Source organism: Streptomyces sp. NPDC002851, assembly GCF_053591935.1.
Map to the genome: position 1 here is coordinate 112,071 of NZ_JBSFUT010000002.1, position 56,556 is coordinate 168,626.

Here is a 56,556-nt window from a genome sequence, read left to right on the forward strand (position 1 = left end):
GGAACGACGGATTCCACGAACCCCGAGGAGCCGGGCGGCGGCGGATTGCCAGGGGACGGCGGATCGTCGAGGGACGGCGGACTGCTCGCGGCGCTGCTCGACGGCATGGACGCCGCGCTCTGCGCGTTCGACGCCGACGGGGTGGTCACGCACTGGAACCGGGAGGCCGAGCGGGTCCTGGGCTGGCGGGCGTCGGACGCCGTGGGGCGGCGCGGCCTCGCGGGCTGGGCGGTGCGCACCGCCGACGCCGCGCAGGTCGAGGAGCGGCTGCTCGGCGCGATGCACGCGCCCGGCCGCCAGGTGCACGAGTTCGCGCTGCTCACCAAGGACGGCGGCCGCGTTCTCGTCCGTACGCAATCCGCCGCCGTACGCGGCCCGGAGGGCAAACCGGCGGGCGTGTACTGCGCGTTCAGCGAGGTGCACGCGCAGATAGACCTGGAGCGGTCCATCGCCCTGAGCGAGGCGCTCTTCGAGGACGCTTCCTGGGGCGTGATCCTGGTCGACGCCGATCTGCGGCCCGCCGTGGTGAACGCGCACGCGGCCCGTGCGCTCGGCGCCGGACGCGCCGCCCTGCTCGGCCGCCCGCTCGGCGAACTGCTCACCCAGGGCGCCGAGGAGCTGGAGGGCGCGTTCACCCACGTCCTCGCGGAGGGCGCACCGCCCGCCCCGGCCGAGCTGTGGGTGGCGGTGCGTACGGCGGACGGCACCGAGCAGCGGCGGTGCTGGCGCAGCGGCTTTCTGCGGCTCGCCTCGCCGCTCGCCGAGGAGCCGGTGCCGCTCGGCGTGGCCCTGCTGTTCCAGGACGTGACGGAGGCCAAGACCGCCGAGCAGGAGGCGGCGCAGCTCCGCTTCCGCGGCAACCAGCTGCACCGGGCGGCCCGGGCCGCGGCCGAGTGCGAGGACCCGATGGAGGCGGCGACGGTCCAACTCGACTTCGCCCTCGCGGGGTTCGCGGACCACGCCCTGCTCGACCTGGTCGACCCGACCGCCGCGGGGGCGGACCCGCCCCGCCTGGTGCGGGCGGCGGCCACCCCGGCCGGTTCCCCGGGCCCGGTGATCCCGGCGACGGACGGCTCGGGTCTGCCCCTGCGCTATACGGCCGGGCACCCGGCCCTGACCTGCGTGGAGCGGGCCGCGTCGGTACGGGCCAGCGCGGGCTCGGTGGCACCGACCCGTACCGACGCGACCGGCGCCTGGGCGGCGGCCCGCCTCTGGCCGGAGGACGCGGTTCACGCCCTGTGCACGGTCCTCCGCAGCCGAGGCCGCACCCTGGGCGTGGCCACCTTCCTGCGCACCGCGAGCCGCCCGTCCTTCGATCGCCCGGACACGACCTACGCGGAGAGCGTGGCCACGCGGGTGGCGGGGGTGGTGGATCTGGCGGGGTTGTTGTGGGAGGGGTAGGAACAGCCTGTCCGGCGTTTGCGGACGAGCGCTCCCGCCCGTCTCCCACCACCGCCCTCAACCGAGGCGCTACGCGCCACCCCCTGGTTTAGCGCGATACGGGGTCTGGGGCGGAGCCCCCACGCGGCGTTAGCCGCACATCGGCACAGTCGGGAAGGGGCGGGGTAGGGGAGCATCCGGCCGCAGGCGCTAAGCCCCGCCGCACCGGCCCTACCGCCGGTAGAAGATCCGCTCCCCGTACTCCGCGAACACCCGCCCGTTCCACTCGTGCCCGCCGTCCACGTTCCCCGACCGCAGCACGGGCGGCTCGATACCCCGCGCGGCCAGCTCCCCCGCGGTCGCCGCCATCAACGCCTGAAGCAACGCGTTCGTGACGACACTCGACGCGGGCCCGAACGGCGCCGCGACCCCCTCCGCCGTCAGCTCCGCGTCACCCACCCCGATCTTGCTGTCGAGCACGAGGTCGCAGTGGTCCTTCAGGAACGTCCCCGAGGCATGCCGCGACTTCGTCTCCGACGCGTACGCCACCGACGTCACACCGATCACCTTCAGGCCGAGCGCCCGAGCGTTGATGGCCATCTCGACCGGCAGCGCGTTCCGCCCGGACAGGGAGATGATCACCAGGACGTCGCCGGGACGCGCCGGGCTGGTGTCGAGGACCGCCGCCGCGAGTCCGTCGACCCGCTCCAGGGCGGAGCCGAGCGTGGCGGGCATGACGTCGACGCCGACGGTGCCGGGCACGGCGAGCAGGTTCATCAGGGCGAGGCCACCCGCGCGGTACACGATGTCCTGGGCGGAGAGCCCGGAGTGCCCGGCGCCGAAGGCGAAGAGCCGCCCCTCGGCCTCGACGGTGTCGGCGAGCATCCGGGCCGCGCGCACCAGCGCGGCGCCCTCCTCGTCGCGCACCCGCTCGAGCAGCCCGATCGCGGCATCGAAGTACGCCCCGGCGAGCCGGTCGGTCTGGTCCGTCCGGTCCGCCTGGTCCGCGTGCCCCGCCCGACCCGAGCCGTTGTCCGCACCCGGGCCCGAGCCCTGCGTACCGTGGTCGGTACCGTTCTCGCTTCTCGCGCTCGTGGAGCTCATCGCCGAGGGACCTTTCCCGGGAGCCGGAGAGGGGGGATGCTGCGTGCCGCGGATCACGTTGCGGTCTGGACCAGCACCCTGTCAATACGGCTTTCCGCCGCTGGTCCAAGGCATCCGTCCACCCCCCGATCCGGGCCGGAGAGCCGGAGGCGGCACGGTTGTCGGTGGGATGCGTCAGAATTGAAAGCCAGGGCCAGCGCAGGACGATCCAGATCCATCTGTCACAGCATGAGGGGCACGTATGTCCGGACTGATCGATACGACGGAGATGTATCTCCGCACCATCCTCGAGCTCGAAGAGGAAGGTGTGGTCCCCATGCGTGCCCGGATCGCCGAGCGGCTCGATCAGAGCGGCCCGACGGTCAGCCAGACCGTGGCGCGCATGGAGCGGGACGGACTGGTGTCCGTCGCCAGCGACCGTCACCTGGAGCTCACCGAGGAGGGCCGCCGCCTCGCCACCCGCGTGATGCGTAAGCACCGGCTCGCCGAGTGCCTGCTCGTCGACGTGATCGGCCTGGAGTGGGAGCAGGTGCACGCCGAGGCGTGCCGCTGGGAGCATGTGATGAGCGAGGCGGTCGAGCGCCGCGTCCTCGAACTGCTCCGGCACCCCACCGAGTCGCCGTACGGCAACCCGATCCCGGGCCTCGAGGAGCTCGGCGAGAAGGCCGAGGCCGACCCGTTCCTGGACGAGGGCCTGGTCAGCCTGGCCGAGCTGGACGCCGGGGACGAGGGCAAGACCGTGGTCGTACGCCGCATCGGCGAGCCCATCCAGACCGACGCGCAGCTGATGTACACGCTGCGCCGGGCCGGGGTGCAGCCGGGCGCGGTGGTGAGCGTGACGCAGTCCGCGGGCGGGGTGCTCGTGGGCAGCAGCGGCGAGGCCGCGGAGCTCGAGGGGGACATCGCCTCGCACGTCTTCGTCGCCAAGCGCTGACCGCACCGATCGCCCACCGGCTCGGCTTCCTCAATTACCCCATGTACGTCCGAACTTGGGCGTACGATGCCACGATCCCCCTGTATGGGGGAGAGGGGTGGGAGATGTGCCGGAGGATCCGGAGAACCCGGACGACGTGCCGCGGAACAAGAGAGGGCCCCGGCGCCCTGCGGCGCCGGGACCTGTCCTCCCCTGTGCTGACCCGGAGCCCCGAGCTCCCAGGGTCATCCCCTTCGGACCGTTTTCCCCGAGCGGCCCGCCTCCCGCTGAAGATCTCCCCTCGGCGGCGCCCGCCAATCCTTGAGGGCGGTCACTCGAACGAGGGGTGTTATCGGCGAAAACCGCATTTTCGAATGGGGGTTCGAGAGTGTGGTCGTACGTTGGGACGTACGGCATGACGCAGGGACCGGTGTGACGCCGGGAACCGCGTGACGCGGGGAACGCAGGGACGCAGGGAACTCAGGGAACACAGCGCGGGGCCGAGCCCCGGCCACCATGGCCCGTAGCAAGGGGGGTGCCAACCAATGGTGCGGCGCATCGATATCACCGGCGCGGCGGGCGTACGCCTGGCCGCCTGGGAGTTCGCCGACCCGCCCAAGACCGGCGAGGTCGAGAAGATGCCGGGCGTGCTGTTACTGCACGGCTTAATGGGCCGCGCCTCCCACTGGGCCGGAACCGCACGCTGGCTGGCCGAGCGGCACCGCGCCGTCGCCCTCGACCAGCGGGGCCACGGCCAGAGCGACAAGCCGCCCGGCGGCCCCTTCACGCGTGAGGCGTATGTGGACGACGCGGAGGCCGCCCTCGTCCAGCTCGGCCTCGCCCCCGCCGTCCTCATCGGCCACTCCATGGGCGCGCTGACCGCCTGGCAGCTCGCCGCCCGCCGCCCCGACCTCGTCCGGGGCCTGATCATCTGCGATATGCGCGCCTCCGCGCTCGGCGCCGCGTCCCAGCGCGAGTGGGCCGACTGGTTCAAGTCCTGGCCCGTCCCCTTCGCCACCCTCGCCGACGTACGCAAGTGGTTCGGCGCGGACGACCCCTGGGTGGAGCGCCCCAACCCGGCCCGCGGCGCCTTCTACGCCGAGGTCATGACCGAGTGCGAGGACGGCTGGCGCCCCGTCTTCCACCACGACCAGATGCTCCGCGCCCGCGAGACCTGGGTGTACGACGCGCACTGGGAAGAGCTGGCCCACGTCCGCTGCCCCGCCCTCGTCGTCCGCGGCCTCGACGGCGAACTCGGCCGCGCCGAGGCCCAGGAGATGGTCCGGGTGCTGCCCCGCGGCGCCTACGCGGAGGTCCCGGACGCGGGCCACCTCGTCCACTACGACCAGCCAGAGGGCTGGCGCACCGCGATCGAACCATTCCTGGACGGAGTCCTGACCGGCCCCTGACCGGCCCCTGAGCGGCCTCCGTACCGGCCTCCCCACTGGCCCCTGACCAGGCGGGTCAGGGCCTCACCCCCGGCTCACCGCCGCCAGGATCTCCGGCAGCCGTCCCGCCACCCGAGGCGCCGCGAGCCGCAGCCCGCCCAGGGTGACCGCCCAGCCGTACGCGATCCCGACCGGAAGGAGCAGCCACAACGAGCCCGTAGCGCCCGCCACATGGAGCCAGATCGTCAGCGCGAGCAGCGGCGCACAGAGCAGCGCGGCCGCCACCATGCCGCCGAAGATGGAGATCCAGGCGAGCCCCGCCTGCCCCGGCGCCACGTTCTTGTGACCCTCCTGCGGAATCGAGTACGGGAATCGGGCCGAGGACCACGCACCGGTCGCCAGCATCGCCCCGAGCAGCGCGAAGGACAGCCCGAGCACCTCCGCGAGGGCACCCCAGTCGCCGATCACGGCCGTCGTGAGGACGGCCACGAAGGTGGCGTACGGAACCGTCACGACCATCAACGCATAAGCCCGCGCGCGCAGTTCGACATACGCGTCACGCGGCGACGCGATGGTCATCGCGACCATCCAGAACGCCGAGGTGTCCTGCCCGAACTGGTTGTACATCAGAATGCCGAGCATCCCGGAGGCGAAGCACGCGAAATACACCGAGCCCGTGCCTTGCAGGGCGTTGAACAGCGGCACGATCAGCCCGATCGCGAGCGAAGTAACCCATGCCGCCTTGGTCTTGGGATCCCGCCAGATGTAGCGCAGGCTGCGCTCCATCACCGTGCCGGTGCGCCCGCTGGGCAGCAGGCGCGCGAGCCCGTGCGCCCGCGCCCGGTCCCGGGTCGGCTCCGCGGCCTGGAGCGTCGAACCGTCCGGCGCCGTCATCAGCCGACTCAGGCCCCGCTGCCAGTACGCGAGCAGGGCCACCAGGGCGGCGGCGGCCAGGGCGAGTTGGGCGAGCCCGGTGACGTACGCACCCCGACCCACCGAGTCCACGGCGCCGAGCGCGGACGCCGGCGGGAACCACCGCACCACCTCGGCCACCGGATCGAGCGGGGCGAGCCCGCCCGCGCGGCCGAGCCGCTGCGCCCCGAAGTTGATCACCTGCGCGCCCACGGCGATCACCAGACCGCTCAGCACCGCGAGATCACGGCCCTTGCGGCTGGTAAGGAGTCGGATATTGGCCGTCGCCACGGCCCGGGACAGGGCCACGCAGAGCAGCAGCGTGAGCACGACCGCGACCACACCCGTGACCGCGGCCGCCGCCCCGCGGGCCACCGCGATCACCGAGCCGAGCGCCAGGCAGAGCGTGAACAGCGGCCCGAACCCGACGAGCGAAGCCGTAAGCAGCGCCCGCACCAGTGGCCGCGGCCGCAGCGGCAGCATCACGAGCCGGGAGGCGTCGAGGGTCTCGTCGCCGCTGGGGAAGAACAGCGGCATCACCGCCCAGCCGAGCGCGAGAAGCCCGACGAGCAGCACCACCACAGAGGCGGCATGCGCATGGCCGCGCAGCGCGATGAGGCCGAGCAGCTGCCCGACGGCGAAGAGCAGCGTCAGAACGACCGAGGCGATATACGCGAACCGGCGGCCCGCGGACTGGCGCAGGCCATTGCGGAGGAGCGACAGCTTCAGGCGTACGAAGGTCCCGGTGAGCGAGCCCAGGGACGCCGCCGCGGCGGCGGGAGCGCTCATCGCGCGGCCCCCGACGCGCCCGAAGCCCCGGCCCCCGACGCGCCCGAAGCCCCGGCCTCCGACGTGTCCGAAGCCCCGGGCCCGCCGGAGCGGCTGCCGCCGTTGCCCAGCCAGTCCAGACGCTCCCCGGTGTCCCGGCCGCCCGCGCCGACCAGTTCGAGGAACGCGCTCTGCAGCGACGGCGCGTCCCCGCGCACCTCGTCGAGCGTTCCATGCGCCCGGATCCGCCCGGCGGCAAGCACCGCGACCCAGTCGCAGAGCGACTCGACCAGCTCCATCACATGCGAGGAGAAGACGACCGTGGCGCCGGAGCCGGTGTAACGCTCCAGGACGCCGCGGATCGTCTGCGCCGACACCGGGTCGACGCCCTCGAACGGCTCGTCCAGGAACAGCACTTCGGGGTTGTGAAGGAGCGCCGCCGCGAGCCCGATCTTCTTGCGCATGCCGGTCGAGTAGTCCACGACCAGTTTGTGCTGCGCCCCGGCCAGATCGAGTATGTCGAGCAGCTGCCCGGCCCGCTTGTCGACCTCGCCGCCGGGCAGCCCGCGCAACCTGCCGGTGTACGCGAGCAGTTCGCGCCCGGAGAGCCGCTCGAACAGCCGGAGTCCCTCCGGGAGTACGCCGATCCGGGCCTTGACCTCCGCCGGGTCGCGCCAGACGTCGTGGCCGACGACCTCCACCCTGCCGTGGTCGGGGCGGAGCAGTCCGGTGACCATGGACAGGGTGGTCGTCTTGCCGGCGCCGTTCGGCCCGACCAGGCCGATGAACTTGCCCGCGGGCAGGGCGAGATCGACCCCCGCGACCGCGACCTGCTCCCCGAACCTCTTCCAGAGCCCCTCGACCCGTACCGCTTCCGCTGGCATCGGCGCCGCCCGCCTTTCGTTCACCCCGTAACCCCGTATGGTCCCGGCCACGATACGGCCTGAACATAGGGGGCGTACGGCGGCAAACCATCGGAGGCGTGCGGCGGCGAAAGACGAGAAGAACCGCTACCGCCGCCGGTCCCGGCCGCACGCATACGCCAGTGAGCTGACCAGCTCCTCCGCGTCCGGGAGCCACCGGTTCGCGGGCGTGGGGCGGCGGGCCCACTGCACCGAGCCCTGCGAGCCGAAGCGGGTCGGCGGGGCCGCCACCCAGTCGCCCTCGCCGAGCGCCCGCAGGTCGAGCGAGGCCGGGACCCACCCCAACTTCCGTACGAGATCGGGCACCTTGACCGCGGCGCCGGGAAGGACGAAGAACTGCATCCGGCGGTTCGGTGTGAGCGTGACCGGGCCGAGCGTCAGGTTCATCCGCTCCATCCGGGCGAGCGCGAGGAAGCCCGCGGTCTCGGGTACGTCGAGCGCGTCGAACGTGCGGCCGGTGGGCAGCAGGATCGACGCCCGCGGTTGTTTGCTCCACATCCGGCGGGCCACGGTGGCGCTGCCGGTCGACTGGGTCGCCCAGTCCTCGCGGGCCGGGTGCGCGCCGGGCAGGACGCACTCCCTGTCGTTGCAGGAGCAGCGCTCCACACCGCTCGCGTCGTCGTGGGCCTCCAGCCAGGTGCCGGGGAACACGTCCCAATGGCGTTCCTCGGCATACCGCACGGCGGTGTCGAGCAGCCTGTCTCCGCGCTGCTTGGGGATCTGCGCTCCGGTGACTCCGATGGTCTCTTCCACGCAGAGCTCAACTTCGGCCCTCACCCAGGGTTACGGGGACGGCAATGCGCCCTTCCCGCGCATTACACCTGCACGCGGGGCGCATGGGTGCATGGGCGGGGGCGCGCATGCGGATTGACGACCGGGGTGGGGTAGCCAGGTAGGTGGAGCCGGCGACCGCGCTGGCAGGCCGCTCGCCGACACGCCTCCACGACCGTCTCGCGTACAGCACTACGGCAGTACTGAAGTACGGGGTGCAATCGGCAACTCCCGGGCAGGGGAGGGGAGTTCCCGCATGCCCGATCATGTCTGCTATATCCCGCATTTTCGTATTCGCTGCTGGGCAGTGATCAGCAGGGATGCTCTTCACCGGCGCACACAGGGGGTACGCCATGGCCGCACGGCCACTCGTCGCACGGCAGCCGAACGAACGGTTGCAGGCGCTCATCCAGGAAGCCGGCTGTTCCAACGCGGGCCTGGCCCGCCGCGTGAACATGTGCGGCGCCGAGCACGGGCTCGATCTGCGCTACGACAAGACGTCCGTCGCCCGCTGGCTGCGCGGACAGCAGCCGCGCGGCCGGGCACCAGCCATCATCGCGGAGGCCCTCGGCCGCAAGCTGGGCCGTACGGTCACCATCGACGAGATCGGCATGGCCAACGGCAAGAATCTCGCCTCGGGCGTCGGCCTCCAGTTCTCGCCCACCGTGCTCGGCGCCATCGAGCAGGTCTGCGAGCTGTGGCGCAGCGACGTGGGGCGGCGGGACTTCCTCTCCGGCTCCACGGTCGCCGCGTCCGCGCTCGTCGAGCCGAGCCGCGACTGGCTGATCACGGCCATGGACAGCCAGGTGGCCCGGACGGCGGGGCAGCGGGTGGGCCTGGCCGATGTGGCGGCGGTACGCGGGATGACCGACGCGCTGGTGCAGCTCGACCACCAGTTCGGCAGCGGGCACGTCCGACCGGTCGTGGTGCACTACCTCAACTCCGTGGTCTCCGGGCTGCTCGGCGGCTCGTACCGGGAGTCCGTGGGGCGCGAACTGTTCGCCGCGGTCGCGCGGTTGACGGAGCTCGCGGGGTACATGGCGGTCGACACCGGCCAGCCCGGGCTCGCGCAGCGCTACTACATCCAGGCCCTGCGGCTCGCCCAGGCCGCCGGGGACCGCGGATACGGCGGCTACGTCCTGGCCGCGTCGATGAGCCACCTCGCCGCGCAGCTCGGCAACCCCCGGGAGATCGCGCAACTGGCGAAGGCCGCGCAGGAGGGTGCGCGCGGGCGGGTCACGCCACGGGCCGAGTCGATGTTCTACGCCGCCGAGGCCCGCGGTCACGCACTGCTCGGGGACGCCCGGGCCACCCAGGAGACCGCGTCGCGGGCGCGGGCCGCGATGGACCGCGCGGACGCCGCGGCCGACGACGACCCGGTGTGGATCCGCCACTTCGACGCGGCGTACCTGGCCGACGAACTGGCCCACTGCCACCGCGACCTGGGCCAGGCGGAGGCGGCGGCACGGGCCGCACAGGAGTCCCTCGACGGCCACCCGGAGAGCCGCGCCAGGCGCCGGGCGATCGGCCTCGTGCTGCTCGCCACGGCACAGGTGCAGCAGCGCGAGCTTGAGCAGGCGTGCCACACCGGCACGCGCGCGGTGGAACTCCTCGGCACGGTGCGCTCCAACCGCGGGGCGGAGTACCTGGAGGACTTCCAGGGCCGCCTTGAGCCGTTCCGGGACGAGCGGGCGGTACGGGAGTTCGGGGCGCGGTTGGAGGTGCGGGCGGCGTGAGCCGGTGTCCGTGAGTCGAGACACGGCGGCGGGCCGGACACGACAGCTATGCACCGCCACACACCGCCACGCACCCCCTATGTCCCCTTAACTGTCGTTCTGTACGGCCGTGATCGAGGCGCAGAGTGCCGGAAAGTAAAGGGGAGCATGAGGCGCTGAGATGCTGCGTAGCACCTCTCCTGGGGGACCCGGTAGCGTGAGCCGACGATTCCGTAGGTCCCCCATTCGTAGGAGTCCCGGTGACGCAGAGCGGACAGGGCGAGGAGCCACAGCTCCCCGCGGCGCGGCCCGCCCACGAGGGCGTCGTGCTGCCCGCCGACGGCGGCGACCCCTTGATGCCGGGCACCTACGGTACGGACGGCACGGTACCGGCGGGCGGCTCACCTTGGGGCACGCCCTGGGGACCCCAGACCGCTCCGGGCGCGGAACAGCCCCCGCAGCCCGCGCCCGGGGGCTACGCCCAGGGCGAGGCGTGGGGGCAGGGGGCCGAGGGTTCGGCGCCTGCGTATCCGCAGCAGCAGCCGGAGACGCCGCCGTACGCGCAGGGGCAGCAGCAGCCCGGGACCCCGCCGTACGCGCAGTCGCAGCAGCCTGAGATGCCTGCGTATCCGCAGGCGCAGCAGCCTGAGTCGGCCCCGTACCCGCCGCAGCAGCAGCCGGAGACTCCGCCGTACGCGCAGGCACCGCAGCAGCAACCGGAGGCGACGCCGTTCCCGGGCCCGTACGCGCAGCAGCCGGAGTCTGCCCCGTACCAGCAGCAGCCGGATTCGGCTCAGCTCCCGCCCGCCGGGGGTGCCCCCTCGTACCTGCCCGAGCCGCAGCAGCGGCAGGAGTCCGCGCCGCTGCCCCCGCAGCAGCACGAGTACCAGCAGAACCAGCAGCACCAGCCCGCCCCGCTGCCCCCGCAGCAGCCGGGCGGAGCCCCGCTGCCGCCCGTCGCCCCGCCCGTCGCAGCGGCGGCGGACCACGGCCCCAACGGCGCCGGTCCGCTACCTCCCGAGGGCGCGGACGCCGAGGCGACCCAGTACATGCCCCCCGTACCGCCCCAGCATCCGCAGCATCCGCAGCACGCGCAGAACCCGGAGAGCGCGCACAGCCGACACCCGGGCGCGCTTCCGCCGGAGGCGCCCGCCGAGGCCACCCAGTTCCTGGGTCGTCTGCCCGGGCAGGCGCCGCAGGCGTCCACGGGTGCCGGTTCGCCGGACTCCGAGGCCACGCAGCACATCCCGCCGGTCCCGGCCCCGCCGCCCGGTGCCCCGTACGGCATACGCCCGGGTGCGCCCGGGGACCGGCAGCCGCCCGCCGAGTTCGACAGCCTCTTCCGCAGCGAGCCCGGGGACAGCGGACCCTCCTCCACCCAGCAGATGCCGCGGTTCGAGGAGCCGCCCCGGCAGCAGTACGCGCCGCAGGACGCGGGGTACGACGACGACCGCCGTAGCAGCAAGAAGGTGCTGTTCGCCGCGGCCGGCGCGGCCATCGTCGTCATCGGCATCACGGCCGGAGCGCTGATCGGCCTCAGCGGCGGCGAGGACAAGAAGGGCGGCGACGAGACGCAGAGCGTGTCCGATTCGGCCCCGGCGTCCGAGTCGGCCTCGCCGACCGCGGATCCGGCCAAGGAGCAGGCGATCGCCCTGGACAAGGTGCTCGGGGACAGCAACAACAGCCGTCAGTCGGTGATCAACGCGGTCAAGAACATCGAGGCGTGCAAGAACCTCGGCCAGGCCGCCGCGGATCTGCGGGACGCCGCCAAGCAGCGCAACGGCCTGGTGGACCGGCTCTCCCGGCTCTCCGTGGACCAGCTGCCGAACAGCGACCGCCTCACGGCCTCCCTGACCAAGGCCTGGAAGTCGTCCGCCTCGGCCGACAACCACTTCGCGGCCTGGGCCGACCAGGTCGGAGGCAAGAAGGGCTGCCCGAAGGGCAAGGCCCGCAACACCCCCCAGCGCGCCGCCGCGATCGCGGCGAGTGGCTCGGCCACGACGGCGAAGCAGGAGGCGGCCCGCCTCTGGAACGCGATCGCCGAGAAGTACTCCCTGACCAAGCACACGCCGATCCAGCTGTAGGGGACTGCGCCCCCTTCGCCCCTGGACCAGGGGGTGGCGCGTAGCGCCTCGGTTGAGGGTGGTGGTGGGAGACGGGTGGGCGGGCTCGTCCTCGAACGCCGGACGGGCTATTGACCACGCCCCGCCAACTACGCCCCGCGTTCCAGCGTCCGTGACACGTCCACCGCGCTCTTGCGGGCAGCGACAAGGCGGCCGTCGCGTACGACCTGGAACGTCACGTTCGCGTTCACGAGGCGGGGGAAGTCGCGGACGGCGAGGGTGTCCTCGAAGCGCCAGCTCAGCTTGGGCGTGAGCCCACCGGTGTCGACCCGGAGCCCGTCGTCGAGCGCGTGCGTCACCGTACGGGCGCTGACCTCGCCGTCGCCGAGGTGCTCGACGATCTGCTTGAAGACCGTGTACGCGATCCACGTGGTCTGCACCCCGGCGTCCGCCGGGTCGATCCGGCTGTCGCCGAAGGCGTGCTCGCGGATCACCTTCCGCATCGGGTCCCAGCGGGCGTCGTCCGCGACCGGGTACCAGCCGGTGACATACGCGCCTTCGTACGGGCCCGACTTGCCGCCGGAGCGGTCCACGGAGGTCTGGTCGACGCTGCCGAGCACCGACGCGGTCCGTACCTGCTGGAAGTCCTCGCGGACCCGCCGGAACGAGTCGAAGAACGTGTCCGTGCGGTCCCCCATCGACACCGTCACACAGCCCTTACGGGCCTTTTCCGCCGCCCCCGCGCGGCCGAGCGCGGTCACCGTCGAGAGGTCGGCACCGACTGCGGACAGTGCGCTCTCGGCCTGGGTCGTGAAGTCACCGGCGTCCTCGGCCGCCCGGATGTCCTCGGCAGGCCGCCGGTGTCCCGACGTGAGGCCCGCGTTGAGCAGGTCGGGCAGATGGTCCCCGGCGAGCGTGTCCGGGCGTACGAGCGCGACCCGGTCGCACACGCGGGACAGCTGCTCGCCGTTGCCCGCAAGGAGCGCGGGCAGGCCGCCGTTCACGGGGAACGACAGCGGACTGAGGAACTCCGTCTCAGTGAGGCCGTAGCCGCCGATGTAGGGGATGCCGGCCGCTTCGAGCGGCGACATGAAGGCCTGGCCGTGCTGGCTGTAGGAGCCGAGGACGGCGACGACGTTCTCCTTGACCGCGCGCCGGGCGCACCGCGCGGCGGCCACCGAGTCGTTCTGCTCGTTGCAGGTGAGTACGCGCAGCTGCCGGCCGCGGATGCCGCCGTTGGCGTTCACCCAGCGCGCGTACGCCTGGGCCATGGCGGGCATGCCCGGCTTGTTCGTCGCGCGGGTGTCCTGCGGGGACCAGGTCATGACGGTCACGGGATCCTTGGAATCCCCGAACGTCCCCGGGATCACCCCACAGCCGACCGCCACGGCCGCGCACATCGCCAAGGCGGTCGCGGCGAGCGCGACGGTCTTGAGCGGACGGGGGCGTGGAGCCTTGGTACGTCGTCGCCGGGCGGTCATGTGCCGCTACGATCCAGGGCCGCGTCTAACCCTTGAGTTCACTTCGGGGAACAGCTGGTGACATACAGGTGAATTGCGGGGGGCGACAGTGCGGGCGAAGTGGGGAACGTACGATCGACAACCGTGCAAAGCTCGGAGAAGTCTTCCCGCCGTGGCCGCCGCTCCCCCACCATGGGCGGCATGCCTCTGAACGACATGCCGTGGTGGCGCTGGCGCAGCAACGTGCGCTCGGCCCTGCACATGCTCTCCGACCCGGACTTCCAGCGGGGCGTCTGGCTGGCGGGCGTCGGCGGGTACGGAGACGTCACGGACGCCGTGTACCGCCTGGTCGAGGACACCTGGCTGGACAACTGGTCCGCCGAGAAGTACGTCGGCACGATCTTCCGCGACTCCCAGGAGGCCTCCCTCGTCGACGTGGCCGTGCTCCGGGTGCTCCGGATCATGCACGAGGTCGGCCCGGACGCGCCGGTCTCCGCGTATCTGGACCACCCGGGCTGGCCCGAGGCGGTGCGCGCGGCCCGCGACGCCCACGTCCGGCTCGCCACGAGTGACGGTGAGGACCCGGACGCGGGGCCCCACACGCTCGAGGTGCTGCGGATCATGACCCGGTCCTGAGAGACCCGGGGGTATGGGATCCTGCAAGGCATGACTCATCAGCCCGCGCCCGTCCCCGACCAGTACGTCCTCACCCTGTCCTGCCCGGACAAGCAGGGCATCGTGCACGCGGTGTCCAGCTACCTCTTCATGACCGGATGCAACATCGAGGACAGCCAGCAGTTCGGGGACCACGACACCGGGCTCTTCTTCATGCGGGTGCATTTCTCCGCCGAGTCGCCGGTCACGGTCGAGAAGCTGCGCGCGAGCTTCGCCGCCATCGGTGACGCCTTCGGGATGGAGTGGGCGATCCACCGTGCCGACGAGCGGATGCGCGTGATCCTGATGGTCAGCAAGTTCGGGCACTGCCTGAACGACCTGCTGTTCCGGGCCCGGATCGGCGCGCTGCCGGTGGAGATCGCGGCGGTGGTCTCCAACCACACGGACTTCGAGGAGCTCGTCGCCTCGTACGGCATTCCGTTCCACCACATCCCGGTCACCAAGGACAACAAGCCGCAGGCCGAGGCGCAGCTCCTGGAGCTCGAGGCGGCCGAGAACGTGGAGCTGGTGGTCCTGGCCCGCTATATGCAGGTGCTCTCGGACGACCTCTGCAAGGCGCTGAGCGGCCGGATCATCAACATCCACCACTCCTTCCTGCCGAGCTTCAAGGGCGCCAAGCCGTACCACCAGGCGCACGCGCGCGGCGTGAAGCTGATCGGCGCGACCGCGCACTATGTGACGGCGGACCTCGACGAGGGCCCGATCATCGAGCAGGAGGTCGAGCGGGTCGGCCATGACGTCACCCCGCAGGGCCTTGTCGCGGTCGGCCGCGATGTGGAGTGCCAGGTCCTGGCGCGCGCGGTGAAGTGGCACAGCGAGCGCCGGGTGCTCCTGAACGGGCGCCGGACCGTGGTGTTCGCCTAACGGGTCCGTGCCGTCGGCTCGGGCACCGACTGTGTCGATATGCGGCTGACGCCGCGTGAGGGGGCTGCGCCCCCAGACCCCGGCCATCGGCCATCGGCCTGCGGCCTCGTCGCAAACGCCTGACCGGCGCCGGACGGGCGCCGGATGGCCTTGATCAACCCCTACATCCGGCTGAGCGCTGCCGTAGCAGCCAGAACGTCCCTGATCGCCTCCCGGTCTCCGTTCTGACCCGCGGCCGCGTCATCCGGCGGTATATGCCCGGAGGCGATACGGCAGAACTCCACGCCGTCGAGGGCGATATGGGCCACCTCGTGGTCCGCGGAGCCGACCGCGCCCGGCGAGTCGAGGGAGATGAACCACTCCCCGCCGCCGTGCCCCTCGACCTCCAGGCGCAGGCTCCGCCCGGGCGACCCGGCCGCGACGAGCCGGCGTGGCGGGTGTGCGAGCCCCGAACGGCGGCGCTCGGCCAGGGCACCGGGCAGGAGCCGGGCCGCGAGGTCGATCATGCCGTGCAGGTGTCTCGGCGCGGGCGGTCCGTACGGATAGTCCACCGCCTCCGCGATGTCGCCCGCGTGCACCCAGCAGCCGAAGGCCCGGTCGAGCAGCGAGTCACGCAGGGGCAGCGAGAAGTCGCCGTACGGTACGGAGAGTTCGGCCGAGCTGCGCCCCGCGAACGACACCGTCCGCACGATGGTGTGCCCCTGCTGGCGCCAGGGAAGCCGGATCGCGCGTGTCGGTGGCCGGTCCGAGGCCGACCAGTACGCCTCGGTGCGGGCCGCGGGGCAGCCGCCCGCCGCGCGGACCGCTGCCGGGTCGGCCGTGGCGGCGAGCGGGTCGTCCAGGCCCAGGGTGAGCGCGACCAGGCCGTCCACGCTGAGTAGGTGGGCGATCACCCCGGCGACGGTGGTTCTGCGGGACATGGCCTCGTCGCGGTCGTACCACTTGAGGCGCACCGGGGCGTGCCACTCGCCGTCGCCGATGTCCTGGAGCAGCGCGTCGAGCCGCGCGGTCTCGGCGTCGTACGGCGCGGCCCAGTCCGGTACCGGTATCCGCGCCGGGCGCCGCCCGAGGCAACCGGCGAGCACCCGGGAGCGGAGCCCGGGGTCGAGGTCGAGGCTCTCCTCGGGGTGCAGTAGTCCGACGGCGTCGCGCAGCCGCAGCGCCTCCTCGGCACAGGCGCCGCAGGTGCCGAGGTGCAGCTCCACGGCGGCGGCCTCTTCGGCGGAGCAGGCGGCCAACGCCCAGGCGCCGAGCAGGGACTTGAGGACGTTGTGCTCGAGGGCCAGTGGCTGTGGGGCCGGCTCCGCGGCGGCGGCGAGCTCGGCCGCGGAGAGGTGCGGCAGCGGGCGCCCGGTGTCCTCCACCGAGGACCGCGGCGGCGGTATCAGCGGATCCCGACGCGGCCCGTCACCGGAACCGCCACCCTGGGACCCGGATCCCGAACCGGAACCCGAACCGGAACCTGATCCGGAACCTGGCCCGGAGCCGGATCCGCCCGCGGGCCCGCCCGGGGAGCCGGGCCCGGACCCGTCCGCGGACCCAGGACCTCCCCCGGGCCGCTCGTGGGCGTCGTCGAACTCGAATCGGTCGGCGTTCACAGAGCTCTCCCGTAGCCCGGCGGTGGGCCTGGCGCGGGCCGCTGTTCGTTGGCCGTGGAGAGCAACTGGAGGCCGAGCCGGAGGCGGCGGCGCGCCTCGTCCTCGGTGATGCTCAGGTCGGCGGCGGCCTGCCGGTAGTCACGGCGCTGGAAGTAGGCGAGTTCGAGCGCGGCGCGCAGCGGGGCGGGCATGGACGTCACGATGTAGTCGGCGCGGGCGGCGGCGGAGGCGCGGCGCACCTTGCGCTCCAGCTCCTCCGAGGTCCCGGCGCCGCCGCGGTCGGCGAGCGCCGCGGTCTCGGTCTGCCGGAGCCGCTGCACGGCCTGCCGGTGGGTGAGTCCGGCCACCCAGGAGCGCAGCGAGCCCTGTTTCGGGTCGTACGCCTCGGGGTTCTCCCAGACGTGGGCGAACACGTCGCGCGTGACGCGGTCGGCGGCCTCGTCGTCCCCGAGTACGCGGTGGGCGAGGCTGTGCACGAGCGAGGCGAAGCGGTCGTACAACTCCCCGAGCGCGGCGGCCTCTCCGTGCGCGAGGCGCTGCTGCATTCTGCGGTCCCAGCGAGGTGGTGCGTCCTTCGCCATGAGGCCCCCTCCTGCCTGCTCTGACCCTGCTCTGACCTTGCTCTGCCCTTGCTCCGACGGCGTGCCGTGCGCGCCCTGGCTGCCTGCCCTGAACTTGACCCTCCATCGAATGTAAGGGGAGTCACCCGCAACGCACTTCTGTTTGCGTCTCTTTACAGCTACAAGGGGTCTGTGGAGGCTGCGGATGGTAGCGAATCCGTCACGTTCCGCGGAGAATTCGGGTCTGGAACCGGATCCAGCGGTGTGCGAATCTGAGCGACCTGGATCGAATCGGCGCATACGTGATAAGGGTTCGGGATGCGCTGAGTTGGCTTCCGCGCGTTCTCCGGGGTTTCACGAGGGCGTTTCACCAGAGTGCAGTGGGGCAGCCGCGAATGAAGGAAGCGAAGGAACGCCTTCCGGATCTGGCCGAATATGGCTAAATGCGGCCAAAGCTGTCCCGTGTCCGTACCGGCGGATGTTTGTACGGATGTCCGTACCGGCGTACCGGCCGAAGACCGAAGAGAGGTGGCGTGGCGAGTGGCGCTCCAAGTGACCGAGGGCGAACAGGGCGGCTGGGCCGTCATCCGGATCTCCGGCGAGATGGACCTGGTGACATCGCCGATACTGCGCCAGCGCGTGCACGACGCGGTCGCGGACGGCCGCCGCAGCCTGGTCCTGGACCTCTCCGAGGTGCTGTTCTGTGATTCCTCCGGCGTCGGCGTGCTCATCGCGACCCGCCGCCTGATCCGCTCCTGCCGTGGCCGGCTGCGCCTGATCCTGCCCGCGCAGGGCGCCGAGGACGGCTCGCACGTCAACCGGGTCCTCGCGGCCCTCGGTGTCCGCCGCCTCTTCGAGGTGTACCCGGACACGGCTGCGGCGGTGGATGACGGGGCGTCCCCGCTTTCCGCCTGAGCAGGCGCCGCCTGGCCCTGGCCGCAGCTGAGAACGCCCCGGTGAGGCGCTTACGCCTCCGGGTCCGGCGTAGTGAAGTACGCCGCGAACGCCGTAAGGATCTCTTCCTCCGAGATCCGCCCGTCCCCGTTGCCGTCGAGCGCACCGGCCGTGGCGCGGGCCAGCTCCGGCTCGACCCCGAACACCCGAAGGACCCGCTCCGCCGCCTCCGGCGTGGCCGAACCCTGGCCGTCACCGTCCGCGACGCCGAGTACCGCCCGCAGGAACGGGCGCGCGATCTCGGCGAACCGCTTCGGGTTGTCCCGCAGCCGCTTCACCGCACCGGTGACGAACTCCTCGCGCGTCACCCGCTGATCCCCGTCCACATCGGCGATCCCGGCCATGCCCTGCCAGAACGCCTCGGCCCCCGCGAACAGCGTCTGTCCCTTGTCGCACCGCGCCGTTACGCCGAACTCGGCAAGGACGGCCTTGGCTGCCGCGCTGAAGTCCTCGCGGTCGATGTAGCCATTGCGGTCCTGGTCGAAGCTCTGGAAGCGAGCGGCGATCTTGCGCTCGTACTGTGCGCTGTCCATCTGTCGGCCTCACTGATCAAGTGGGGATGCGTACGGTCACGAGGGAGCGTACGTCCCTGCGTGCCCCGGAACCACGTCAGCGCCCCGCTCCCGTCACCTTGTATCAAGACCGAAGAAATCTCGCGACAATCTCGACATCGGGGACGCGGCAGTGGTCTCCGGCGTTCCTCGCCTATCCGAACCGCTCCCGCAGCTTGTACTTGAGGATCTTTCGGAGGGTTTCGTTCCGAGGCATCTCGGCGACGATCTCCAACTGCTCCGGGAGCTTGTGTGTCGACAGACCCTCGGTACGCAGATACGACGTCAGGGCGGTCAGGGTCAACGGCTCGGCGCCGGGGCGGAGTTCCAGGACCGCGCAGACGCGTTCGCCGCGCGCCGGGTCCGGGAGGCCGATGACGGCGGCCGTGTCGACCGCGGGGTGCTGATGGAGGAGATCTTCTATCTCCTTGGCCGAGATGTTCTCGCCCTTACGGATGATGACGTCCTTCACCCGGCCCGTCAGGACAAGATGCCCCGAAGCTGTCAAGTGACCCAAATCACCCGTAATCAGAAAGCCATCCGTGTCGAACGCTTCCGCCGCCCCCGCGGACGGGGACGCGGACGGATCCGCGTTCAGATAGCCCTGGCAGACCGCCTCGCCGCGCAACCGGACCTCACCGTCCGTGTTCGGCGGCAGCGGCTTGCCGTCGGCGTCCGTGATGCGGATCTCCATGCCCTCGGGCGGACGGCCTTCCGTCGCCGCCAGGTTCTCCACCGTGTCGTCGGGGGCACCCATCGTGATCATGGGGACCTCGGTCATGCCGTAACCGTGGGTGAGTTGGCAACCCATCTCCGCCGTCACCGCATGGTAGAGCTCGGGCGGCTTCGGCGCGCCGCCCCCGGCCAGGAGGCGGAGCGTCGGAATCAGCTTCTCGCCCGGCGTCTTGCGCTGTTCCGCGAGGAACATGGAGTAGAACGCCGTCGAGCCGCCCGCCGTCGTCACCCCGTGACGCCGGTACCCGTCCAGCGCGTCCGGCAGCGCGAACTTCTCGAAGAGGACCGCGGGAAACCCGTACAACAGCAGCATGACCAGGTAGTCGGGCCCGCCGATATGCGCGAACGGAAAGGCGATCGAGCCGACGTCCGACTCCGTCAGACGCAGCGCGTGCGCCAGGCAGGAGCCGCCCGCGATCAGCGAACGGTCCGTGTGCAGCACACCCTTGGGGTCCGAGGTCGTGCCCGAGGTCCAGTAGATCCAGCGCACCGCGGTCCCGTCCTCGGGCGCGGACGGCAGGACCGACGGATCGCCGTCCGGCAGGCCCTCGTACGCCTCGAAGACCCCGCGCGCACCGAGCCGCCGCGCCATCTCCGTATGGTCGAAACCGCGCCACGCACCCGGCGACGCGAAGAACTCCGCCCGCGACGCGCGCAGCGCGAAGCCCACCTCCTTGTCCCGGTAGAACGGGATGACGGGCGACTGCACCGCGCCCAGGCGGGCAAGCGCCATGGACAGCAGAACGGTCTCGATACGCGTCGGCAACTGCCAGGCGACCACCGTCCCAGGGCGTACGCCCCTCTCGTGCAGGCCCGCCGCCACGCGCTCGGCGCGGTCGCGCAGGGCGGCGAAGGTCAGCGTCCGATCGTCGCGCGCGTCCGGCTCCGCCTGGATCAACACCGTGCGATCCGGCGTCAGTTCGGCCCTGCGCCGCAGGAGCTCCCAGAGCGTGGGGGAGCCGCCGAGTGTGTGTGCGGTATCGCTCATACCCTGCCTCCGCTTCTGATGTCTCCGACGTTCTCCGACGTTCTCCGACGTTCTCCAAGAGTCTCCGGCGGTCTCCGGCAGTCTCCTGACGATGCGTCAGATGTGCCGCAGAGCGTAAGCCCGGGCGCCTTGTCGGTCCAGGGTGTGGGGGTTAGCCTCGTGCCGCTCAGCGGATCTGACGCTCTATCAGAAGGGGGGCTCGGCCGATGGACCTCAGCTACACGGACGAGGAAGAGGAGTTCCGGGCCCGTCTGCGGGAGTGGCTGGCGCGGGTGCTGCCCACGCTGCCGCCCCGCCCCGACCCCGCCGACTGGCCCGGGCGCCGGGCGTACGACCTGGGCTGGCAGCGCAGGCTGTACGAGGCCGGGTACGCGGGCCTGCACTGGCCCGCCGACGCGGGCGGACAGGGCGCGACCCCGACGCAGCACCTGATCTTCCTGGAGGAGACCGAGCGGGCCGGAGCCCCGTACGTCGGCGCGAACTTCGTCGGACTGCTGCACGCCGGGCCCACCATCGCGGCCGAGGGCACCGAGGAGCAGCGGCGCCGCTGGCTGCCGCCGATCCTGCGCGGCGAGGAGGTGTGGTGCCAGGGCTTCAGCGAACCCGACGCCGGTTCCGACCTGGCCGCGCTGCGCACCCGGGCGGTACGCGACTCGGACGCGTACGTCGTCAGCGGCGCCAAGGTGTGGACCTCGCACGCCGAGGTGGCCGACTGGTGCGAACTCCTCGTCCGCACCGATCCGGAGGCCGCCAAGGACCGCAAACACCGGGGCATCACCTGGCTCGCCCTGCCCATGGACGCGCCCGGCGTCACCGTACGGCCGCTGCGCACCCTCGCAGGCTCGACCGAGTTCGCCGAGCTCCACCTCGACGAGGTGCGGGTGCCGGTCGGCAACCGGGTCGGGGACGAGAACGACGGCTGGCGCGTCACCATGGTCACCCTCTCCTTCGAACGCGGCACCGCCTTCGTCGGCGAGGTCGTCGCCTGCCGCCGCACCCTCGGCCGCCTCGCCGCCGAGGCCCGCAAGAACGGCCGCTGGGACGACCCGGCCCTACGCCGCCGACTCGGCCGCCTGAACGCCGAGTTCACGGCCCTGTGGCGGCTCACGCAGTGGAATGTGAGCGAGGCGCAGGCGGCGGCGGGTGGGGTTCCGGGCGTCGGCGGCTCGGTCTTCAAACTGCGCTATTCGCATGCGCGGCAGGAGTTGTACGACGCGGCGGCCGAGGTCCTGGGCGCGGGCTCCCTCGACCTCGACCAGGAGTGGGCACTGGACCGGCTCTCCTCGCTCTCGTACACCATCGCCGCGGGCACCTCGCAGATCCAGCAGAACATCGTGGCCGAGCGCATCCTCGGCCTGCCGAAGGGGAGGTGAGGCGGGCCGCCATGGACTTTCAACTGAACGATGACCAGCGAGCGTTGCGGGCGGGCGTACGGGAGCTCCTTGAGGGCCGGTTCGGGCGGGAGGCGCTGCGGGCGCTCGCGGACGCGCGGGAGCCGGTGCTCGACCGGGAGCTGTGGCGGGAACTCGGCGAGGCCGGGTTCTTCGCGCTGCGTCTTCCGGAGGCGCAGGGCGGGGTCGGACTCGGGCTTCCCGAGGCGGTGTTGGCCTTCGAGGAGGCCGGGCGGGTGCTCCTGCCCGGGCCGCTGGTCGCCACGCATCTCGCGGCCGGGGCGGTCGAGGGGGCGGCGACCGGGGAGACGGTGGTGACTGACGTCTACGGCACGCTCGTGCCGTGGTTGGACGCGGCGGATGTCGTACGGGCGGACGCGTCGGGGGCTGTGCCGGTCCGCTCGGTGGACCCGCTGACTCCGCTGCATCGGGTGCAATCTCAGCCCGTCCGGCGTTTGAGGACGAGCCCCTCCCCCAAGCTCTCAGCTTCGTTCGAGCAGGGAGGTACCCCCCTGGGGCGAAAGGGGGGTCTGGGGGCGCAGCCCCCAGGTGCGGCAACCGAGCCGACGGTACGGGTCGGGGGAGCGGGACCCGAACCCGTGGCGCGGCTCCTCTTCGCCGCCGAGCAGCTCGGCAGCGCCGCCCGCACCTGCGAGATGGCCGTCCGATACGCCCGCGAACGCGAGCAGTTCGGCCGACCGATCGGCGCCTTCCAGGCCGTCAAGCACCTCTGCGCGCAGCTGCTGGTACGCGCCGAGCTCGCCCGCAGCGCGGTGTACGCCGCCGCCGTGACCGGCGACCCCGTGGAGATCGCGGGCGCCGGGCTGCTCGCGGACGAGGCCGCGGTCCGCAACGCCCGGGACTGTCTGCAGGTGCACGGCGGCATCGGCTTCACGTGGGAGGCGGACGTCCATCTGCACCTCAAACGGGCCTGGGTACGCGCCGAGCTGGCGGGCTCGGCGGCCGCGGCGGAGGAGGAGCTGGCGGCGGCGTTGTGAGGGGGACAGCCGCGTCGGCCGCTGTTGACCGTTGCCTTCGGCTACTGCAGAGAGTGACCAAGAACGGTCGATATCGGGTTGTGTCCTAGGCGTGAGACGTCACGGCACGGAGTCGGGCCCGCACTCCGGTACCCTCCGTGGGATGCGAGTGGTTCTTGAACCGAGCCATACCGGGGTTGCCTTCCAGGCGGCTCCGGGACGGCCGATGCCCGCCACTCGCCGGGCACGGCGGGGCTCCGCGCCCTCGTGTTCGACTCCCCTCGGTGCGCGTCGCACAGTATGCCGCACGCGTACTCCTTCGCGCTGGAATATGCCCGAAGCGCTTGTTGGGGTGACTGTACGTCAACCATGCTGTCTCGTAAGGAGATCACGTTCCGTGACTCCGAACAGACACGAGGCGATGTGTCCGCCGGTTCGGATGGTGTGAGCGGTGCAGGTGCTTCAAGTTCAGACGGAAGTGCGGCCGGATCCCGCTGAGGTGGGGCGAGCCCGGAGGTGGGCCAGGTCGCGGCTTGCCGGGTCCGGAATAGAGGTTGACGAGCCGCTGGCCGAGACGCTCGTCCTGCTGATCTCGGAACTCGTCACGAACGCTGTGGTGCACACCGGTTGTCCCGCCGTGTTGCGCATCCACCTTCCCCCGGTGCCCAAGTCCTGCCCGGGCACGGTACGGGTCGAGGTCGCGGACAGCAGCGCGCGGGCGCCCCGGCCCCGGCGCGCGGAGGGCGACGCGACGGACGGCCGTGGGCTCGCCCTGGTCGACGGTCTCGCCGACCGGTGGGGCTGGCAGGCGGAGGGCGCGGGCAAGCGCATCTGGTGCGAGGTCGACCGCTGCGAGCCCGGTCCCGCGGACCGCGGCGCGACGGTCGACGCGGTGTGCGCGGTATGAGTGTTGAGCGGTGGCGCACGCGTGTCACCCCGAGCGCGGCACTGTGCGCCACCACCGCTCCGGCGTCCAACTGCTGCTCCAGGCCCTGACGGAGCAGGTCGCCGAAACCGATGCGCACTCGCCGAGGCCAGCCCCGTCACCGTTGCCCTCGACGTCCCCTCACGGCGCATCGCACCCCACCAGCGTGATCAGGCGACCACTTCACGTCAACACCCGCTCCGGTGGTTTAGAAATCCGGTCGGGGGTTCACAGGATCCGGTCGCGGACTCACAGGATGGCGACAGGAGCGACCGGAGTGCCGGTTGCGCCCACGAACGGCTCGGGCATCGCGGAGAGCAGGAAGGCGTACCGCGACTCCTGTGCACAGGCTGTGGACAACTCTTCGAGCTGCCAGTTCTGGCCCTGCAGCATCCCCATCTCGACCAGGTCGAGCGCGTGCACCGGGAGCCACAGATTCTCGATCTCCGGCGGGAAGATCTCGAAGGTCAGGGTGTCATTGGCGACCGCGGCGACATCGCGCGCGTGGAACCACTCCGGCGTCCGCAGCGAAAGCCCCGGAGACGGATAGCCGTAACCGTGCTTGTCCCCGGCGAGATAGACCTGGATCTGGCCGGTGCGGATGAGCACGATGTCGCCCGCGCGGACCTTCGTACCCGCCAACTCCTCGGCCTCGTCGAGGTCTTCGGGCGTGACGGCGTGGTCGCCGGGCAGCCGCTCGACGCCCTTGGCCCGGGCCACGTCGAGCAGCACGCCGCGCGAGACGATGTGCCGCGCCTTGTCGATGCCGCTGAACTCGGCGCCGCCGTGCGCGGTGACGGAGTTCGCCGGGCGGCCGTTGTAGAGCAGCCCGGAGTGCGAGACATGGGTCAGGGCGTCCCAGTGGGTGGCCGCCTGGAGGCCCATCGTCACCGCGTCGTCGCTGCACGCGACGGTGCCGGGGCCGAAGAGCTCCTGGTTGATCTGGACCATGGAGTGGAACGGGTTGATCCGCCCCGGGATCATCCCGGTCTGCACCCCGTCCTCCTTGAGCGGCAGGGCGAGGGGTACGCGCTGCCCGGTTCCGACCTCGGCGACGGCCTGGCGTACGACCTCGTCATTGATCAGATTCAGGGTGCCGACCTCGTCGTCCGCGCCCCAACGGCCCCAGTTGTTCACGCGCTTGGCGATGTCGTGGAACTCGGGTGGCATGGCTGGGGGCGCGGACTGGGGTGCGGACGGGGGCGATGACATCCGGGCCTCCTGGGGTCTTGTCTTCCGGTATCTGACTACCCGTAAAATCTAACGGTCCGTCAGAAAATGCGGGAAGGGGCCGGGCGTGGGGAACTTCTTGGCAGGCAAGGTCGTCGCCGTCACCGGCGCCGGCCGGGGCATCGGCCGGGCGGTCGCGGTCGCGGCGGCCGCCGAGGGCGCGAAGGTCGTGGTCAACGACTACGGCGTCTCCATCGAGGGCGGCGAACCCACCAGTGAGGTCGCCGAGTCGGTGGTCAAGGAGATCGTGGCCGCGGGCGGCGAGGCGGTCGCCGTCGCGGACGACATCGCGACCATGGCCGGTGGGCAGCGGGTCGTGGACACCGCGCTCGCGGAGTACGGCCGGATCGACGGGGTCGTCTGCGTGGCCGGGATCCTGCGCGAGCGGATGCTCTTCAACATGTCCGAGGAGGAGTGGGACCCCGTCGTCGCCACCCACCTGAAGGGCACCTTCACCGTCTTCCGGGCCGCCTCGGCGGTGATGCGCAAGCAGGGTACGGGGACGCTGATCGGCTTCACGTCCGGCAACCACCAGGGGTCCGTGGCCCAGGCCAACTACGCCTCGGCCAAGGGCGGGATCATCTCCCTCGTACGCAGCGCGGCGCTCGGCCTCAACAAGTACGGCGTGACGGCGAACGCCGTGGCTCCCGTCGCGCGGACCCGGATGTCCGCGAACGTTCCCATGGAGCTGAAGGAGATCGGGGAGCCGGAGGACGTCGCGGCGCTCGTGGTCTACCTGCTCAGCGACCGGGCCAAGGCCGAGGAGATCACCGGGCAGGTGTACACGATCGCCGGACCCAAGATCGCGGTGTGGGCGCAGCCGCGGGAGCTGCGGGCCGGGTACGCGGAGGGCTCGTGGACGCCGGAGAAGATCGCGGACTTCCTGCCGGGGACGGTGGGGGTGGATCCGATGCCGATGCTCGGCCGGTTGAGGGCCATGGCGGAGGCGGCGGCGAAGAAGGATCGGCCGAACGCGTAGGGGGAGCCACCCACACCAACCGGAGGGAATGCGCGTGGACTTCAGGTTCGGTCCGCAGGACGAGGCGTTCCGGCGCGAGGCCCGGGCGTGGCTCACCGAGCACCTCACCGGTGACTTCGCCGCCGCCCGGGGCACCGGCGGACCCGGCAGCGAGCACCAGGGCACCGAGGCCCGCCGCGCCTGGGAGCGGGAGCTCGGGCGCGGGGGGTGGATCGGGCTCGGGTGGGACGAGGCGGCGTACGGGAATCGGCGCGGCAGCCTGACCCAACAGGTCGTCTGGGCCGAGGAGTACGCCCGGGCCAAGGCACCCGCACGCTACGGCCACATCGGCGAGAACCTGCTCGCGCCCACCCTCATCGCGTACGGCAGCCAGGAACAGAAGGACCGCTTCCTGCCCACCATCGCCCGCGGCGAGGAACTCTGGTGCCAGGGGTACAGCGAGCCCGAGGCCGGATCGGACCTCGCCGGGATCCGCACGACGGCCCTCCGGCAGTCGGACACGTACCGCATCACCGGACAGAAGATCTGGACCTCCCTCGCGCACGACGCCGACTGGTGCTTCGTACTCGCCCGCACCGATCCCAACTCCAGCCGCCACCAAGGACTTTCCTTCCTCCTCGTGCCGATGGACCAGCCGGGCCGTATCGACGTACGGCCGATCCGGCAGCTCACCGGGACCAGCGAGTTCAACGAGGTCTTCTTCGACGGGGCGGTGGCGCGCGCCGAGCACGTCGTCGGGGGCGAGGGGAACGGCTGGTCCGTCGCCATGGGGCTGCTCGGTCTGGAGCGCGGGGTTTCCACGCTGGTGCAGCAGATCGGGTTCGCGGAGGAGCTGGCGGGCGTGGTGCGCGAGGCCGTCGCGAACGGGGCCGTGACCGATCCCGTGCTGCGTGCGCAGCTCGTGCGGCAGTGGGCCGAGCTGCGGACCATGCGGTGGAACGCCCTGCGTACGCTGGGGAGTTCGGGTTCTGATTCTGATTCTGATTCTGATTCTGGCCTGGGTGCGCCCAGTGTGGCCAAGCTGCTGTGGGGCGGCTGGCATCGGCGGCTCGGGGAGCTGGCGGTGCGGGTGCGCGGGGCGCTCGCCACGGTCGGCCCCGAGGAGTGGAGCGAGCGGCGGCCGTACGAACTCGACCCGCACCAGCGGCTGTTCCTGTTCACGCGGGCCGACACGATCTACGGCGGCTCGGACGAAATCCAGCGGGGCATCATCGCCGAGCGCGTGCTCGGCCTGCCCAAGGAGCCCGGAGGAGAGCGCCGATGAAGGGCGTCGTGTTCGACGGCAAGCAGGTCCAGGTGGTCGACGACCTGGAGATACGGGCCCCGGGGCCGGGCGAGGTCCTCGTGGCCGTCGCCGCGGCCGGGCTCTGCCACAGCGACCTGTCCGTGGTGGACGGAACCATTCCGTTCCCGGTGCCCGTGGTGCTCGGGCACGAGGGCGCGGGCGTGGTGGAGGCGGTCGGGCCGGGCGTCACACATGTCGTGCCCGGCGACCACGTGGCCCTGTCCACGCTCGCCAACTGCGGCGCCTGCGCCGAGTGCGACCGGGGCCGGCCCACCATGTGCCGCAAGGCGATCGGGATGCCGGGGCGGCCGTTCTCGCGGGGCGGCGAGCCGGTGTTCCAGTTCGCCTCGAACTCCGCCTTCGCCGAACGTACCGTCGTCAAGGCCGTCCAGGCCGTGAAGATCCCCGCCGATATCCCGCTGACCTCCGCCGCGCTGATCGGCTGTGGCGTCCTGACCGGGGTCGGCGCCGTCCTCAACCGCGCCAGGGTCGACCGCGGTGACAGCGTCGTCGTCATCGGCGCGGGCGGCATCGGGCTGAACGTCCTCCAGGGCGCGCGCATCGCCGGAGCCACCCGCATCGTGGCCGTCGACGCCAACCCGGCCAAGGAGGCGGCGGCACGGCAGTTCGGGGCCACTCACTTCGTGGACGCGTCGGGCCCGGCGGCCGATGCCTCTGCCGCGGTGCGCGAGGTCCTGTCGGACGGGGCCGACCACGTCTTCGAGTGCGTCGGCAACGTACGCCTGATCCGGCAGGCCGTCGACCTCCTGGACCGGCACGGGCAGGCCATCCTGCTCGGCATGACGCCGCCCAAGGCCGAGGCGTCCTTCCTGCCCGCCGCGATGTTCCTGGACAAATCCATCCTGGGCTGCCGGTACGGCAGTTCACGCCCCCAGCGCGACATCCCTCTCTACGCCGAGCTGTACCGCGAGGGCCGCCTCCTGCTCGATGAGCTGGTGACCCGGACGTACCCGCTCACCGACTTCGACAAGGCCGCCGAGGACGCGGAGACGGGCCGGGTGGCGCGGGGTGTACTGACGCTCTGAGCGCAGCCTCAGCGACCGGCTGCGGAGCATCCTCAGTGCCACCTCGCCAATATCCGGTTGCGGAGGGTCATGCTCTGCCCGTTACCGTCCCCGCATGTCGCTGCGTGCCTACCGCGAAGTCCTCACCCGGCCCGTCCTGACCTGGGCCACCGTCGCCGTGGGCGCGCGCATGCCGGTCGCGATGGCGCCGCTCGCGCTGGTTTTCCTCGTACGCGAGCAGCCCGGCGGTTACACGTTCGGCGCGCTCCTCGCCGCCGCGTACGTCATCGGCGAGATCGTCGGCGCGCCGGTCCTCGGCATGCGGCTACGGGCCGAACGGGCCCGGCCCCAGCTGGCGGTCGGGCTCGGGGTGGGCGCGGCCGCGTTCGCCGGGCTCGGGGCGTGGCCCGGCGCCCACCCCGCCGTACTCGGCGTGCTCGCCTTCCTCGCCGGTGCGGCACCCGCGGCGGCGCCCGGCGGGCTGCGGGCCCTGCTCACCTCGCTCGTACCGGCACGGTCCGCGCCCCAGGCGTTCAGCGCCGAGTCGATGCTGATCTTCGCCATCTGGGCGGTCAGCCCCGCCCTGGCCACCTGGCTCGCCCTCGGCGCTGCCGCCCCTCTGCCGCTGCTCCTCGCCGCCCTCTTGATGGCCGCCTCTGTCGCTGGGCTGTGGGCGTTGCCGTCCGGCTGGACGGCCGACGAGGTCGAGAAGGAGGGGGGCCAGGCTGGTTCAACTGGTACGAGCGGTTCAACCGGTACGAGCGGCTCGATGCTGTCGGTCCTGGCCCGCGCCTGGCCCGTGTACGTCACCGGGGCGGCGTCCATGACCCTGCTTGCCCTCGCCGAACTGATCCTGCCCGCGCTTCTGGAACAGCGGGGGATCACCTTGGGGCTCGCCGGGCCGCTGCTCGCGGCGCTCTCGGTCGGATCCGGTATCGGGTCCTTCCTCTACGGGCTCCGCGGCTCCTGGCCGGGGCGGCTCTCGACGCAGAGCTTCGTGCTGCTCGTGGTGGTGTCCGTCTGTGTGGTCGGTATTGCCCTGGCCCCCTCGGTCTGGTGGATCTGCGTCGGCCTGGTGATCGCCGGAGTACTGGAATCCGGCGTGATGCTGGCCCGCAGCCTGCTGCTCCGCGAGACCCTGCCCTCCGGTGCGCTGGCCGCCGGCTATTCGGTGATGTACGCCGCCGTGGGCGCCGGTTACGCCGCGGCGGGCAGCCTCTCCGGCGCGCTGCTCAGCGTCGTCGAACCCTCCACCGCCATGCTCGCCGGAGTGGTCCTCACCCTGGCCCTGGCCGTCGTAGGCGCCGCGGGCGAGCGCCGCACCGCACACAACCGGAACCAGAACCGGAACCGGAAGGAACCACTCAGCGTCGCGACGCCCCAGACGCAGACGCAGACGCAGACGCAGACGCAGACGCAGACGCAGACGCAGACGCAGACGCCCGAAACGTGCGGCGATAAGCGGTAGGGGTGACGCCGAGCGCGGCCTGCAAGTGCTGCCGCATCGACTGGGCCGTGCCGAAGCCCGCGTCGTGGGCCACCTGGTCCATGGACAGTTCGCTCGACTCCAGCAGATGCCGGGCCCGCTCGACCCGCTGCTGCGTGAGCCATTGGCCCGGACTGACGCCCACCTCCTCCCGGAAGCGTCGGGTAAAGGTGCGTACCGACATGGCCTCCTGCTCGGCCATGTCCCGCAGCTGGATGGGCTCGTGCAGATGTGCCAGGGCCCAGGTGCGGGCCGCGGTGGTGGTCGCCAACTGCGGCTCGGGGACCGGGCGTTGGGTGTACTGGGCCTGGCCGCCGTCGCGGTGCGGGGGTACGACGGTGCGGCGGGCGACCTCGTTGGCGACCGCGCTGCCGTGGTCGCGGCGTACGAGATGCAGGCACAGGTCGATGCCCGCGGCCACCCCGGCGGAGGTGAGCACATCGCCGTCGTCGATGAACAGCACGTCCGCATCGACCTTGATCCGCGGAAACATCCGCTGGAAGTGCTCGGCCTGCGCCCAATGCGTGGTCGCCGGGCGGCCGTCGAGCCAGCCCGCGGCGGCCAGGACGTACCCGCCGGTGCAGATGGCGACGAGCCGGGTGCCGGGCCGGACGTACGCGAGGGCGTCCGCGAGTTCAGGGGTGAGGCGCCCCTCGTCGAACACCGGCCCCAGCTCGTACGAGGCCGGTACGACGACGGTGTCCGCGGTGGCCAGAACCTCCGGCCCGTGCTCGACCAGAACCGCGAAGTCGGAGTCCGTCTCCACGGGCCCCGGTGGCCGCGCCGAGCAGGTCACCACCTCGTAGAGCCGCTCCTTCTCGGCGTTCCGCGCGCGGGCGAAGATGCGGTGCGGAATGCCCAGTTCGAAGGGCAGGCAGCCGTCGAGGGCGAGCACGACGACCCGGTGCCGTTCTGCCTTGTGAGACTCGCTCTGGCCCATGGCCCGATCCTAGCGAATGCTGTCCTTCGGGCCACTCGTTTGTCATGATCCCCGCAAGCAGGCTGTACGGCGTGACTGACGTGACTGAGACAACCCCAACCGAAGCCCTCGACCGACCGGAAGCCGACCGCCCCGCCAGTCGCGGACCTGCCGGGCGCCGCCCGCCCCGTACGCATCGCATCCACCGCGCTTGGTACGTCGCCGCCGTCGCCTTCGTGACGATCATCGGCGCCGCGGCCTTCCGCTCTCTGCCGGGCCTGCTCATCGACCCGCTGCACCAGGAATTCGGCTGGTCGCGCGGCACGATCGGGTTCGCCGTCTCGGTCAATCTCGCGCTCTACGGGCTCACCGCACCGTTCGCCGCCGCGCTGATGGACCGGTTCGGGATCCGGCGCGTGGTGGCCGTGGCCCTCACCGTGATCGCCGTCGGCTCGGGCCTCACGGTCTGGATGACGGCGGCCTGGCAGCTCATCCTGTACTGGGGATTCCTGGTCGGCCTGGGCTCCGGTTCGATGGCCCTCGCCTTCGCCGCCACGGTCACCAACCGCTGGTTCGTGGAGCGGCGGGGCCTGGTCACGGGCATCCTCACGGCCGCGAGCGCCTCGGGTCAGCTGATCTTCCTCCCCCTCCTCTCCTGGATGGTCGAGAAGAACGACTGGCGCCCGGCCGCGATCACGGTCGCGCTCACGGCGCTCGCCGTCGTCCCGTTCGTCTGGCTGCTCCTGCGCGACCACCCGGCCGACGTGGGCCTCGCGCCGTACGGGGCAAAGGAGTTCAAGCCCAAGCCGCCGCCGGTGACCGGGGCCGCGCGCCGTGCGGTGACGGTCCTCTTCAAGGCGGCGCGTACGGGACCCTTCTGGCTGCTCGCCGGCACCTTCGCGATCTGCGGTGCGTCGACCAACGGCCTGATCCAGACCCACTTCGTGCCCGCGGCGCACGATCACGGCATGCCGGTGACGGCCGCGGCCTCGCTGCTCGCGGTGATCGGCGTCTTCGACGTTCTGGGCACGATCTTCTCGGGCTGGCTGACGGACCGCTTCGACGCCCGCAGACTGCTCGGCGCCTACTACGCGCTCCGCGGCATCTCGCTGCTCTTCCTGCCGATGCTGCTCGCCCCGGACGTCCGCCCGCCGATGCTCTTCTTCATCGTCTTCTACGGCCTCGACTGGGTCGCCACCGTTCCGCCCACCATTGCCCTGTGCCGTGAGCACTACGGCGACGACTCGGCCATCGTCTTCGGCTGGGTCCTGGCCTCCCACCAGGTGGGCGCGGCGTTGGTGGCGTTCCTCGGCGGCGTGGCGCGGGACGTGTTCGGCTCGTACGACGTGGTCTGGTACGCGTCGGGGGCGCTGTGTGCTGCGGCGGCGCTGATGGCTTTGGTTATTCGGAGGGTGCGGGAGCCGGGGGTGCCGTTTGCCGCGTAGCGGCGGGGGCGGTGGCGTAGTGGCGGGAGCCGGGGTGCTGGAGTCGTGGTGGGAGCGGGGGTGCTGGCCTTGTGGTGGGACCGGTTGTGGGCCACCGTGCCCGCCGTTTTCCCACCCACCCGCCCCCACCCAAACTCCATCAGTCCGAACGTCCGACGCCCGTCTTCGCGGCGCAGCTCGTCGGGCACGGGAGTGGTGAGGTGGTCCCACCAACCGGTAGCGGGGCTTAGTGGATAGCCGTAGGCGATCCCGACCGGCTCACCGTCGCTGGTGCAGGCCAGGGCGCCTCGGTCGCGAGCCGTCGCAGTGTCCACGCTGCAACAGTCTGTCCAAAGGCGCCGAGCGGCAGGCCGAACATTGCTTCCAGCACTGCTTGTTGGCTTGGGTCCGATAAGTAGGCCCCACCCCCGTACTCTGACAGTGACGAGCGCACAGAGAGGGGCAAGGCCGTGTCATCTGATGCAACCCCGGACCCGTTCAGCGAGCCGGTCGCCTTCGGCCAGCGCATGCAGATTCTGCGAACCCGTCGTGGCATGAGCCGTGGAGTACTTGCGGGACTCCTGGGGAAGTCGCCGAGTTGGGTCAAGCAGGTCGAGGGCGGGCGCCTCCACATGCCCAAGCTCCCCATGGTGTTGCGCATCGCCGAAGCTCTCAGAGTCCGGGATCTCTCGGACCTCACCGGTGACCAGTCCATGGCAGTCCACATGTTCACGGGCCCCGGTCACGCACGGCTTCCTCAGGTACGGGACGCCGTCAACGCGTTCCCGTTGACCGCGAGGCGCGAGGCGCCGACTCCAGCGCACCTTCGGGAACGACTCGTCCGTGCGTGGCGTGCACGGCACTCCGCCCCCAATCACCGGGACGTCATCGGGGCCCTGCTGCCGGACCTCATCCGGGATGCCCAACTTGCCGTTCTGCAGGCCGATTCGGCGAGTGAGCGACGCGTGGCACAAGGACTTCTGGCCGAGGCGTACAGCCTGAGTCAGTTCTTCATCGCCTACCAGCCGGATTCGTCGTTGCTGTGGCGCGTGGTCGAGCGCGGCATGATCTCCGCACAGGAGTCGGAAGACCCGCACGCCATCGGTGTCTCAGCATGGTTGGCCGGGCAAGCTCATCGCGACAGCGGGCCCGCGCACTTCGATGCTGCCGACGCGGTGAATCTGGAGACGCTCCGCTATCTCGAACCATTCCTGCCGGACGCGAGCGACGACGTTCTGGCCATCGCGGGCTCCCTCCAGTTCGAGGCCGGATACACCGCGGCGCCGCGCGGGGACACCGGGACGGCCTGGCGTTACTGGGACACGGCGCGGACCATGGCTGAGCGGCTTCCGGCCGACTACTACCACCCTGTGACGTCGTTCTCCCGGGCCGTGATGGGCGCGCACGCGGTGACCCTGGCGGTCGAGCTGCACGCGGGTGCGGAAAGCGTCCGGCAAGCGGCCTCGGCGGATACGGCGACGATTCCATCCCGGCCCCGGCGCGCACGGCACCGTATCGAGGAAGCGCGCGGCTACCAGCTCGACGGTCAGGCCGAGGCTGCCCTGGCCGCCCTCGACAAGGCGTACGAGGCGGCGCCGGAAACCATCCGCTACAACGGCTACGCCCGGCGCATCGTCTTGGAGGAGACCGAGGCGAAGAGCCCGGCTCAACGCCGCCGGGCCAGTGAACTCGCCGTAAAAATCGGCGTATTGGCTGCCTGAGAGTAGGGGCACAAAGTGTGCCCCTACTCCCTTCTCAGGGGTCCTACGGTCAGTCGGTCATCGCGTGACCGACTGAGACCCCCGCGACCGTGGCGACGGTCCGGGGGCGTGGCCAACCTGAGAAAGCAGGTCGACATGGCGCACTGTATCGCCCGCATCTTCGAGCCGCTGTTGCGGTTTTTCCTCCCCGGACCGGGGCGCCGCCGGAACGCCGGGAAGACCGGCCTCGCGCCGACCATCGGAACCCCGGCGCTTCCCGCACCGCTCACGCACCGTCGTCCCGTACTGCTGACGCACGGCGAGGAACCGCCCCTGCTCCGCCCGTACGTCCTCACCCCCGCGGAGCTACGCGAACGCCGCCGCACCCAGCGGCGCAGGCGGCGCGCGCTGTGGCTCGCCGTGCACGGCGTCGACCTGGGGCCACGGCGGATTCACGGCGTGGAGGTGACCGCGTGATGGGCTACGACCGGAACGCCGTATCGACGCCTCCTTCGGGCCTGCGGCTGCTGCCGTGGGAGAGCGAGACCGGACATCCGTGCTTCCTGTCCACGGACGATCCCGACAGCACCATGTCCCGGTTAGCGGACGAGGCCGAGGCGGACCAACTCTGCGACGGCGCAGACGTGCTCACGGGTGCCCGGGCCGTCCTTGACGACCGCAAGGCCGGGGAGTACGCACTCCGGCTCGCGCTGCGTTCGGCGACACAGGCTCTCGGCGACGTGCTGCGCATCGCCGACAGCCGGGGCGCGCGGCTGACCGCATCGGCTGAAGACTTAGTCGAGACGGCCGACCCGGCATGACACTGGGCGGGGCGCTGGGACAGAGAGCCCAGCGCCCCGCGGACGGGCCGGGCGGGCTATGGCAAAGGCTCAAGCCGCCCGAACGCCCCCAGGTGGAAGAGCAGCGGCTCCCCCTCCTCCGCGGCGCCCAGCGCGTCCACGCGGCCGACCACGATCAGGTGGTCACCGCCCGTGTGCACGGCGTGGATCGTGCAGTCGATCCAGGCGGGGACGCCCGCGAGCCGCGGGGAGCCGGACACCGGCGCGGCGTCGTACTCGACCCCGGCGAACTTGTCGGCCCCGGCCCCGCTCACCGCGAAGCCCCGGCACAGCTCGCCCTGTTCCGCGCCGAGCACGTTGACGCAGAAGACACCGGCGCGCGCGATCCGCGGCCAGCTCGTCGACGTACGCCCGACCATGAATGCGACCAGCGGCGGGTTGAGGGAGAGCGAGGAGAAGGACTGGCAGGCGAACCCGGCCGGACCCTCCTCGTCCCGCGCCGTGATCACGGTGACGCCGGTCGCGAAGTGGCCGAGCACGCGGCGGAATTCGCCCGGATCGAGCGGCGGCCGCTCGTCGTCGCCGACCGCACGCAGATCGGGGCGCGGCAGCGGCGTGACCGGCTCGGCGGCCGTGGGGGCGCCGACGGACCTGAGGTATCGGACGGCGGTGGCCGCCATCCCTGCGTGTCCCATCACGTCATTCATTGAATCTGATGCGTCGTCAGATAGGAAGTGTCGTACGGGAACTCGTACGGGAACTCGTACGGGTCGTACGGGTCGTACGGGAATCAGCGCCCCTCGTACTTCGGTGAACGGCGCTCCACGAAGCTCGCCACGCCCTCGTTCGCGTCCCGTGTCGTCATGTTGATCTCCTGCGCCGCGGCCTCGGCGGCGAAGGCGGTCGCGCGGTCGGACTCCAGGGAGGCGTTGACCAGCTGCTTGGTCAGGGCGAGGGCGCGGGTCGGGCCCTGGGCGAGGCGCTCGGCCCAGTCGCGCGCCGTCTTCTCCAACTCCCCGGCCGGGACGACCCGGTTGACCAGGCCGAGCCGCCGCGCCTCGGCGGCCGGTACGGAGTCCCCGAAGAACATCAGCTCCTTGGCGCGCTGCGGCCCGATCAGGCGGGTCAGCAGATAGGCGCCGCCGCCGTCCGGGACAAGACCGCGCCGTACGAACACCTCGATGAACTTGGCCTCTTCGGCGGCGATGACGAGGTCGCACGCGAGGGCGAGGTGGGCGCCGATGCCGGCCGCGGTGCCGTTCACGGCGGCGATCACCGGCTTCTCGCAGTCCAGGATCGCGGCGATGAACCGCTGGGCACCGCGGCGGAGGGTGCGGGTCACGTCGCCGGGCACGCGCTCGGCGGCCTGCGGGGCGCCGCGCAGATCGGCCCCGGCGCAGAAGCCCTTGCCGGTGGCGGTGATGACGACGGCGCGGACATCGGGGTCGGCGGAGGCGTCGGCGAGCAGCGCGATGATGCGTTCCCGCTGGTCCCACGTGACGGCGTTCATGGCTTCGGGGCGGTTGAGGGTGATCCACGAGACGCCGTTGTCAGTGGTGTGGAGTACCAATGACTCAAGGGGATTTGAGGAGTCGAGAGCTTTGGATGAGTCGAGAGCTTTGGACGAGTCGAGAGGTTTGGGGGTGGCAGGCATGATCGGTTGGCTCCGTTTCGCGTTCACAGTTAAGCCCGTTAAGCCCGTTAAGCCCGTCCGGCGTTTGAGGGGCGGGGGCGTGGCGTCACCGGCACACGGCCATCGCGTCCAGCGCCACCGCCCCCTGCCCCCGTGGCAGCACCATCAGCGGATTGATGTCGAGCTCGGCCAGGTCGCCACCCAGCTCGAGCGCCATCCGCTGCACCCGCAGAACGACCTCGACCAGCGCGTCCACATCCACCGGAGGCCCTCCGCGTACGCCGTCGAGCAGGGCGCGGCCGCGCAGTTCGTCGAGCATCGCCCGAGCCTGGTCCTCACCGAAGGGCGGTACGCGAACGACAGCGTCCCGAAGCACCTCGACGAGTACGCCGCCGAGCCCGACCGTCACCGTGGGTCCGAAGAGCCGGTCGTGGGTGACGCCGACGACCATCTCGACGCCGCGTTCGACCATCTGGCAGACCAGGACGCCGTCCAGCTTGATGCCCTCGTAGCGCGCGATGTCGGTGAGTTCCCGATAGGCCTCGCGCACCTGGCTCGCCGAGGTCAACCCGACCTTGACGAGGCCGAGTTCGGTCTTGTGGGCGATCTGCGCGCCGGACGCCTTCATCACGACGGGGTAGCCGACCAGGCTCGCCGCTCGGACGGCCGCCGCGGCGCTGGTCACCAGCTGCTCGCGCGGTACGCGAATGCCGTACGCGCGAAGGAGCTGCTTCGCCGCGTGTTCGCTCAGCTGCTGCCCGGGGCGCATCAGCATCTGGGCCTTGCGGAAGGAGGGGGACGGTGTGCGGGGCGCCTCTTCGAAGGGGGAGCGGTAGCCCGCGGTGAAGCGGTGGTGGTCGAGATAGGCCCGGACCGCGGTGATGCAGTTGGCGAAGGTGCGGAAGGTCGCGACCCGGGAGGAACCGAGGAGGGTCTTGCGGTACGCGTCCTCGGTGCCGACCGGCGAGCCCCACACCACGCACACCAGCTTGTCCGTCTGCTCCGCCGCGTCCACCAGGTCCTGCGCCAGCTTGTCGCTCATCGGCGGGAAAGGCCCGGTGATCGGGCAGATAAGGATTCCCACGGACGGGTCGTCGAGGATGGCGTCGATGATCTTCCGGCCGCGCCAGTCACCGACCGGGTGGCCACCGTTGTCGACGGGGTTGGCCACGTTCAGGTACGCGGGTATCCACTCGTGCAACTCGGACTGCTTGGTCTCGGAGAGCGTGGGCAGGTGCAGACCCGCCTCGGTGGCCAGGTCCGAGAAGTGCGCGCCCGTGCCGCCCGAGATCGAATACACGACGACGCCCTCGGCCTGCGGCTGCTTGGCGCGCGCCAACAGGGCGGCGGTGTCCTGGAGTTCGTCGAGTCCGTCCACGCGGATCACGCCGAACTGCCGCATCGCGGCGTCCACGACGCCGTCCGCGCCGGTCAGCTTGCCGGTGTGTGACGCGGCCATACGGGAGCCGGCCTCGGTACGGCCGACCTTGACCGCGACGACCGGGACGCCCTGCTTCGCGGCGTGGTCGGCGGCGAGCAGAAAGGACCGCCCGTCCTTCAGCCCTTCGACATAGCAGGCGATGGCGCCGACCTCGGGCTGCTCGGCGAAGTAGGAGAGGAAGTCGGCGGTCTCCAGATCGGCCTCGTTGCCCGTGGGCGCCCAGTGGGAGAGCCGGATGCCGAGCTCCTGAAGGGTGAAGACGGGGCGGCCCTGGTGGCCGGACTGGGTGATCAGCGCGATCGCCGGGCCGTCCAGGTCGTCGCGGAACTCCTCGAAGGCGTTCAGGTTGGTGTTCGGTCCGAGGAGGCGGAGGCCGGAGCGTTCCACGGCGGCGGTGAGCCGGTCCTGGGCGGCGGCGCCCTCCGTGCCGGTCTCGGCGAAACCGGAGGCGAAGGCGACGGCGAACTTCACCTTGGCCTCGGCCAGTTCCTCGATGACGGGAAGGGGGTCGCCGACGAGCAGTACGGCGAGGTCGACCTGCTCAGGCAGGTCCGCGACGGAAGGAGAACAGGCCAGTCCGAAGACCGACTCGCGGGTGGGGTGCACCGGGTGCAGCCGGGCCCCGACGCGCTCGGCCCAGGCGATCAGCTGCCGGGTGATCCCGGTATTGGGGCGCCCCTCGGCGTCCGATGCGCCGACGACGGCGACCGACTCGGGGCGGAAGAACCGCGCCAGGTCGGGTACGTCCGGGTGCAGGGGACGGCCGCTGACGTCCAGGTCGGCGGGGGTGACGGTATCGGGCCCGGCCGCGCTGCTGTGCACGGACGGCGCCGGACGCTCGCCGCAGGCCACTACGCGGGCCGGGCGGGAGTCGGTGGTGAGGGTGCCGTGGGTCGATCCAAGCATCGCTGACGCCCGCCTCCTGAGGTGCCGGTGGTCACGGTCGAGGTAACTGACGCACTGTCAGATTACTGACTGACGTACCGTCAGGAATAGGCCTGCGCATGGAAACGCTGTGCGGCGGGCGGGGGTTGGGGGTGTTGCCCGTTGCCTGGTGCCCGGTGCCTGCGGGGTGGGGCGTCTTGGGTTTCCCCGCCCGAGAGGCAGGGTGGGGTGTCTCGCGTTCTCTCACCCGAGGGATGGGGGGTCCTGGGTCTCCCTACCCGAGGGGTGGGGTGGGGGAACGCACGGGGTGCGGGTACGGCTGAATGTGGCTGGTTGTCGTCTCAGGTGGGGGCGGTTGGGGGAGTGGTTGTGGTGGGTGGTTCATGTCAGCTTCTTGGCGATGCGGGTGGCGTCGCGGGCGAGTTCGCGGAGCATGCCGCTGATGGGGTTGGTGAAACCCTGGAAGAAGAGGCCGGGGGCGTTCGCCGGGGTGCGGGCGCCGCGGGTCGTCGGGAGGCCGCGGTCGTCCAGGACGCCTAGGTGGCCGACCAGGTCTTCCAGGGAGCGTCGGTAACCGGTGGCCGCGATGACGGTGTCCGGGGTGAGCCGGGTGCCGTCCGTCAGGGTCACCTTGTCGCCGTCGAACGAGGCGACGGCGGCGACCGGCTCCACGCGGCGTCGCTGCACCGCGTCGATCAGGCCCACGTCCTGGACCGGGATGGCGCCTTGCCGGACCCGCGAGTAGAGGCCGGTCGTGGGCCGCGGCAGGCCGTACTCCGCGAGGTCCGGGATGCTCAGGCGGGCCATGCGGTGGGCAAGCCGGTCCACCACCGGCACCGGCAGGCGGCGGCAGAGGATGCCGGTGCGCTGTGCGGGCCAGCCCGCGGTGGAGCGGCGCACGATGTGCGGCGCGGTGCGGATGGCGAGGCGGACCCGCGACGCGCCACCGGAGGCCAGGTCCACGGCGATCTCGGCGCCGGTGTTGCCGCTGCCGACCACGAGGACGTCGCGGCCGGTGAAGGGGTCGGGGTTGCGGTAGTCGGCGGCGTGCAGGAGTTCGCCGGAGAAGGAGGAGCGGCCCGGCCAGTCGGGCAGGAAGGGGGTGTGGTTGTAGCCGGTGGCGACGACGACCGCGGAGGCGGTCAGGAGACGGCCACCGGTGGCGTGCAGGAGCCAGCGGGTGGCGTCCGTGGCACGCTCGACCCGGGTGACCTCCACGCCCGTGACGATCTCCAGATCGTGGTGCTCGGCGTACCGCTCCAGATACCGGATGACGTTGTCGCGCGACACCCAGCGGCCGAAGGAGCGGGGTATGGCGAGCCCGGGCAGGGCGGAGAGCCGCCGCGTGGTGTGCAGATGGAGGCGGTCGTAGTGCCGCCGCCAGGAGGACCCGACGGACTCGGACTTCTCGAGTACGACGGCCCGTACGCCCCGGGCGCGCAGCGCCGCCGCCGCTGCGAGCCCGCCGGGGCCGCCGCCGATGACGTAGACGGGGTGGTCGTCCTGGGGGTGCGGGGTGTCGGCCATGTGCGGGAGCGTAATGACCTGTGCCCTTGATCGTGCGGGGGTCGTGCGCATTGCAAGGGTCTTGCGTTCCTAGGAGGCTTCCGTTGAACTGACGTACCGTCAGGAAGCGGGGAGGGGATGGGGGCAATGCAGACGATCTCGGGTTCGGGCTCGGGTTCGGGCTCGGGCTCGGCCGTACGGTTCGACCTACCGGAGGTCGATGCGTTCACACGGCCCTACTGGGATGCCGCTGCCGAGGGGCGGTTGCTGGTGCGGCGTTGTGGCGCGTGCGTGCGTGCGCATCACTACCCGCGGGAGTTCTGCCCGTACTGCTGGAGCGAGGACGTGGCCTGGGAGGAAGCCAGCGGGCGGGCTGTGCTCTACACCTGGTCCGTGGTGCACCGGAACGACCTGCCGCCGTTCGGGAGCCGTACGCCCTATGTCGCCGCCGTCGTCGATCTGGCCGAGGGGCCGCGGATGATGACCGAGGCCGTGGGGTGTGCGGAGGGGGAGTTGCGGATCGGGATGGCGTTGCGGGTGACGTTCCGGGAGGAGGAGACCGCGGACGGAGGGAGGGTGGCCGTGCCGGTCTTCGAGCCGCGAGGTTGAATGCCGGGGTGACCGAATGCGTACCCCTCGCACCCACAGAACTGCGGGTCGACGAACTGCTCCTGCGGCCCTGGCGTGACGGCGTCGCCGAGGAGGCCGATGCCGTGCTGTGCGCCTACACCGACCCGGAGTTCCGGCGCTGGAACACCCCGAACGTGCCCGTGGACACCCCGGACGACGCGCGCCGGGTGCTGCGCGGGTACGCCGAGGGGTGGGGGCGCGGCGAGCGGGCCGCGTTCTGCGTCACCGACGCGGCCTCCGGCGCGGTCCTCGGGCATGTCGCGCTGAACTCCGTGGATGTGGTGCAGCGTTCCGCGATCGCTTCCTACTGGGTGCTGCCCGGGGCGCGCGGGCGCGGGGTGGCGGGCCGGGCGCTCGGGGTGCTCAGCAGGTGGGGGTTCGGTACGGCCGGGTTGCACCGGATCTCGCTGGACCACGCCGTGGGGCACGAGGCGTCCTGTCGGGTCGCCGAGCGGTGCGGATATGCGTACGAGGGGACCATGCGCGGGGCCGTGTTCCGGGCCGGGGACCGGACGGCTTTCCGGGACGCCCATCTGCACGCTCGGCTCGCCGGGGACAGGGGAGTACCGGGTAGGTAACCGGGGTGTGTGAGGACCAGGTCGGTGTGTAAGGACCAGGTCAGGGACGCGTTATTGGGGAGCGCTGGAGGGGCTGGGAGGGGGAGCATAGGGAGATGACCTCCTCGCATGATGCGCAGCTTCCCCGACCCGGTACCGGAACCGAACCCGGACCGGGGTGGCATCTCACCGGTGACCCCGAGGTGTTTCTCGCCCGGGCGGGGGACTTTCTGCGGGCCGAGCCCGTGCCGCACACCGCGGTGCTCACCGTCACGGACACGCTGCGGGAGCGCGGGCTCGAGGTGTACGGGGAGGGTGCGCCGCTCTTCGGGGACTGCACGGACGAGGCGGGTGGCGTCGTCGGCGCCTTCGTGATGACGCCGGGGCGCCCGCCGTTGCTCGGCCCGATGCCCGAGGCGGCCGCCGTCGCGCTCGCCGGGCATCTCGCGGACCAGAAGCTGCCCGGGGTGGCCGGGGAGCGTGCCGTCGCCGATGCCTTCGCCGCGGCGTGGGCCGAGCGGACCGGGGACACCGCCGAGGTCGACGTGTACCAGCGGCTCTACCGCCTGGAGGTGCTCACCCCGCCACGGCCCGCACCGCCCGGCCGGGCCCGGGTCGCCGGGCGCGCCGACCGGGGCCTGGTCATGCGCTGGCGCGACGACTTCTGCCGCGAACTGGGCGGCCACGGCGCCGCGATGGACCCCGGCGAGTGGGCCGACGGTCGGCTGGCGTACGGCGGGATCACCCTGTGGGAGACGGAGTCGGCGGACGGCGGCGGGCCGGGGGAGTACACGCCGGTCGCCATGGCGGGCTGCACCCGGCTCGTCGCGGGCCAGGTCCGGATCGCCCCGGTCTACACGCCGCGCGAGCTGCGCGGGCGCGGCTATGCGGCCGCCGTGACCGCCGAGGTCAGCCGGGCCGCGCGGGCCATGGGAGCGGACGAGGTGCTGCTCTTCACGGACCTGGCCAACCCGACGTCCAACGGGCTGTATCAGCGCATCGGCTACCGGCCCGTCCGGGACTTCGCGGAGTACGCCTTCTCGCCCGGCCACGGCGACCAAGGTGGCAGCGGTGACCACGGCGACCACGGTGGCAGTGGGCAGGTCGGTGGCAGCGGTGCCGTCGGCTTTACGGCCACAGAAGCTCCTTGAGCCACGCGCCGTCCTCCGTGTTCGCCTCTGCCCTGCGGTCCTCCGCCTCTGCCCTGCCGTCCTTCGCCTCCGCCCTGCGGTACCTGAGCCGCTTATGGCACCGCCGGGCGTCGCCCTGGAAGAACTCCACCTCGGTCGCGGCCAGTGAGTACAGGGTCCAACTGGGCACCGGAGTCTCCGGCTCCGCCTGGGCCTGTTCCCAGGCCGCGGCCGAGGCGTGGGTCAACTCGGCGTACGAGTCGAGGAGTTCGCTCTGGTGCCCGACGAGCGCCGCCGCCAGGGCGCCGGTCGAGCGGGCGTGCAGATCGGCCTGTGCGGCGGCGGCCGGTTCGGTGCTGACCGGGCCCCGGATGCGGATCTGGCGGCCGAGCGCGGACCAGTAGAAGTGCAGCGCCGCGTGCGGCCGAGCCGCGAGCTGGCGGCCCTTGCTGCTGGTGGCGTGCGAGGCGAACTGCCAGTGCTGCCGGTCGGCGCCGTGCAGCATCACCGTGCGTACGTCGGGGAGCCCCGCCTCGTCGACCGTGGCGAGCTGCATGGTGTGCGGCTCGGGCTGCCCGGCGGCGACGGCCTCCGCGAACCAGGCGTGGAACAGCGGCGTCGGGGTGTCCGGCGCCGCGTCCAGGTCGAAGGCGGGCAGCTCGATGTCCCACACGCGCTGGGCCTTGAGCAGCTCGAGGAAGCCGGGGGAGCCAAGGGAGCCAGGGGTGCCAGGGGAGCCGTCGGTCGAGGTGCCGTCTGTCATGCCCCCATTAGACCCGACGCGCCCGCCCCCGACCCCCTCATCCCCGACCCGCCTCACACCGCCCCGAGATCCGCCGAAACCCAGTGCTCCGGGCGGAGCCGGAAGACCGCCTGCTCGCCGAACTCCTGCCAGGCCCAGTCCACATATCCGTCGACCTTCTCGGCGGGCAGATAGCGGGCGGAGAGCTCCCGCAGCTGCTCGACCGTCGCCGCTGTCGTCTCGACGACGGGCCCCTCCACCGACACGTACCGAATGGTGGGCTCCACCTGGTCCACGAGGAGCGAGAAGCGCCCCGCGGCGGCTATCAGACGCCCCTTGCGGGAGTCACGCTCGGTCATGATCCAGATGTCGCCGCCGGGCTCGTACTGGTACCAGATCGGCACGGTGAGGGGACCTCGGCCCGGCTCGTCCACGGCAAGCGCGGCGACGTGCGGTTCACTGAGGAACTTCTCGCGCTCTTCTCGGGTCAGGGCCATCGGGGTCCTCCTCGTGGTGCGGACGGATGGATCAACGTACGGATCAACGTACGGAGCAACGTACGCAGTAACTCCCGGGCGTCCACGGGATATTCCGGTGGCCACAGGGGCACTCAGACCCACCGCCGCGGCTCAGTCCCTGCCGAGCACCAACGTTCCCGACGAGCAGAACCACCCACCCGTCCCCGAAGCCACCGCCAGCTCCGGCAGGCTGCCGTCCGCCCGGCGGACCTGCGTCGGACCGGCATCGCCGCGCAGCTGCCGTACCGCCTCGACCAGGAGGAACAGGCCGCGCATTCCGGGGTGTTGGGCGGAGAGGCCGCCGCCGTCCGTGTTGACCGGCAGGGCGCCGGTACGGGTGAGCCGCCCCTTCTCGACGAACGCGCCGCCCTCGCCCTTGGCGCAGAAGCCGAGGTCTTCGAGGGTGACGAGGGTCATGTAGGTGAAGGCGTCGTAGATCTCCGCGAGGTCGATGTCCTCCGGGCGCACCCCCGCCCGCCCGAAGGCCAGACGGCCGCTCACCGCCGCCGGGGAGACCGTGAAGTCGTCCCACTCGGACATCGTGGTGTGTGAGATGTGCTCGCCCGCGCCGAGGATCCATACGGGGTCCGAGGCGCAGTCGGGGACGAGATCCTCGGCCACGAGCAGGGCCGCGGCGCCGCCGTCGCTCCGTATGCAGCAGTGCAGCTTGGTGAACGGGTCCGCGATCATCGGGCCGCCGAGCACATCGTCGACCGTGATCGGGTCGCGGAACATCGCCTCCGGATTGGCCGCCGCGTTGGCCCGCGCCTGCACGGCCACCTCCGCCAGCTGCTCCAGCGTGGTGCCGTACTCGTGCATGTGCCGCCGCGCCGCCATCGCGTACTTGGCGATGAGCGAGTGGCCGTACGGGACCTCGAACTGGGCCGGGCCGCGGGCGCCGAAGGAGAGGTTCGAGGTGCGGCGCTTCGCCTTGATGTCGGCGCGCGCCGTGGAGCCGTAGACGAGGAGCACGGCCTGCGCGCGGCCCGCCGCGATCGCCTCGGTCGCGTGCGCGGCCATCACCTCCCAGGTCGAGCCGCCGACCGAGGTGGAATCGACCCAGGTCGGCTTCAGGCCCAGGTACTCGGCGACCTCGACCGGGGCGAGCACGCCGAGCCCGGCCGAGGCGAAGCCGTCGATCACACCCTTGTCCAGGCCCGAGTCGGCGAGGGCGCGGCGGGCGGCCTGGGCGTGCAGGGCGTAAGGGGTGGCGTCGTCGACCTTTCCGCAGTCGGCGAGCGCCACGCCCGCTACGGCGACCTTGCGGGGCGCGGAGCTCGGCTGTGCAGCTGCTGTCGGCATGAATCTGACGGTACATCAGATGCGGGGTGTACGGAGGAGGGTGTCGGACCCTGTGCATCTGCGGGTCACCGCTCTAACATGACGGCCCGTCAGATCGCTCAGTGAGGAGCCCGCCGATGGACGCCGCCTTCACCGCGGAGCAGGACGAGATCCGGCGCACCCTGCGCGAACTCATCGCCAAACGCGGCGGCCCGGACGAGGTCAGGGCAGCGGTACGCACCGCCGCCGGGCACGACACCGCACTCTGGCGCACCCTCGCGGGGCAGCTCGGCCTGCCGGGGCTCGCCCTCGCCGAGGAGTATGGCGGCGTCGGCTGCTCGGTCACCGAACTGGCCCTGGGGTGCGAGGAGTTGGGGCGTGGTCTGGTGCCTTCGCCGCTGCTCGCGACGTCCGTCCTGGCCGCGTCGTTGATCGGGCGGCTCGGTGGCGCGGAGCAGCGACGGCAGCTGCTGCCGCGGATCGCTTCCGGTGAGCTGACCGCCGCACTGGCCGTGCCCGGTGCCGGTCTCGCCGCCGCGCTCGGCCTGGCCGGTGAGCCTGCCGGGGACTGGGCGGGCGGCGGGCGTGCCGGTGGGGTGCAGGCCGCGTGCGACCAGGAGGGGTGGCGGCTCTACGGGCAGGCCGAGCAGGTGCTCGACGGGCACAGCGCCGACCTGCTCGTCGTCGCGGCCCACACCGGCGGCTTCGCGCGCTCGCGGACGCTGCTCTTTCTCGTCCGCACGGATGCGGCCTCGGTCAGCACGGCCCGGCTGACCGCCCTGGACGAGACACGGCCCCAGGCGAGGGTCGAACTCCGGGACGCCGAGGCCGAGTTGCTCGGCCCGGACGACGCCGCCGAGGTGGCCGCCGCGCTCGCCGCGACCGGCGACGGCGCGGCCGCCTGCCTCGCCGCGGAGGCGGTGGGCGCGGCGGACCGTGCGCTGGAGCTGACGGTCGAGTATGTGAAGCAGCGCGAGCAGTTCGGGCGGCCCGTCGGCTCCTTCCAGGCCGTGAAGCACCGTCTCGCCGATGTGTACGTGGCTGTGCAGGCGGCGCGTTCGGCGGCTTACTACGCGGCGTGGGCCGCCGGTACGGGAGACGAAGAAGGGGAGCGGGGCGAGCGGGGCGTCGGTGGGCTCGCGCTCGCGCAGGGGCTCGAGGCGCTGCGTACCGCCGCGGCGGAGGCCATCCAACTGCATGGCGGCATCGGCTTCACGTGGGAGCACGACGCCCAGCTCTACTTCAAGCGGGCGGCGGGCGACGAGTTGCTCTTCGGCCCGGTGCACCGGCTGCGGGCGCGGGCTGCGGAGCAGGCGGACCTGTTCGCGCCGTCGCCGTCGCCGTCGCAGGCGCCGTCGCAATCGCAGTCGCCGCCGCTGCCGGAGTCGCAGTCGTCGTCGCCCGAGCCTGCGGGTGCGCGAGAGGACGTGGTGGCGTGATGCCTCCCGGAATCCGTCTGGTCCAGAAGGTCTCGTCGACCCGGCTCTTCGCCCGCGTCGCGCCGCATTTCATCCCCGCGATGGACCGTGCGGTGCACCGGCTGACGCGCGGCAAGGTGATGCTGAGCGCCCAGATGCTGCCGGGCGTGATCCTGACGGCCAAGGGCGCGAAGTCCGGCCTGCCCCGGCGTACCCCGCTGGCCTGCATGCCGGAGGACGCCACCGGCACCTGGGTGCTCGTCGGCTCCAACTTCGGCCGCCCCGGTCACCCGGCGTGGACCGCCAACCTCCTTGCGCACCCTGAGGCTTCGATCAGCTGGAAGGGTGCGGACATCCCGGTCACGGCCCGGCTGCTCACGGGCGCGGAGCGGGCGGCGGCGTGGGAGGCGGTGCTGCGCTTCTGGCCGCCGTATGCCACGTATCAGAAGAGGGTGGAGCGAGAGATCCGCCTGTTCCGCCTGGAGAAAAGGACCGAGGGAGAGAAAAACGGGCGGCAGGCCCCCGGCCCGCCGCCCGCATGACAGAACGCTGTGTCCGAATCGCTACCTCGTCGGCTTCTTCCCCGTAATGCCCAGGTGCACCAAAAGCGCCAGATTCGGCTTGAGTTCGGCCTGCTTCACGCCCCAGGTCTGGAAGCCCTTCTGGTGCGAGGCCACCGCCGCGAGCATCGCCACGAGGGAGCCCGCCATCGCCGCGGCGCTGACGTCCTTGTCGACCTTGCCCTTGGACTGGAGCTCCTTGACCGTGTCCGTAAGGGAGTTGGTGACCGAGTTGAGGATTTTCATGCGGATCTTGTAGAAGCGTTTGTCGCCCTCGGCGGCGCCCAGGTCGACCACGCGCAGGATCGCCTCGTTCTTCCGCCAGAAGTCGAGGAACCCGTCGACCAGTTCCTGTGCCGCCTGCCAGCCCGCCTTGCCGACCCAGGAGCGTCCGGCCAGGACATCGGTCAACCCGGCGCCCTCCGTGGCCATTTGCTCCGCGATCTCGAGCACGGCGCCCTCGACGTCGGGGAAATACTGGTAGAAGGTCGCGGGCGAAGTGCCCGCCTTACGGGCCACGTCGATGACCTTGACGTCGCGGTACGGCGACGAACTCAGCATCTCGCTGAGGCAGTCGAGCAGCTTCTGACGGGTGGCCTGGCCGCGGCGTCCGGCCACGCGGCCATCGACGGTACGCACTTGTCCTGTCATGCCGTCAGCTTACCGAGGGGTGATCGGAGCGCGATTCGGCCGACTGCAAATGGGGCGGACGGGGCTTCGCGGGGGGCGGGGGTATGCGAGGGGGTGCGAGGGCTTCGGGGAGAGGGAGCGTGGCGCCGGTTTCCCACCCCGTTCACTCGTTCGAATTATTACGCTGCGCGGAGCCGACCGCGCCGTTACGTTGAGTTCATGGCCGATTCGCAGTCGAAGCCACCGCCGGGGCCGAAGCCGCAGTACCCGGACGGCGTGCCCTGCTGGGTGGACGCGCTGCTCCCGGACGTGGAGGCGGGCAAGCGCTTCTACGGCGCGCTGTTCGGCTGGACCTTCGACGAGGGCGCGCGCCTGAAGCGCGGGCACCCCGCGCAGGCGTACCACGGGAGGCGCGCGGTGGCCGCCCTCGCACCCAAACGTGACGGGCGCATGCCCACGACCTGGAACGTCTATCTCGCAACGGCCAATATCCACGCCACGGCCGGGCGGATCACGGCGGCGGGCGGACAGTTGATCATGGAGCCGTTCCCGATCGCCCCGTTCGGCACGATGGCGCTCGCCGCCGACCCCGAGGGCGCCGTCTTCGGCCTCTGGCAGGCCGGTACGCACCCCGGATTCGAGCGGCAGCGCGAGCCGGGCTGCTTCTGCTGGGCCGAGGTGTACGCGCGGGACAAGGTGGTGGTGGACCCGTTCTACGAGGGCGTTTTCGGGTACGTCGGGACCGATCTGCCCGCCGCGGAGGACGGGACATTCCCGGAGTTCCGCGTGTGGTCCCCGGCCGGGACCGCCGAGCCGGGACCCGCGACCGGGGTGGGCGGGCGGTCCCTGGTGTCGGGGCGGTTCCCGGCCGAAATGCCCGCGCATTTCCTCGTGTACTTCTGCGTCGCGGACTGTGATGCGGCGGCGGCCGCGGCGAGGCAGCTCGGCGGCCGGGTGCGCGCGGAGCCCTTCGACACCCCGTACGGACGGATGGCGGTCCTCGTCGACAACCAGGGCGCGGTCTTCGCCGTACTGCAGGAGCTGGAGCAGGAGCCGGAGCAGGGGCAGCGGTCGGAGCCGGAGTCGCACGGCTGAGGGGTCTTGATTTGACCCGTCGTGCCCTGTTCCGTGTGGAACATCCCTGTTTGCCCCTGGGTTCGCAACCATCGCCCGGTCCAGGAAGAATCAGGGTGCGTGCCGCCGATGCGGCCTGGTGGTGAGACCCTGACCCCTGGCGCGGTACGTCGCGGTCTCGTACGGGGAGGTGGCAGGCAAGTGGTGGAGCAGCTGACGCAGCACGATCCGAGGCGGATCGGCCCGTTCGAGGTGCTCGGCCGGCTCGGTGCCGGCGGCATGGGTCTTGTCTATCTCGCGCGCTCGGCCTCCGGCCGCCGCGTGGCGATCAAGACCGTCCGGAGCGAGCTCGCCGAGGACCAGCTCTTCCGCGTCCGCTTCACCCGCGAGGTCGAGGCGGCCCGTGCCGTCTCCGGCTTCTACACCGCGGCGGTCGTCGACGCCGACCCGCGCGCCGCGGTGCCGTGGCTCGCCACCGCGTACGTACCCGCGCCCTCGCTCGAAGAGATAGTGAATGAGTGCGGGCCGCTCCCGGCCCAGGCGGTGCGCTGGCTCGCGGCCGGTGTCGCCGAGGCGCTGCAGTCCATCCACGGCGCGGGGCTCGTGCACCGCGACCTGAAGCCGTCCAATGTGCTCGTGGTCGAGGACGGGCCGCGCGTGATCGACTTCGGGATCGCGTCCGGTGTCTCCAACACCCGTCTGACGATGACGAACGTCGCCGTCGGCACGCCCGCGTACATGTCCCCGGAGCAGGCCAAGGACTCGCGCAGCGTGACCGGGGCGAGCGATGTCTTCTCGCTCGGTTCCACGCTGGTCTTCGCCGCCACCGGACACGCGCCGTTCCACGGCGCCAACCCGGTCGAGACGGTCTTCATGCTCCTGCGCGAGGGCCCCGACCTGGAGGGCCTGCCGGACGAGCTGCGGCCGCTGATCGAGACCTGTATGCACATGGAGGCCGCGATGCGGCCCTCCCCGGCCGATCTCCAGGCCCAGCTCGCGCCGCATCTGTTCGCCGCGGGCTCCGACGACAGCGGTACGGCCTCGGCCTGGCTGCCGGACCGCGCGGTGACCCTGATCGAGTCGCGCCGCGGCGGCCGCCCGCGCGTCAAGTCGCCCAGCTCCGGCGGCGGTCGCAGCGGTGGCCGGGGCGGGCAGGCCGCGCCGCCCCCGCCCGCGCAGCCCGCCCCGCAGCCGCTGCCGAACGCGGTGCCGCCGTCCCAGCCGCTGCCGAACGAGGCACCGCCCGCGCAGGCCGTGGCCCCCTCGCAGGCCGTCTCCCCGTCCCAGGCCATGCCGCCCTCGCAGGCCATCCCTCCGCCGCCGTCGCAGGCCCCGGAGCCCGCACGCGCGCGGCACGAGGTGGGTGCGCAGGTCGCGGGCGGCCACCGCCCCGGAGCGGGCCCCGCCGTCGGCACGCCGCCCGACTCCGGTCCGGTACGGCTCCCCGGCTCCCCGGTGCCGATCGGCCCCGGCCCCCGGATCGCCGACGCCCGCGCCGCCGCCGAGCAGGCCGCCGGGGCGCCGGACGGCCAGCTCGCCGCGTCCTGGGCGCGGCCGGGCGCAGGCCAGGGCGCCGGAGCCGCAGCAGCCAGCACCGCCCCGGCTCAGGCCCCCGCCTCCCACAATGGCGCCGCCCCCGCGGAGCCCCAGGTTCCGCCGCAAGCGGCCCCCGAGGGCGCGCCCTGGCGGCCCTGGCGGTTCCGGATGTCCAACGACGTCTGGGGTACGCCGCACGTCGTGGGCGACCGGGTGTACGTCACCTCCTTCGAGGTGCACGCGCTCGATGTGGCCACCGGGCGGCGGCAGTTCAAGACCCGGGACGTCGCCTGGTCGATGGCGGTCGCGGACGGTCGTATCCACGCCTCCGACGGCCCGACCCTCTTCGCCCTCGACGCCACCGACGGCTCCGACCTGTGGCGTCTGCCCACCGACGCCTGGGTGTACGCGCTGCGCGCCGACCGCGGCACCGTCGTCACCGCGTCCCGCGGCGGCGGCGTCCAGGCGTGGGAGGCCGCGAACGGCGAGAAGCTGTGGGAGATCACCGGGGCCCAGACCGACTTCGAGACGCCGGAGGCCGGTCCGGTCATCCAGGACGGCACGGTCTACGTCTGGCAGAACGCCCGGCTCCGCGCCCTGGACGCCCGCACGGGCGTCGAGCGCTGGTCGTACCCCATCGGCGACGCGGCCTCCTGCGGCGGCGTACCGGTGCGCATCGCGCAGACCGACGCGAAGACCTCGGACGGCTATGTGTACGTCGCCGCGGGCACCCGGGTCCTCGCCCTCGATGTCGCCGCCGGTCACGTCCGCTGGCACTTCGAGGCCCCGGCGGTCTTCCTCTCCCCACCCGCGTTCGCGCCCGGCCCCGCGGTGACCGGTGGCGGGGTGTACCTCGCGGACTACCTCGGCACCGTGTACGCCCTGGACGCGACGGACGGCCGGGACCGCTGGCGGATCGCCACGGAGTCCCGCTCGTCCCTGGACCCGGTCCTGGTCACCGGCGGCCATGTGCACGTCGGCAGCGGCAACGGGCTCTACACCCTCGACGCGGTGACGGGCACGCCCAAGTGGCGGTTCCAGGCGGGCGGCGAGGTGATCGGCTCGCCGGTCGCCGCGGAGGGCCGTATCCACTTCGGCTCGGCCGACCACTGCCTCTACACCCTGGACGCGGTGGGCGGCCAGCTGCGCTGGAAGCTGGCGACCGGCGGTGAGATCACGGGCTCGCCCGTGGCCGAGGCCGGTGTCGTGTACGCGTGCAGCAAGGACCGTTGCGTGTACGCGCTCGACGCGGTGAAGGGCACGGGGACGGCCCGCTGAGCCCTGCGAGCTCCACCCCGGGGCAAGCACCCCGGGGCTACTGACAGGGACCGGTCAAGAAGTGGGTTCGGGCGCTGTTATGGTGACGTGCGCCCGCTTCCTTATGCGGGCCCAACAAGCGTAAGAACTCGGGCAATTCACGCATGCCCGTCTGTCACCTGTCGCTCGGGGGAATCACATGAAGCTCCGCCATGCCCGTTCCATAGCCGTCTTCGCGGTGGTCCTGGTCGCCCTGACCGGTGCCCGCCGCGGCAGTGGTGACGGCGGTGGTTGTGACGACCACAGCAGCTCGTCCGATTCCAGCTCCTCGGGCTCGTACAGCTCCGGTGGCTCCGGGAGCGACTACGACGACGACTCGCTGACCTCGGGCAGCAGCTCCAGCGGCAGCTCCAGCACGGGTACGACCGGTGGCGGGACGGACCAGGCCATCAACGACATCCGCATCACGGACTGCGTGATCGAGTCACTGAGTGACACCACCGCCGAGATCAAGTGGAAGTACGAGGTCACCAACTCCGGCGTGGACCCGGCCTCGTACAGTGGCAACTTCACCTTCAAGGACGACGCCGGGACCGTGGTGGCCGAGACGTCGTTCATCACCGGTGAGGTGTCGCCGGGCACGCCCCACACGGACGAGTCCACCGCCTTCGTCTCGGAGAGCGACGTGACCTCCGGGGACCTGGCCTCGCTCCAGGGCCGGTGCTACGTCGACGAGGCCGACAAGCTGTAAGCGGCACAAGCAAGCGACGCCCGCGAGCGCCCTCACCGCACCCGAAATCCCCCGCCCCGCCCCCCGAACAGCTCCGCCTGCCGCTCCGACGGAAGATTGCCGAGCCTGACGAGGTGCGGGGCGTGGGCGAGGGCGGCCGCGCGGGCCGCCTCCTTCGCGGACCACAGGGCGCGCACCGTGCCCCGTACCGCCTCGGTCGGATACTCCGCGATGGTCCGCGCGCACGCGAGCGCGGCGTCCAACGCGCCGCCGGGCGGGGCCAGTTCGGACACGAGCCCGGTCTCGTACGCCCGCCGCGCCGAGATCCGCTCGGCCGTCCCCATCAGCGCCATCCGCGCCACCTCGCCGTACGGCATCCGCTGCGCCATGAAGATCGACTCGTACGCGCTGACCATCCCGTACGTCGTATGCGGATCGAAGAACGTGGCGCGCTCGTCGGCGACGACGAACTCCGCCTCGCCGAGCAGATAGAAGGCCCCACCGCAGGCCATGCCGTTGACGGCGGCGATCACCGGGGTCCACAGGTCGCCCGCCTTCGGGCCGATGGTGAGCAGCGGATCGTCGATGGCGTACGCGGTGCTCGGCTGTGGCACGTCCACGGCCCGGTCGATCCCGGTACAGAAGGCCCGGTCACCGGCGCCGGTCAGGACGACGCAGCGCACCGTGTCGTCGTAGCGGAACCGCCGCCAGATCGCGGCGAGTTGGCGGGCGGTGTCGAGGTCGATCGCGTTGTGCTTGTCGGGCCGGTCGAGGGTGACGACGGCGACGCCGGTGTCCTTGTCGATGTCGGTACGCAGGGTCATGCGGTCACCGCTCCAGGATCCAGCGAGGCAGGGTGACGCCGTCGATGTCCTCGAAGATCACCTGCACCCGCGCTCCGATCCGCAGCCGCCCCGCCGGTACGGAGTTCAGCGGGGCGCCGGGGCCGCTGACCAGGTTCCCCGCAAGGCGTATCCGGGGCGCGTCGGCCAGCTCGACGACGATCGCGTTGAACCCGGGCAGGTCGGCGTAGGCGGGCAGCAGGGGCGGATGCGGAATGACGTACGACCAGATGCGGCCCTTGCCGCTCATCCGCCGCCACTCGCTGTCGAAGGACCGGCAGTGCGGGCAGCAGGGCCGGGGCGGGAAGCGCAACTCACCGCAGTCGGGCCGGGCGCACGCCTGGACGCGCAGCTCGCCGCGGGCGGCGTACTCCCAGAAGGGCGCGCCGTCGTCGTCGATGACGGGAGCCAGGAGGGTCCCGGGGCCGTCGGTAGGGGGCATGGTCGCTCCAAGTCAGGCTGTAGAGAGATCAGTTCCGCAGCAGTACGGCCGAGGTGGGCACGCCCTCGCCCGCCGTGACCAGGCAGGTGGCGGCGTCCGGGACCTGGGCGGTACTGGTGCCGCGCAGCTGCTTGACGCCCTCGTTGATGAGGTTGAAGCCGTGCACGTACGCCTCGCTGAGCCCGCCGCCCGAGGTGTTGAGCGGCAGCCGCCCGCCGATCTCCAGGGCCCCGCCCTCCGTGAACGCCCCGCCCTCGCCGCGCCCGCAGAACCCGTACCCCTCCAGGGAGAGCGGGATGAGCGGGGTGAACGCGTCGTAGATCTGCGCGACGTCGACGTCCTCGGGCCCGAAGTCGGCGGACTTCCACAGGTGTCGGGCGGCGGTCCAGGCGGGCCCGGTGAGCGGGTCGTCGTTCCAGTAGTTGACCATGCCGTGGTGCTGGGCGGGCAGTCCTTGCGCGGCGGCGTGTACGTACACGGGCCGCTGCCGACAGTCGCGGGCCCGCTCGGCCGGGACGAGCACGCACGCCAACGCCCCGTCGGTCTCCAGGCAGTTGTCGAACAGACACAGCGGCTCGCTGATCCAGCGGGCGGTCATATACATCTCGCGGGTCAGCGGCCGTTCGTACATCATCGCGGCCGGGTTCTGGTTGGCGCGGTTACGGCAGGCGAGGGCGACGTTGAAGAGGTGGTCGCGGGTCGCGCCGTACTCGTGCATATACCGGCGCGCGAGGATTCCGATCTCGTCGGCGGGCCGGAGCAGCCCGAAGGGCCGGGTCCACTGGGCGGGTGTGGGCAGTTGTACGGCGGTGTTGGTCCACGGCCTGCGGCCGCTGCCGCGCTTCCGGGACCGCCAGGCGACGCCGACGCTCGCCTGCCCGGTGGCGATGGCGGCGGCGAGGTGGGCGAGGGTGGCGCAGGACCCGCCCCCGCCGTACCCGACCTTGCTGAAGAAGGTGACGTCACCGGCGCCGATGGCCTTGGCGACCTCGACCTCGTCGGTCTCCTCCATGGTGTACGAGGCGAACGCGTCGACCTCGGACGGGGAGATCCCGGCGTCGTCGAGCGCCGCGAGAATGGCCCGACAGGCCAAGGCCCTCTCGGACTCGGGCAGTTGCTTGGAAAATGCCGTCTGCCCGATCCCGACTATCGCCGTGGCGTCCTTGAGCCCCCCTGCCGCAGGTCCAGCTGCCACTGCCATGCCCACCTCCGCGGTGTTCCCGGCCGTCGTCACTGCTGACAGCGGGGAAGGCTACAGCTAATCTGACGGATAGTCAGCTACTGCGGATGGGTAGTGCGGCTAGGTAGTGCGACTGGGTAGTGCGGATGGGTAGTCGAGTACAGGCACAAGTACCGGTACCGATAGTCGGTGGGAGGGGTGTGCGATGCACGGCGACCTGGAGTGGGGCAGCATCCCGGAACTCGTGCGGGCGGCGGCGCGGTGGTACGGGGAGCGGGAGGCGGTCGTCGAGGGCCGCAACCGGATCTCGTACGCCGAGCTCGGCGAGCGGGTGGAGCGTGCGGCGGCGGCGTGCATCGCGTCCGGCGTACGCACCGGGGACCGGGTCGCGGTCTGGGCCCCGAACACCCTCGACTGGATCGTCTCGGCCCTCGGCGCGGTCACCGCCGGGGCGGTCCTGGTCCCCCTGAACACCCGCTTCAAGGGCACGGAAGCGGCGTACGTACTGGCGAGGTCGCGGGCGAAGCTGCTGTTCGTGACGGGCACGTTCCTGGGTGCGTCGTACGTGGCGTCGCTGCGCCGCGCCACGACGGAGGGCGAGGGCCGCGGCCCGCTACCGGCGCTGCCGCACCTGGAGCAGGTGGTGGTCCTGGCGGACGACGCACCGGAGGACTTCCATACGTGGAAGGACTTCCTGGCGAGCGGGGACGGGGTGAACGGTGAACAAGTCAGCGCTCGGGCAGGGGAGTTGTCGGCGGACTCCCCCTCGGACATCATCTTCACCTCGGGCACGACGGGCCGCCCGAAGGGCGCGGTCATCACGCACGCACAGACCCTGCGCTGCTACGAGACCTGGAGCGACCTGGCGGGCCTGCGTGAGGGCGACCGCTATCTGATCGTGAACCCGTTCTTCCACACCTTCGGCTACAAGGCGGGCATCATCGCCTGCCTGATGCGCGGCGCGACGATGGTGCCGCAGCCGGTCTTCAACGTGGACACGGCCCTGGCGAACATCGCGGCGGAACGCATCTCGGTCCTGCCGGGCCCACCGACCCTGCACCAGGCGCTCCTGGACCACCCGGCGCGGGACAGCCACGACTTGTCGGCGCTGCGGCTGGTGGTCACGGGCGCGGCGGTGGTGCCGTTGCGGCTGGTGGAACGCTTGCGGCGAGAGCTTCGCATAGCCACGGTCCTGACGGCGTACGGCCTGTCGGAGGCGAGCGGCATCGTCACGATGTGCCGCCGCGGCGACGCCCCGGAGACCATCGCGGCCACATCCGGCCGAGCGATCCCGGACACGCGGGTACGGGTGGTCGCACCGTCCGGCGAGGACCTGCCCCCGGGCCGCCCGGGCGAGGTCCTGGTCCGCGGATACAACGTCATGAGCGGCTACTTCGAGGACCCGCAGGAAACGAAGAAGGTCCTGACGCCGGACGGCTGGCTCCGCACGGGCGATGTGGGCGTCCTGGACGAGGCGGGCAACCTCCGCATCACCGACCGCATCAAGGACATGTTCATCGTCGGCGGCTTCAACGCGTACCCGGCGGAGATAGAGCAGCTGTTGGGCCTCCACCCGGACGTGGCGGATGTGGCCGTGGTCGGCATCCCGGACCCCCGCCTCGGCGAGGTCGGCAAGGCGTACGCGGTCCGCCGCCCGGGCTCGACGCTGACGGCGGACGACCTGATCGCCTGGTCCCGACGGGAGATGGCGAACTACAAGGTTCCGAGAGAGGTCGAGTTCGTGCGGGAGCTGCCGCGTAACGCGTCGGGGAAAGTGGTGAAGGGCGAGCTGCGCACGTCCGTCAGCACCGGAGGCCGCCAGGCACGGTGACACCGTCGGCGCGCAGCCGCGGCTGTACGCACGGGTCGGTGAGGGCCGAGCCGATCCGACCCGGCCCCACCGGCTCACGAAAGGTCGTCAGGTTTTACGGTCGGCCAACACTCCGATCAGCCCCATGGTGAGGGCACAGGCGAAAGCGACACCGCCGGCGACGACATTGGTGACGATCACCGAGGCGGGGTGAGACTCGCGGGCGCCGGTCACGATGAAGGGGGCGAGGATGGTGAACACGCCGATCGCCGAGGCCGCCCAGCTCATGGC

The 56,556-nt window shown here is 71.7% G+C and carries 51 protein-coding genes (2 of these 51 running past the window's edge); 28 read left to right on the forward strand and 23 right to left on the reverse strand.

Annotation, left to right across the window (positions count from 1 at the left end; genetic code table 11):
• Positions 1-1,401: the 3' portion of a PAS domain-containing protein gene (locus tag ACWD10_RS02370; RefSeq protein WP_451086097.1), read on the forward strand. The gene continues 21 nt to the left of window position 1, outside the view; 1,401 of the gene's 1,422 nt are visible here — the last part of the coding sequence; the start codon falls outside the window, past its left edge; the stop codon is at positions 1,399-1,401.
• Positions 1,402-1,611: 210 nt separating this feature from the next.
• Here the strand turns inward: ACWD10_RS02370 and ACWD10_RS02375 are convergent, their stop codons facing one another.
• On the reverse strand, positions 1,612-2,484 hold the full coding sequence (locus ACWD10_RS02375) for an SIS domain-containing protein (protein WP_451086099.1): 873 nt from the start codon (positions 2,482-2,484) through the stop codon (positions 1,612-1,614).
• Positions 2,485-2,725: 241 nt separating this feature from the next.
• Here ACWD10_RS02375 and ACWD10_RS02380 point away from each other — a divergent pair, with 241 nt between their 5' ends.
• Positions 2,726-3,418 carry a metal-dependent transcriptional regulator gene (locus ACWD10_RS02380; protein ID WP_451086101.1) on the forward strand — a complete coding sequence of 231 codons (693 nt, stop codon included), beginning with the start codon at positions 2,726-2,728 and terminating at the stop codon, positions 3,416-3,418.
• 524 nt (positions 3,419-3,942) lie between these two features.
• The gene (locus tag ACWD10_RS02385; protein WP_451086102.1) at positions 3,943-4,806 is read left to right on the forward strand and encodes an alpha/beta fold hydrolase; all 864 of its coding nucleotides are present in this window, start codon (positions 3,943-3,945) and stop codon (positions 4,804-4,806) included.
• A 63-nt stretch (positions 4,807-4,869) separates the two neighbouring features.
• Here ACWD10_RS02385 and ACWD10_RS02390 read toward each other — a convergent pair whose 3' ends face one another.
• The 3 genes from ACWD10_RS02390 to ACWD10_RS02400 form a co-directional block, all read right to left on the reverse strand.
• The gene (locus ACWD10_RS02390; protein ID WP_451086104.1) at positions 4,870-6,486 is read right to left on the reverse strand and encodes a transporter; all 1,617 of its coding nucleotides are present in this window, start codon (positions 6,484-6,486) and stop codon (positions 4,870-4,872) included.
• Positions 6,483-7,349, reverse strand: coding sequence for an ABC transporter ATP-binding protein (locus tag ACWD10_RS02395; RefSeq protein ID WP_451086106.1), 867 nt, complete (start codon positions 7,347-7,349; stop codon positions 6,483-6,485). Before ACWD10_RS02395 ends, ACWD10_RS02390 begins: the two co-directional genes overlap by 4 nt.
• A gap of 126 nt (positions 7,350-7,475) precedes the next feature.
• Positions 7,476-8,141, reverse strand: a complete 666-nt coding sequence (locus ACWD10_RS02400) for a bifunctional DNA primase/polymerase (protein WP_451086108.1) — start codon at positions 8,139-8,141, stop codon at positions 7,476-7,478.
• Positions 8,142-8,512: 371 nt separating this feature from the next.
• On the opposite strand from ACWD10_RS02400, the gene ACWD10_RS02405 reads away from it, so the two are divergent.
• Both ACWD10_RS02405 and ACWD10_RS02410 read left to right on the forward strand, forming a co-directional pair.
• Positions 8,513-9,895 (forward strand): transcriptional regulator, encoded by a 1,383-nt coding sequence (locus ACWD10_RS02405; protein ID WP_451086110.1) that lies wholly within the window; start codon positions 8,513-8,515, stop codon positions 9,893-9,895.
• Between the two features lie 239 nt (positions 9,896-10,134).
• On the forward strand, positions 10,135-11,958 hold the full coding sequence (locus ACWD10_RS02410; protein WP_451086112.1) for a hypothetical protein: 1,824 nt from the start codon (positions 10,135-10,137) through the stop codon (positions 11,956-11,958).
• 128 nt (positions 11,959-12,086) lie between these two features.
• Here the strand turns inward: ACWD10_RS02410 and ACWD10_RS02415 are convergent, their stop codons facing one another.
• Positions 12,087-13,418 (reverse strand): ABC transporter substrate-binding protein, encoded by a 1,332-nt coding sequence (locus ACWD10_RS02415; RefSeq protein ID WP_451086114.1) that lies wholly within the window; start codon positions 13,416-13,418, stop codon positions 12,087-12,089.
• 171 nt (positions 13,419-13,589) lie between these two features.
• On the opposite strand from ACWD10_RS02415, the gene ACWD10_RS02420 reads away from it, so the two are divergent.
• The gene (locus tag ACWD10_RS02420) at positions 13,590-14,033 is read left to right on the forward strand and encodes an SCO4402 family protein (RefSeq protein ID WP_451086523.1); all 444 of its coding nucleotides are present in this window, start codon (positions 13,590-13,592) and stop codon (positions 14,031-14,033) included.
• 30 nt (positions 14,034-14,063) lie between these two features.
• Positions 14,064-14,936 (forward strand): formyltetrahydrofolate deformylase, encoded by an 873-nt coding sequence (purU, locus tag ACWD10_RS02425; protein WP_451086116.1) that lies wholly within the window; start codon positions 14,064-14,066, stop codon positions 14,934-14,936.
• Between the two features lie 161 nt (positions 14,937-15,097).
• On the opposite strand, the gene ACWD10_RS02430 is transcribed toward purU, so the two are convergent.
• Both ACWD10_RS02430 and ACWD10_RS02435 read right to left on the reverse strand, forming a co-directional pair.
• Positions 15,098-16,534 (reverse strand): zf-HC2 domain-containing protein, encoded by a 1,437-nt coding sequence (locus ACWD10_RS02430; RefSeq protein ID WP_451086117.1) that lies wholly within the window; start codon positions 16,532-16,534, stop codon positions 15,098-15,100.
• A complete protein-coding gene (locus ACWD10_RS02435; RefSeq protein WP_451086119.1) occupies positions 16,531-17,115 on the reverse strand; it encodes a sigma-70 family RNA polymerase sigma factor in 585 nt (194 codons plus the stop codon). Before ACWD10_RS02435 ends, ACWD10_RS02430 begins: the two co-directional genes overlap by 4 nt.
• Positions 17,116-17,634: 519 nt before the next feature.
• Between ACWD10_RS02435 and ACWD10_RS02440 the strand changes: the two genes are divergently transcribed.
• A complete protein-coding gene (locus tag ACWD10_RS02440; protein WP_451086121.1) occupies positions 17,635-18,009 on the forward strand; it encodes an STAS domain-containing protein in 375 nt (124 codons plus the stop codon).
• Between the two features lie 50 nt (positions 18,010-18,059).
• Here ACWD10_RS02440 and ACWD10_RS02445 read toward each other — a convergent pair whose 3' ends face one another.
• Both ACWD10_RS02445 and ACWD10_RS02450 read right to left on the reverse strand, forming a co-directional pair.
• Positions 18,060-18,581 carry an EF-hand domain-containing protein gene (locus ACWD10_RS02445; protein WP_451086123.1) on the reverse strand — a complete coding sequence of 174 codons (522 nt, stop codon included), beginning with the start codon at positions 18,579-18,581 and terminating at the stop codon, positions 18,060-18,062.
• 172 nt (positions 18,582-18,753) lie between these two features.
• Positions 18,754-20,322 (reverse strand): class I adenylate-forming enzyme family protein, encoded by a 1,569-nt coding sequence (locus ACWD10_RS02450; protein ID WP_451086125.1) that lies wholly within the window; start codon positions 20,320-20,322, stop codon positions 18,754-18,756.
• 206 nt (positions 20,323-20,528) lie between these two features.
• On the opposite strand from ACWD10_RS02450, the gene ACWD10_RS02455 reads away from it, so the two are divergent.
• The 3 genes from ACWD10_RS02455 (at position 20,529) to ACWD10_RS02465 (ending at position 23,597) form a co-directional block, all read left to right on the forward strand.
• On the forward strand, positions 20,529-21,695 hold the full coding sequence (locus tag ACWD10_RS02455) for an acyl-CoA dehydrogenase family protein (protein WP_451086127.1): 1,167 nt from the start codon (positions 20,529-20,531) through the stop codon (positions 21,693-21,695).
• A gap of 11 nt (positions 21,696-21,706) precedes the next feature.
• The gene (locus ACWD10_RS02460) at positions 21,707-22,711 is read left to right on the forward strand and encodes an acyl-CoA dehydrogenase family protein (protein ID WP_451086129.1); all 1,005 of its coding nucleotides are present in this window, start codon (positions 21,707-21,709) and stop codon (positions 22,709-22,711) included.
• Between the two features lie 430 nt (positions 22,712-23,141).
• A complete protein-coding gene (locus ACWD10_RS02465) occupies positions 23,142-23,597 on the forward strand; it encodes an ATP-binding protein (protein ID WP_451086131.1) in 456 nt (151 codons plus the stop codon).
• A 267-nt stretch (positions 23,598-23,864) separates the two neighbouring features.
• Here ACWD10_RS02465 and ACWD10_RS02470 read toward each other — a convergent pair whose 3' ends face one another.
• On the reverse strand, positions 23,865-24,827 hold the full coding sequence (locus tag ACWD10_RS02470; protein ID WP_451086133.1) for a cyclase family protein: 963 nt from the start codon (positions 24,825-24,827) through the stop codon (positions 23,865-23,867).
• Positions 24,828-24,912: 85 nt separating this feature from the next.
• Here ACWD10_RS02470 and ACWD10_RS02475 point away from each other — a divergent pair, with 85 nt between their 5' ends.
• From ACWD10_RS02475 to ACWD10_RS02490, 4 genes are all read left to right on the forward strand, one after another.
• Entirely contained in the window at positions 24,913-25,824 is a 912-nt protein-coding gene (locus ACWD10_RS02475; protein ID WP_451086135.1) for an SDR family oxidoreductase, read from the forward strand.
• Positions 25,825-25,858: 34 nt separating this feature from the next.
• Positions 25,859-27,088, forward strand: a complete 1,230-nt coding sequence (locus ACWD10_RS02480; RefSeq protein ID WP_451086137.1) for an acyl-CoA dehydrogenase family protein — start codon at positions 25,859-25,861, stop codon at positions 27,086-27,088.
• Positions 27,085-28,155, forward strand: a complete 1,071-nt coding sequence (locus ACWD10_RS02485; protein ID WP_451086139.1) for a Zn-dependent alcohol dehydrogenase — start codon at positions 27,085-27,087, stop codon at positions 28,153-28,155. Before ACWD10_RS02480 ends, ACWD10_RS02485 begins: the two co-directional genes overlap by 4 nt.
• A gap of 94 nt (positions 28,156-28,249) precedes the next feature.
• Entirely contained in the window at positions 28,250-29,602 is a 1,353-nt protein-coding gene (locus ACWD10_RS02490; RefSeq protein ID WP_451086141.1) for an MFS transporter, read from the forward strand.
• Here ACWD10_RS02490 and ACWD10_RS02495 read toward each other — a convergent pair.
• Positions 29,499-30,560, reverse strand: coding sequence for a GlxA family transcriptional regulator (locus ACWD10_RS02495; RefSeq protein WP_451086143.1), 1,062 nt, complete (start codon positions 30,558-30,560; stop codon positions 29,499-29,501). The genes ACWD10_RS02490 and ACWD10_RS02495 overlap by 104 nt on opposite strands.
• Before the next feature lie 80 nt (positions 30,561-30,640).
• On the opposite strand from ACWD10_RS02495, the gene ACWD10_RS02500 reads away from it, so the two are divergent.
• From ACWD10_RS02500 to ACWD10_RS02515, 4 genes are all read left to right on the forward strand, one after another.
• Positions 30,641-31,984 (forward strand): MFS transporter, encoded by a 1,344-nt coding sequence (locus ACWD10_RS02500; RefSeq protein ID WP_451086525.1) that lies wholly within the window; start codon positions 30,641-30,643, stop codon positions 31,982-31,984.
• Positions 31,985-32,433: 449 nt separating this feature from the next.
• The gene (locus ACWD10_RS02505) at positions 32,434-33,684 is read left to right on the forward strand and encodes a helix-turn-helix domain-containing protein (protein WP_451086145.1); all 1,251 of its coding nucleotides are present in this window, start codon (positions 32,434-32,436) and stop codon (positions 33,682-33,684) included.
• Positions 33,685-33,792: 108 nt separating this feature from the next.
• Entirely contained in the window at positions 33,793-34,140 is a 348-nt protein-coding gene (locus ACWD10_RS02510) for a hypothetical protein (RefSeq protein WP_451086147.1), read from the forward strand.
• Positions 34,140-34,484 carry a hypothetical protein gene (locus ACWD10_RS02515; protein WP_451086149.1) on the forward strand — a complete coding sequence of 115 codons (345 nt, stop codon included), beginning with the start codon at positions 34,140-34,142 and terminating at the stop codon, positions 34,482-34,484. The genes ACWD10_RS02510 and ACWD10_RS02515 overlap by 1 nt, the downstream gene beginning before the upstream one ends.
• Positions 34,485-34,540: 56 nt before the next feature.
• Here the strand turns inward: ACWD10_RS02515 and ACWD10_RS02520 are convergent, their stop codons facing one another.
• From ACWD10_RS02520 to ACWD10_RS02535, 4 genes are all read right to left on the reverse strand, one after another.
• Positions 34,541-35,143 carry a flavin reductase family protein gene (locus ACWD10_RS02520; protein ID WP_451086527.1) on the reverse strand — a complete coding sequence of 201 codons (603 nt, stop codon included), beginning with the start codon at positions 35,141-35,143 and terminating at the stop codon, positions 34,541-34,543.
• 110 nt (positions 35,144-35,253) lie between these two features.
• Entirely contained in the window at positions 35,254-36,117 is an 864-nt protein-coding gene (locus tag ACWD10_RS02525) for an enoyl-CoA hydratase/isomerase family protein (RefSeq protein WP_451086151.1), read from the reverse strand.
• Positions 36,118-36,202: 85 nt separating this feature from the next.
• Positions 36,203-38,443, reverse strand: a complete 2,241-nt coding sequence (locus tag ACWD10_RS02530; RefSeq protein ID WP_451086153.1) for an acetate--CoA ligase family protein — start codon at positions 38,441-38,443, stop codon at positions 36,203-36,205.
• A gap of 360 nt (positions 38,444-38,803) precedes the next feature.
• Positions 38,804-39,949 (reverse strand): flavin-containing monooxygenase, encoded by a 1,146-nt coding sequence (locus ACWD10_RS02535; RefSeq protein WP_451086155.1) that lies wholly within the window; start codon positions 39,947-39,949, stop codon positions 38,804-38,806.
• A gap of 126 nt (positions 39,950-40,075) precedes the next feature.
• Between ACWD10_RS02535 and ACWD10_RS02540 the strand changes: the two genes are divergently transcribed.
• The 3 genes from ACWD10_RS02540 (at position 40,076) to ACWD10_RS02550 (ending at position 42,266) form a co-directional block, all read left to right on the forward strand.
• Positions 40,076-40,537 (forward strand): Zn-ribbon domain-containing OB-fold protein, encoded by a 462-nt coding sequence (locus ACWD10_RS02540; RefSeq protein ID WP_451086157.1) that lies wholly within the window; start codon positions 40,076-40,078, stop codon positions 40,535-40,537.
• 8 nt (positions 40,538-40,545) lie between these two features.
• The gene (locus ACWD10_RS02545) at positions 40,546-41,136 is read left to right on the forward strand and encodes a GNAT family N-acetyltransferase (protein WP_451086159.1); all 591 of its coding nucleotides are present in this window, start codon (positions 40,546-40,548) and stop codon (positions 41,134-41,136) included.
• A 95-nt stretch (positions 41,137-41,231) separates the two neighbouring features.
• Positions 41,232-42,266, forward strand: coding sequence for a GNAT family N-acetyltransferase (locus tag ACWD10_RS02550; protein WP_451086162.1), 1,035 nt, complete (start codon positions 41,232-41,234; stop codon positions 42,264-42,266).
• Here ACWD10_RS02550 and ACWD10_RS02555 read toward each other — a convergent pair.
• The 3 genes from ACWD10_RS02555 to ACWD10_RS02565 form a co-directional block, all read right to left on the reverse strand.
• Positions 42,244-43,008, reverse strand: a complete 765-nt coding sequence (locus ACWD10_RS02555) for a pyridoxine/pyridoxamine 5'-phosphate oxidase (protein WP_451086164.1) — start codon at positions 43,006-43,008, stop codon at positions 42,244-42,246. The genes ACWD10_RS02550 and ACWD10_RS02555 overlap by 23 nt on opposite strands.
• A gap of 53 nt (positions 43,009-43,061) precedes the next feature.
• Entirely contained in the window at positions 43,062-43,484 is a 423-nt protein-coding gene (locus ACWD10_RS02560) for a pyridoxamine 5'-phosphate oxidase family protein (protein ID WP_451086166.1), read from the reverse strand.
• Between the two features lie 132 nt (positions 43,485-43,616).
• A complete protein-coding gene (locus ACWD10_RS02565) occupies positions 43,617-44,807 on the reverse strand; it encodes a thiolase C-terminal domain-containing protein (protein WP_451086168.1) in 1,191 nt (396 codons plus the stop codon).
• 116 nt (positions 44,808-44,923) lie between these two features.
• Between ACWD10_RS02565 and ACWD10_RS02570 the strand changes: the two genes are divergently transcribed.
• Positions 44,924-46,225, forward strand: a complete 1,302-nt coding sequence (locus ACWD10_RS02570) for an acyl-CoA dehydrogenase family protein (protein WP_451086170.1) — start codon at positions 44,924-44,926, stop codon at positions 46,223-46,225.
• The gene (locus tag ACWD10_RS02575) at positions 46,225-46,746 is read left to right on the forward strand and encodes a nitroreductase family deazaflavin-dependent oxidoreductase (RefSeq protein ID WP_451086172.1); all 522 of its coding nucleotides are present in this window, start codon (positions 46,225-46,227) and stop codon (positions 46,744-46,746) included. Before ACWD10_RS02570 ends, ACWD10_RS02575 begins: the two co-directional genes overlap by 1 nt.
• 21 nt (positions 46,747-46,767) lie before the next feature.
• Here the strand turns inward: ACWD10_RS02575 and ACWD10_RS02580 are convergent, their stop codons facing one another.
• Entirely contained in the window at positions 46,768-47,415 is a 648-nt protein-coding gene (locus tag ACWD10_RS02580) for a TetR family transcriptional regulator (RefSeq protein ID WP_451086174.1), read from the reverse strand.
• Between the two features lie 198 nt (positions 47,416-47,613).
• On the opposite strand from ACWD10_RS02580, the gene ACWD10_RS02585 reads away from it, so the two are divergent.
• The 3 genes from ACWD10_RS02585 (at position 47,614) to ACWD10_RS02595 (ending at position 52,012) form a co-directional block, all read left to right on the forward strand.
• Positions 47,614-48,489, forward strand: coding sequence for a VOC family protein (locus ACWD10_RS02585; RefSeq protein ID WP_451086176.1), 876 nt, complete (start codon positions 47,614-47,616; stop codon positions 48,487-48,489).
• A 180-nt stretch (positions 48,490-48,669) separates the two neighbouring features.
• Complete coding sequence (locus tag ACWD10_RS02590; RefSeq protein ID WP_451086178.1) at positions 48,670-51,282, forward strand: outer membrane protein assembly factor BamB family protein; 2,613 nt, start codon at positions 48,670-48,672, stop codon at positions 51,280-51,282.
• Positions 51,283-51,460: 178 nt separating this feature from the next.
• Positions 51,461-52,012, forward strand: coding sequence for a hypothetical protein (locus ACWD10_RS02595; RefSeq protein WP_451086180.1), 552 nt, complete (start codon positions 51,461-51,463; stop codon positions 52,010-52,012).
• A gap of 32 nt (positions 52,013-52,044) precedes the next feature.
• Here the strand turns inward: ACWD10_RS02595 and ACWD10_RS02600 are convergent, their stop codons facing one another.
• Genes ACWD10_RS02600 through ACWD10_RS02610 form a run of 3 tightly spaced genes read right to left on the reverse strand, consistent with a single transcriptional unit; the run spans position 52,045 to position 54,476 of the window.
• Positions 52,045-52,815 (reverse strand): enoyl-CoA hydratase/isomerase family protein, encoded by a 771-nt coding sequence (locus tag ACWD10_RS02600; protein WP_451086182.1) that lies wholly within the window; start codon positions 52,813-52,815, stop codon positions 52,045-52,047.
• Between the two features lie 4 nt (positions 52,816-52,819).
• Positions 52,820-53,275, reverse strand: a complete 456-nt coding sequence (locus ACWD10_RS02605; RefSeq protein ID WP_451086184.1) for a Zn-ribbon domain-containing OB-fold protein — start codon at positions 53,273-53,275, stop codon at positions 52,820-52,822.
• Positions 53,276-53,303: 28 nt separating this feature from the next.
• A complete protein-coding gene (locus tag ACWD10_RS02610) occupies positions 53,304-54,476 on the reverse strand; it encodes a lipid-transfer protein (RefSeq protein ID WP_451086186.1) in 1,173 nt (390 codons plus the stop codon).
• Between the two features lie 184 nt (positions 54,477-54,660).
• On the opposite strand from ACWD10_RS02610, the gene ACWD10_RS02615 reads away from it, so the two are divergent.
• Positions 54,661-56,286, forward strand: a complete 1,626-nt coding sequence (locus ACWD10_RS02615; protein ID WP_451086188.1) for a FadD3 family acyl-CoA ligase — start codon at positions 54,661-54,663, stop codon at positions 56,284-56,286.
• Between the two features lie 87 nt (positions 56,287-56,373).
• Here ACWD10_RS02615 and ACWD10_RS02620 read toward each other — a convergent pair whose 3' ends face one another.
• Positions 56,374-56,556, reverse strand: the final stretch of a protein-coding gene (locus ACWD10_RS02620; protein ID WP_451086190.1) for an SPW repeat domain-containing protein. 276 nt of this gene lie beyond the right edge of the window; the window shows 183 of its 459 coding nt (coding positions 277-459); the start codon falls outside the window, past its right edge; the stop codon is at positions 56,374-56,376.

Coding starts and splice junctions, on each gene's coding strand:
- ACWD10_RS02375 (WP_451086099.1), bottom strand. CDS start 2,484: ATGAGCTCCACGAGCGCGAGAAGCGAGAACGGTACCGACCACGGTACG.
- ACWD10_RS02380 (WP_451086101.1), top strand. CDS start 2,726: ATGTCCGGACTGATCGATACGACGGAGATGTATCTCCGCACCATCCTC.
- ACWD10_RS02385 (WP_451086102.1), top strand. CDS start 3,943: ATGGTGCGGCGCATCGATATCACCGGCGCGGCGGGCGTACGCCTGGCC.
- ACWD10_RS02390 (WP_451086104.1), bottom strand. CDS start 6,486: ATGAGCGCTCCCGCCGCCGCGGCGGCGTCCCTGGGCTCGCTCACCGGG.
- ACWD10_RS02395 (WP_451086106.1), bottom strand. CDS start 7,349: ATGCCAGCGGAAGCGGTACGGGTCGAGGGGCTCTGGAAGAGGTTCGGG.
- ACWD10_RS02405 (WP_451086110.1), top strand. CDS start 8,513: ATGGCCGCACGGCCACTCGTCGCACGGCAGCCGAACGAACGGTTGCAG.
- ACWD10_RS02415 (WP_451086114.1), bottom strand. CDS start 13,418: ATGACCGCCCGGCGACGACGTACCAAGGCTCCACGCCCCCGTCCGCTC.
- ACWD10_RS02420 (WP_451086523.1), top strand. CDS start 13,590: ATGGGCGGCATGCCTCTGAACGACATGCCGTGGTGGCGCTGGCGCAGC.
- purU (WP_451086116.1), top strand. CDS start 14,064: ATGACTCATCAGCCCGCGCCCGTCCCCGACCAGTACGTCCTCACCCTG.
- ACWD10_RS02435 (WP_451086119.1), bottom strand. CDS start 17,115: ATGGCGAAGGACGCACCACCTCGCTGGGACCGCAGAATGCAGCAGCGC.
- ACWD10_RS02445 (WP_451086123.1), bottom strand. CDS start 18,581: ATGGACAGCGCACAGTACGAGCGCAAGATCGCCGCTCGCTTCCAGAGC.
- ACWD10_RS02450 (WP_451086125.1), bottom strand. CDS start 20,322: ATGAGCGATACCGCACACACACTCGGCGGCTCCCCCACGCTCTGGGAG.
- ACWD10_RS02455 (WP_451086127.1), top strand. CDS start 20,529: ATGGACCTCAGCTACACGGACGAGGAAGAGGAGTTCCGGGCCCGTCTG.
- ACWD10_RS02460 (WP_451086129.1), top strand. CDS start 21,707: ATGGACTTTCAACTGAACGATGACCAGCGAGCGTTGCGGGCGGGCGTA.
- ACWD10_RS02470 (WP_451086133.1), bottom strand. CDS start 24,827: ATGTCATCGCCCCCGTCCGCACCCCAGTCCGCGCCCCCAGCCATGCCA.
- ACWD10_RS02485 (WP_451086139.1), top strand. CDS start 27,085: ATGAAGGGCGTCGTGTTCGACGGCAAGCAGGTCCAGGTGGTCGACGAC.
- ACWD10_RS02490 (WP_451086141.1), top strand. CDS start 28,250: ATGTCGCTGCGTGCCTACCGCGAAGTCCTCACCCGGCCCGTCCTGACC.
- ACWD10_RS02495 (WP_451086143.1), bottom strand. CDS start 30,560: ATGGGCCAGAGCGAGTCTCACAAGGCAGAACGGCACCGGGTCGTCGTG.
- ACWD10_RS02515 (WP_451086149.1), top strand. CDS start 34,140: ATGGGCTACGACCGGAACGCCGTATCGACGCCTCCTTCGGGCCTGCGG.
- ACWD10_RS02520 (WP_451086527.1), bottom strand. CDS start 35,143: ATGGCGGCCACCGCCGTCCGATACCTCAGGTCCGTCGGCGCCCCCACG.
- ACWD10_RS02525 (WP_451086151.1), bottom strand. CDS start 36,117: ATGCCTGCCACCCCCAAACCTCTCGACTCGTCCAAAGCTCTCGACTCA.
- ACWD10_RS02530 (WP_451086153.1), bottom strand. CDS start 38,443: ATGCTTGGATCGACCCACGGCACCCTCACCACCGACTCCCGCCCGGCC.
- ACWD10_RS02535 (WP_451086155.1), bottom strand. CDS start 39,949: ATGGCCGACACCCCGCACCCCCAGGACGACCACCCCGTCTACGTCATC.
- ACWD10_RS02540 (WP_451086157.1), top strand. CDS start 40,076: ATGCAGACGATCTCGGGTTCGGGCTCGGGTTCGGGCTCGGGCTCGGCC.
- ACWD10_RS02550 (WP_451086162.1), top strand. CDS start 41,232: ATGACCTCCTCGCATGATGCGCAGCTTCCCCGACCCGGTACCGGAACC.
- ACWD10_RS02555 (WP_451086164.1), bottom strand. CDS start 43,008: ATGACAGACGGCACCTCGACCGACGGCTCCCCTGGCACCCCTGGCTCC.
- ACWD10_RS02560 (WP_451086166.1), bottom strand. CDS start 43,484: ATGGCCCTGACCCGAGAAGAGCGCGAGAAGTTCCTCAGTGAACCGCAC.
- ACWD10_RS02565 (WP_451086168.1), bottom strand. CDS start 44,807: ATGCCGACAGCAGCTGCACAGCCGAGCTCCGCGCCCCGCAAGGTCGCC.
- ACWD10_RS02570 (WP_451086170.1), top strand. CDS start 44,924: ATGGACGCCGCCTTCACCGCGGAGCAGGACGAGATCCGGCGCACCCTG.
- ACWD10_RS02575 (WP_451086172.1), top strand. CDS start 46,225: ATGCCTCCCGGAATCCGTCTGGTCCAGAAGGTCTCGTCGACCCGGCTC.
- ACWD10_RS02580 (WP_451086174.1), bottom strand. CDS start 47,415: ATGACAGGACAAGTGCGTACCGTCGATGGCCGCGTGGCCGGACGCCGC.
- ACWD10_RS02585 (WP_451086176.1), top strand. CDS start 47,614: ATGGCCGATTCGCAGTCGAAGCCACCGCCGGGGCCGAAGCCGCAGTAC.
- ACWD10_RS02595 (WP_451086180.1), top strand. CDS start 51,461: ATGAAGCTCCGCCATGCCCGTTCCATAGCCGTCTTCGCGGTGGTCCTG.
- ACWD10_RS02600 (WP_451086182.1), bottom strand. CDS start 52,815: ATGACCCTGCGTACCGACATCGACAAGGACACCGGCGTCGCCGTCGTC.
- ACWD10_RS02605 (WP_451086184.1), bottom strand. CDS start 53,275: ATGCCCCCTACCGACGGCCCCGGGACCCTCCTGGCTCCCGTCATCGAC.
- ACWD10_RS02610 (WP_451086186.1), bottom strand. CDS start 54,476: ATGGCAGTGGCAGCTGGACCTGCGGCAGGGGGGCTCAAGGACGCCACG.
- ACWD10_RS02615 (WP_451086188.1), top strand. CDS start 54,661: ATGCACGGCGACCTGGAGTGGGGCAGCATCCCGGAACTCGTGCGGGCG.